Here is a 57,671-nt window from a genome sequence, read left to right on the forward strand (position 1 = left end):
GTCAGGGTGTCCAGCTCATAGCCGCTGTCGGGCTTGACGGTGATGGTCACGGTATCGCCCTTGGAGGCGCTCTTGGGGCTGACGGTCACATCGCCGTGCTTGACAGAGGGCGCGGAGACATCATAGCGTCTGGAGGAAGAGCTGGAACCGCCGCCGGAGCTGGGCGCAGAGTAGCTGACCGTCCAGACACCGTTCGCGGTGCTGCTCACATAGTAATTGTTTGCCAGAGCGCCGGAGGGGTTTGTCAGATACACGCCGGAGGTCAAGCCGGATTTTGCAAGAACCGTATAGGTATAAGCGCCCTCGCTGCCAGCGCGCTTGACGATGTTGGTGTTGCCGTTGCCCACAACGTGAACGCTCGGGTCGCTGCTGAACGTGCCGCCGGTGATGGAGATGGTCTCGCTGCCCGGGCCGCCGCCCTTCTGAATTTCGCCATTGAAAGAGCCATTTTTGATATTGATAACAGCTGTTGTGTCAGTTGTAGCATCAGCGCGAACAACACCGGTAAATGTACCGTTCTCAATGTTGATCGTACCGCCGGAGTTGTAAACATAGGCAGCATACGGAGCGGTATAGGTGCCGCTCTTTACAGTGGCGGTGCCGCCATACTGAACAGCCACCGCACAATTCAAGTACGTGCCATCTCCAGTTCTGATATCCGTAACTTTGATCTCGCAATTTTCCAATGTTGCATTGCTTCCAACCTGCACGCAGCCGCCGTATTTTGCGGTCAGCTTCATGTCGGTGAACGATGCGGTCTTGGTTTCAAAAGCAGCGCCCAAGAATGCATTGATACCAGTGATGTTATAGGTGCCGCCGGAGACAATGACCTCACCACAGCCGGAAGCCTTCACAACGCGCTCGTCCGTCTCGGCGCTGACATTGTTCAGGACCAACTTGCTCTCACTGCCCACCGTAAACAATGCAGTGTAGTGGTAGTTGTCGCTTGCGCAGGTGCTTCCGGTGTAAGATCCGCCGTTAATCGTCACTGTAGAGCCGGCAGAACCTTCGCGAAGGTCAACAAATCCCCAGACTTTCGTCTCCCATTCGGTATTATGCGTGTCTCCCATCTTCATGCCGCTTCCTGCGGTCATGCCGTTGATGGTCAAGTTTACATTTTTAGCAGTGACCCAAATCGCACTGTTTTTCTCATCCTTAGATTCACTTCTATCCGATACCGTCGCAGCAGTCAGTACATGACCGTTCAGATCAAGCGTCATGCTCTTCGTGACTTCAATCGGCTTTGTAACGGTCACATCCTTCAGCAGCGTGACGGTCGCGTTTTCGTCAGCGGCGGTGATAGCGTCGGGGAGGGTGGTGTACTGCTTTGCCCCGATCATAGCGACCGTCTCCTCGTGCGGCTTCACCCAATGACCCTTCGAAACCTCCACAAGCACTTCGTTGGCGTTCTTGTTAACAATATCGCCGTAAGCAGTACCGGCGGCAACGACCTTGTTGTCAACGATCACAAGACCGGTATCGTTGACCGCGTCGCGGCCAAGAATTTTGTCGGACGCTTCCTCACTTGCACTGCTGTTCTGCTTCAGCGTATTGCCGCTGGCAGAAGAAGCAGCGTCAACGGTGATCTGCCCAACGTTCGCCGTGCCGACCAGCGTGCCGACATAGTTGCCACTATCCTTTGTGGACGTCAGCGTGCAGCCGCTCACGGTGCAGTCGGTGATGTCGTGGTAGGTGGCGGGATTCGCACCGGCGTGACCGATCAGGCCGCCGACAGAGCCCTTCGCCTCAATCGTCACATTCTCGACGGAGCAGTTTGTAAGCGTGACCTTGGTATCGACCGGGCCGTCGTTCTGGTTGTTATAGCCGGATGTCCAGCCAATCAGACCGCCGACGCGCGCGCCGCCGGTGCTGACAATTTTGCTGTTCTTCAGATGGCAGTTATCCAGTTCGATTCGAGTCATGGAATCCACGCAGTTGATAAATGCGCCGATTCCCTGATTATTCGTTGTGTCGTTGATATCCGCACCAGCAATGGTCAGATCCTTGATCACAATGCCGGATTTGCCCGCAAAGCCGCCCGCAAACAAGGGGGCGCTCAGGCCGGTGATGGTCTTGCCGTTGCCGTTCAGGGTGATGACGCCCTGACCATGGTATCCATCCACACCCACCGGCGTCCAGTTCTTACCGGTCATATTGATGTCATCCAGCAGCTCGATCACGGTGTCGCCGGTTTTGTCTGCGGCCGCAAAGGCGTCGGCGAGGGTGGCGTAATACGCATCGCCAATCTTTGCTTCGCATTCGGTTTTCAGCGTAAGAACATCGTCCTTTGTGCCCTTCCACGCAAGCGCATCGGTGAGTTCGATCTCATTGCCGCTGCTGTCCTTCACCGTCGAGCCGGCGGGCAGGGATGTTGTTCCTTTGGGAATCGTGTAGAGCGCGGCGGTGCCTTTCGACTTGGTGTTGTTATCCGCCACAAGATGGAACTCGTTTTTATCCGTGTGAGCGCCGAGATACAGACCAACATTCTTGATGCTGGTATCGCCAGGCTGTGCTGTGATATCAAATGTGTTGCTGGTCGCAGTAACAGTGCTCGTGATGTCCCACTGCGAAATGTACTCAAACTTCACCGGGCGGGTGCTGGTGACGGTGTTGCCGGTGAAGTTGATGGTGGTCAGAGACTTGAAGTTGTCACCCTGCCCCTCGTTGTCGTCCTTCTTCCAGTTGCCGTAGGCGGGACGGATCCACGTCGGGTTGGAGTTGTTCGCAGAATCCGTGTTTTCGTAATTATTGAACGTGCAGCCGTTGAAGGTCAGCGTCTGCGCGGCGATCGCACCGACGATGATGCCGTTGAAGGTGCAGCCGTCGAACTTCAGCTCGCCCAGCTGGCTCCACGGGCCGGTGTAGAGCTGGTAGTTGAAGCTCATGACGTTATTGAACGTGGTGCCCTTAAAGGTCACGTTGGTGTAGGCGGGGACAGCCAGCAGCAGGGACGTGCCGATGTTGTCGATGCTGGTGTAGCCGGTCGCGCCGCTGGTGATCTTGCCGCCGACAAAGACGATGTTCTTGCCGTTCGCACCGTCGTTCTTCTCGCCCAGATAGCCGTTGGAGTTGTAGCCGTTCAGGACGTTGCGATCCTCAATCTGCCCCGTCGTGTCGTCTCTCTTACCGTTGCCGAGTACGCCGTTTTTGTCATAGCGGTAGTCGCCGACGGTGACGTACATCGTGCCACCGAGCGCTTTCTGCGCGGTGATGTACTGATCGCGGGTCATTTTGCTCAGCTGTTCGAGGGTGTAGGGATTGTTTTCGCTGCCGTCGCCAACCGCCGTTGCCGCGTTCGAACTCGTCACGGTCGTGCTGTCGTTGAGCGTTTCGGTCGTGGCGGTCGTCTCGCCGACCTCGGCGACGACTTTTTCGGTTGAGGTACTACCCTCGGTCGTGCCCTCTGTCCCCTCTGCATACGCCGCGGGGATCATGCTCAGGAGCATGGCCAGCGTCAGCAGCAGAGACAAGAGCTTGCTTGTTATGTGTTTCATAGCTTCCCTCCTATAAGATTTTTGGGGTAATTATGTGAACCGGAATCATTCGAAAACGTTTCCGGTTGGCACGGGGAATATACGTCGCTCCGCATGGCAAGGGAATCAGCTCTACTGTCCCCCAGCCTGCGGCGCACAACGTCCATGGCCGCGCCGAGATTCGGCGGTCTGGCCGATTGTTCAGTTAGAATCGCCGTACATTGGCTCAGCGGCCTGCCTGCGCAGACGGGGCAGCCGCAGCGCTGCTTTCCTGTACGGCTGCTGATAACCGATTTCCACGCGTGGCCGTTTTCACACAGCCACCAGGCCCTCCGGCTGCTGCCGGGCGTCACCTGCTGTGGCGTGAAACTGCCGTTAAGGGTCGGATGCCACTGCGATGCGATCACCGGCTCCTTGGTCTCCAGATCATTAAATCCCGGCAGGACCTTGCGGTTGGTGCAATATGGACAATCGCTCCCCCTGTTCACACGGTGGGCAATGACCGCACAGAAGGAATGTCCTCTGTCACAGAGCCACCACACGCGGCGATTGGAATATGCGCTCACCGCCTCCGGCGTCAGCGCACCGTTCTTTTTCCGATCCCACTGTTCAGCAAGCTGCGGATGCAGCGAAGCGAGATCATTGAATCCGGACAGGACCTTTTGTCCCGCGCAGAACGGACAGCCTGCGTTTGATGTGATGCGGCTGGCAACGCTCGCCTGCCAGCTATGTCCTTTCGGACACCTCCACCAGACCTTCCGGTGTGCTCCCGGCATGACCTGCGTCGGCAGCAGCGGAGAATTCTTTTCCGTGTCCCACTCCGAAAGCAGGTCAGGGAATTTTGCCGCCAGAGAGTTTTCCTCCGGCAGAACGATGCGGCCAGCGCAGACGGGACAGCCCGTTCCCCGCGCGCGGATTCTGACTTCGGAACGGTAGGAATGGCCTTGGGGGCATCGCCACCATACCTTTTGATGGCTTCCGTAGGTCACATCCTTCGGCGTGAGCGGCGCATTGCGTTCATCGTCCCATTGTGCCAGCAGGTGAGCTTGTTCATGCCCGGCGCAGAAATCGTACAGAGACGGATGGATCGCTGCTCACCTCCCGCAGAATACTTGTCCGCCTGCAATACAGGCGGAAGGGTCTTTTATTGCGCATTGTGTATCTGGCACAGTGGATAAAAATGTACAGGTTGCCGACCACAGCGATATACACAAAACCTGCACCTTAACCATAGCACTCCTCTAATAGAATATCAATAGGATAACAGCTTAAAACCGACTAAAAAAGCGTACTTTTTTATCCAGCCCTTTATACTTTTTACGTTTTCTTAACATTTTCTTTACACACGTCATCCTGAGCCCAGAGCAAAAAGCTCCGGTGGGTGACGCCCAGCAGTTTTCCTGCTGCCCGTGCGGACAGCTCGCCGCGCTCCCAACGTGCTTTGACTTCGCCAAACCCTTCCGGCAGCACCTTGCGGGGCCTGCCAAATTTCACGCCACGCGCCTTCGCTGCGGCGATCCCTTCCGCCTGCCGCTGGTGAATGAATTCGCGCTCTGTCTGCGCCACATAGGATAGCAGCTGCAGCACGATGTCCGCGATCAGCGTTCCGGTGAGATCCCGGTTCCGCCGTGTGTCAAGCAGAGGCATATCCAGCACGACAATGGCCGCACTCTTCTCCTTGGTGATAATGCGCCATTGCTCCAGGATCTCTTCATAGTTTCTTCCGAGACGGTCGATGCTCTTGATCACAAGTGTGTCGCCGTCTTTCAGTTTGCGCAGCAGCCGCTGGTAGCTGCGGCGGTCAAAATCCTTGCCAGACTGCTTGTCCACAAAAATCGCCCGGTCCGTTAACCCGAATTCCCGCAGGGCGATGAGCTGACGCAGTTCATTCTGCTCCTTGGTAGAAACTCTTGCATAACCGTATTCCATGTGCTGACCTCCCAATTTATCGGTGGATAAATTGTAAGCCAGGTGCCGGCCACATGGGCAATATAGTGCTATATCACTATATTAGCACATATTTTTCAATTAGTGAAGTATCACTAATAACCTTTTCTCAAATAATTTACCATAGTGATAAATCGTCATGGAGGTTTACACTATGGATACTCGGGAAACTGTTGCACTTCGCATCCGCCAACTTTGCGCAGAACGAAAAATTACGCCGAATGGGTTAGCAAATCTATCTGCTGTTCCTCAGGCAACCATCAAGAGTATCCTTAATGATGAAAGCAAAAATCCGGGCGTCGTGACGATTAAGAAGCTTTGTGATGGTCTTGACATTACCCTCGGCGAGTTCTTCTCCACACCTGAATTCGATATGCTGGAACAGGAAATCAAATGAAGCCTCTTTCTCAGCCTCTACCGCCAGCGCTCCTCCATTTTTTGCGTAGAGTACACGCATAGTGCGTGAACTCTACGCTCTATAAGGGGTATTCTCTCTTTTTCGCGGAAAATCTTTCATCCGCTGCTGCGTTTGACGGTTACACATTGCCGCCGCGCCTTTTCTCATTTGAATGGAGGGCTGCTACATGAAAAATGAATCCCAATATGGTCTGCTGCTTTTACAGCGGTATCTGTATGAGCATACGGATGATCAGCATCCGGCTTCCGTAGCGGATATTCTTGCCTTCTGGCGGGAACATGGCATTCAGGCAGGGCGCAAGAGCGTATATTCCGCTATTGAAGTCTTGCAAAGCAACGGCATGGACATCGTCTGCGTCAAAAGCACCCAGAATCGATACTTCGTGGGCGAGAGGCGGTTTGAACTGCCGGAGTTGAAGCTACTGGTGGACGCGGTAGAATCCTCCCGCTTTATTACGGCCAAGAAAAGCGAACGGCTTATTGAAAAGCTGGGTAAGCTCACCAGTGAATCTCATGCCCGCCAGTTAGATCGGCATATCTATATGGAAGGTACCGCCAAACCGGAGAATGAGTGTATTTATTACAGCGTGGATGAGATCCATAACGCCATTCAGGAAAAACGGCAGATCACCTTTCAGTATTACGAATACACCCCGCAGAAAGAAAAGATACTCAAGCATAACGGCTACCGCTATCAGTTCAGCCCGTATGCCCTTATCTGGAGCCGGGATTGTTATTACACAGTGGGCTGGTCGGAAAAGCACGGGAAGCTGGCACAGTTCCGGGTGGATCGAATGGTGGCTGTGGAATCATCCGACCAGGCGGCTGTTTGTATGCCGGACTTCGACCCGGCTGAGTATGTGCGGAAAATATTCGGAATGTACCCGGACAATCTGTGTACGGTGGAACTGCTGTGCGATAACGAGGTTATGCGCAGCGTGATAGACCGCTTTGGCGAAGAAGTCTCAACGGTGACAGCAGATGACGGCCACTTCAAGGCCATCGTGGAGGTAGCACCCAGTCCACCGTTTTTTGCATGGGTGTTCACCTTCTGCGGCAAGATCCAAATCCTCGGCCCTGCAGAGGTGCTGGACGAAATGCGCGGCATGGCCGCATGGCTGCAGTGATCCGGCAGAGGTGTTCCTTGCGGGGAACACCTCTGCCTTCTTGACTTGCTAATCGAACAAATGTTTGCTATACTGGCACTGTTCCCAATCGAGAGAACGCACGAGGAGGTGAAATGCGTGGAACAGACCTTTGGCAGCTTCCTTCGGGAGAAGCGTATAGCGCGCGGCCTGACGCTCCGAGGCATGGCGGCAAAGCTGGACCTGTCGCCGGTCTATATGAGCAACATTGAGAATGACCGCCGTGCGGCTCCTTCGCAGGAATATCTGGAACGGATGGCCCTGCTGCTGCAGTTGGACAAGCCAGAACGGGAATGGTTGCTTGACCTTGCGGCAAAATCCAAGCAAAATCGGGTATCCGCAGACCTTCCGGACTACATCATGGATCGAGACATCGTCCGGGCTGCATTGCGCACAGCCAGGGAGGCAGACGCCACCGACCAGGAGTGGCAGGATTTTATCGACCGGATCAACCGGCGCATGAGATCATCCGGAGAGGACAGTGATACCAAGGCATGAGAACACCATATTACAGGGAACAGGCTCTGGAGGGGATCGCCCGCGAAGTCATCACCGCCTATGATCCGAATCTCTATTATGGCGTTCCCAGAATGATCCCTATCGAGGACATCATCGAAGCACAGGGGATCACGCTGGAATATCAGTGCCTGCGGAAAACCGGGTGTGTCTTGGGCGAAACGGTTTTTGATGATGGCGGCGCCATTATCTATGATTACGATATCCCAGGATATACCGTCATTGCGGTCAAGGGCGGCACCATACTCATCGATAGCTCCCTCTGCAGAGAGGATGCCTCCACAGGCCGACTGCGCTTTACCTGCGCTCATGAGCTGGCACACTGGCTGCTGCATAAGAGACTGTACAGCGGAACCGGCGAGAGTGCAGCCATGATGACAGGAACAAACATCGTCAGAACGCAGAACAGCGCATTGGAAATGCAGGCGAATCTGCTGGGGTCCATCCTTCTGATGCCGCTGCCCCAAGTAAAGCGATGCTTTTACCAGCTCCAACCTGGCAGGGATCGCCAACAATTGGTCGCGGATATGGCCGACATTTTTCAAGTCTCCAAGCAAGCCATGCGTATCCGGCTGGAGAACCATCATCTGCTGTGAAAAAATTTTAGGAAGCTGTTCTCAAAAAAGAGAACAGAGAAAGCGAGGCGCCATGGAACAAGAAATACGCAAGATCCTTCGCTGTCCCATCTGCGAGAAGGGACGGATCGCGGATGCCCCAGCGGGGGCGGCCCTTTCCCAATATCGGCTGTTTGCCATGGTAGGGGATGAACCAGCTGATATTATCGCAAAGTGTCCAAGGTGCGGTATGCAGGTGGGGATCACCGTGCGGCACAGGACCGAGCCGTCGATTATCGTGCCCACTCTCTGCAGAGATACGGCATGGGCCTGAATTAAGAAAAGACAAAACAATATATAACTTCGTCAAGCGCACCAACCACCCAGCGTCGAATCAGACGTAAGAGGGAAGTATTGAGTTAGGAGCCTTACAAGTAGCTTTTCAGCTATGCGTAAGGCTCTTTTTTTGCGCCCTTTTCGCATTGTTGAATGGCGGAAAGGACTTGTATGCTCCATCGTTGGCAGCCCTATGTCGCCAGATACCCGTGACCCGATCTCAGAACTTTCAAAAAAATCTGAGATTGGAGTCACGAAAAATGAAAAAATGGCAGGAAGAACGCAATTATAGACGCATTTACAACGAAGCTGGTGAAGTGATCGCCAATATCATCACCGTGGATGGTGTGGATGTGGAAGTGGCGGAGGATGTGTATCTGGCCTACTCCCAGGCGGACCGCCGGGAGCGGTATGTACGGGAGGAACAGTTTTCCGGGAAACTCCTCTCACTGGAACAGATGGCGGAGGACGACCTGCTTTCGGACTATGTCGGCGCGGAAACAGCCCCAAGCGCGGAGGAAGAAGCACTGGAACGGGAGCAGGCACAGAGCCTTGCGGAACGAAAGGAGATGTTGCTGTTGGCCATGCTGTCTCTGAATGACGCGGATCGGGAGTTGATCAACGCATTGTTCTTCGACGGCGCATCCACCAGAGACTACGCGGCGCGGATCGGAATTACCCAGAGGGCGGTCATCAAACGCCGGGACCGTATTCTGCGGGATCTGAAAAAATATTTTGAGAATTTTTCAAATTAAGGGTATTCACCCGTAGCCTTTTTCGGGAGGACAGTGAGGGACCCAAAAGGAGATCCCTCGCTGTTCCTTGAAAAGTGCATACCAGCAGTACGGGCAACCGCCCGGACGGATGAGCGTTCGCGCAGTGTGCGCCATGACCCGGAGGAGATATCTTCGGCGAGCGATAAAACCTGTGACGGGCCGACTTTGGCAAAGTCGGCTGGCATTGACTCTGTTCGGGCTGATAATGAGACACAAAGCACTGGCCAGCATGATGAGGCTGGGCTGCCCTGGGGTTGAAAGCAGTAGAGACCCCAGGAATACGCCCGTGAGAAGGTAGCCGCCTTCTGTCCGTACTGTTCCCTTTATCCACCGGGGCGCGAGCTGCAAATACGGTGAAACGAATGACAAAAATACTTTTTATCATGATAGGGGAAATCCACGGATGAATACAAATGATACAAACAGGCAGAAAGCCCACGCCATGATCGACCATATTTTCAAAGACCTGCTGCCTGCCCAGGGCATGGTGGAGCGTTCCGAGCAGATCAAGCTCAGCCACCGAATGTTGGATACCATGCTGAACGGCGGCATCGCCCTGTGCGACGCAGGCACCGGCATCGGCAAGACCTACGCTTATCTGGCAGCTGCCGCAGCGGCCAACCGATCCGGCACGGAGGCACTGCACAAGCCCATCATTATCTCCACCTCCAGCATCGCCTTGCAGAACGCCGTGCAGACAGAATACCTTCCGCTGCTGTCCTGCACCCTGCTGGCAGACAGACAGATCGACCGCCCACTACTCTCTGTGATCCGCAAAGGCAAAGGCCATTATGTTTGCGACGAACGCCTGCAAAGACGGCTTCGTCAGGTGAACTTTCAAAAGAAAGATCCGGCAGCCGCCGACGCCCTTCGCGCGCTGAAAGGAACGCTGGACATGGACAATGTCCCCCATCTCAGCGGTTATGACTGGGAACGTGTCTGCGTTCCGCAGTTCTGCGACTGCGACCATCAGGACTGTCGGTACAAGCGCTTTCTGAAACGCTGCGACGCGGATCGATATGTGTTCCAGATCTGTAACCATAATCTTTTGCTGGCGGACGCCATCCACCGCAGTCAGGGGAAACGCCCCATTTTCCCGGAGCATAGCGTCATCATCGTAGATGAGGCCCATAAACTGCCGGAAGCGGCGCGGGAGATGTTTGGTATGACGCTGACTGCCGGTGACATCCAGAGCGTGATCAACCAGCTCTGCGCGGAACGATATCTGCTGGCAGCAGATGTGCTGGCAGGCACGATGGGGCCGCTGCTCCGCCAGCTCACGCAGCCCAGAGAGGAAACCGAACCCGTGGATGCGTACCTTCATTTGCTGACGATCCCCAGCCGCTCTCTTCTTGTTATTGAGAAGCAGGTCGGCAGGCTGCTGTCGGCGCAGGGGCGCAGGCAGCTGGAAAAGCTGCGCGGCACGGTGTCTCTCTTTAGCAGTCCGAGAACGAATATGATCCTCTACACAGCGGATGACGGCGATGGCGGAACCATGCTGTGCGCCACCGTTTCAGATTTGACAGAACAGATGCGCCAGGTCCTGTGGAGGCCGGAACACGCTTTTGTGCTGGCCTCTGGGACTTTGGCTGTGGGGGATGACTTTCACCGTTTTCGTTCGCAGACTGGACTGATGGACGGGCGGCGCGTAACGGAGTCTGTTTCACTTTCTCCTTTTGACTATAAGCAGAATTGCCTGCTGTACTTGCCGCAGCTTCCACCGAGTCAAAGCTCGGAAACGTACTATGATGAATTGGCAGATGAAATCGCGGAACTCATCCGCGCGGCCTGGGGCCATGCGCTGGTGCTGTTCACCTCCTACGCCGCCATGTCAGCAGTAAAGGATAGGCTGCGGGAGCGGGAACTCAGCTTCCCGTTATTTACCCTGGGCAGAAACGCCATGCACATGACGGAGCGGTTTCGGCAAACGCCGGGGGCTGTGCTGCTGGCCACAGGCGCTGCATGGGAAGGCTTTGATTTCCCCGGCGACTGCGTATCCCTGCTGGTGATCCCCCGCCTGCCTTTCGCCTATCCGGACGCACTGAAGGAAAAAGAGCGGGAGGAATACGCATCCCTTCGCCAGTTTATTCAGAATGTGGCCGTGCCTGAGATGCAGATTAAGCTGCGTCAGGGCTTTGGACGGGCCATCCGCACAGAGACCGACACCTGCGTCATTGCCATTCTGGATGAGCGCGCAGGCCGCGGACACCGATACAACAAAGCCATGCTGGACGCCCTGCCGGAAATGCGTGTCACAGGCAGTTCACGAGCAGTAACAAAGTTTCTGCGGGAGCGAAAGCCGGAAAGCTATTTTGAGGTGTGCGCATGATCGACGCCAAGAAGGAATTGCAGTACCGGCTGGCCGTTCGGATGCTGGAACACTTATCCGAAAAGGGCTTTCTGACAGCAAAGGAACTGGCTTATGCCAAGGGACTTGCCAGAGAAAAATACGCCTCGCAGACTGTTCGGGAATAGTGCTGGATATTCCGCGGATAGTGTGGTAGCTTGTGTGTTGCCAAAAAAGATACAGGAAGTGAATGAAATGGCAAATGTAAAAATGATCGCGCCCCAGACATTCCAACCGGAACACATGCGGGTGGCGGCCTACTGCCGGGTCAGTTCGGACTCCAAGGATCAGCTGCATTCCTACGCCGCCCAGATCCGCAGCTACACGGAGGAGATCGCCCAGCATGACGGCTGGGAGCTGGTAGACGTATACGCGGACGAGGGACTCACCGGTACCCGGATGGACAAACGGGAGGACTTCAACCGTATGATGCGGGATTGCCGGAAGGGTAAGATCGACCGCATTCTGGTGAAGTCCGTATCCCGCTTCGCCCGAAATACCAAGGATTGCCTCTCCACTCTGCGGGAACTGTCCGCTCTGGGTGTCTCTGTCCAATTTGAAAAAGAAAATATCGACACGAAAACGCTCACCACCGAACTGATGGTGAGCGTTTCCGGTTCTCTGGCCCAGCAGGAATCCATTTCCATCTCGGCTAATCAGAAAATAAGTTATCAGCGAAGAATGGAAAGAGGGGAATTTATCACCTGCTCGGCACCTTACGGCTATCGGATCATAGACAAGAAAAACCTTGAAATCATCCCGGAGGAAGCGACCACGGTACAATGGATATTCGATGCCTATTTGAATGGCCGCAGTGCGGAATGGATTGCAGACCAACTCACAAGAAGGGGCATTGAAAATACCAACACACGCAAACCGTGGACTGCTTATGGAATCCGGTACATTTTACGCAATGAAAAATATATCGGGGACGCACTGGGGCAAAAGAAATTCACAAAAGGTTTTCCCTTTTTTAGAAAACGCAACCACGGAGAGCAAGAGCAGTATTACGTAGAAAATACACATTTGCCCATCATCGAGCGTGAGCGGTTTGAAAAAGTGCAGAATCTTCTGCAGCAGAAAGCGAAAAGGAAGAAACCAACGAGAAGTCAATATCCACTTACCAGAAAAATAATTTGTGAGAAATGCGGGACGCCATTTATCCGGCGAGAAACTGCGAAAGGCTTGGTGACATGGGCCTGCCGAACCCATGACCGGAATGCTGCGGACTGCCCCGTGGGGCGTATCCCAGAAACGGAGATCCATGCGGCATTTATCCGGATGTATCGGAAACTCAAAGAGAACGCGGATATGATCCTGAATCCAGCTATGGATCAGCTGAACGCCTTGGAAACCATCCTGCGGCAGAATAATCCCAAAATGCTGATGATTAACAAGGCGATTGCGGAAGCAACGGAAGAAAGCCATAAAATCAGCACCCTGCGGGCTAACGGCTTGCTGGATGCCGATGCCTGCGCCGTCCGCATGAATGCCATCAGCGCCAAACTGACTCAGCTCCGGGGAGAACGCCGCCGGTTGTCGGAAAACGAGGCTTTGGATGAAACCATGGATGCCATTCGCAAGATGACAGATGTCATAAAGAATGGGCCGGAACAGATGAACATCTTCGATGAGGACTTGTTCGACAGCTTAGTGGAAAAGGTCATCGCAGAATCCCAGACACGCATCCGCTTCCGGCTTTATGGCGGTTTAAAACTGGCAGAACAATTGGAGGTGGCGGCAAGATGATAAACCGAAAGATTTTATATGGGTATCAGATTCGTGACGGCGCATTGGTGATTGTGCCGGAGGAACAGCAGACCATCCGCATGGCCTTTACACTCTACATCGCCGGCACTTCCTATCAAGCTGTTGCGGATGCTTTGAATCACCAGAATATCCCGTATTGCCCGGAAGCGCCGCTTTGGGACAAGCACAAGGTAAAACGCCTTTTGGAAAATCCCCGCTACACTGGCAAGGATGGCTTTCCTGCGGCGGTAGATGCGGATACTTTCCAAGCGGCGCGGAAAAAAGCGGAAGAAAAGAACGCCCTACGGCAGCCTCGCGGGGGAAAATCCCCCATTGCGCGGCTGACTCCCTATTTCCGCTGCACCTGCGGTGGAAAGCTCATCCGCATTGGCGGTAAATGGTTGGATAGCAGCGAGCTGCACCTCAAATGTGGGTCCTGCGGCAGTACCATCACCACAGATACGGATACAGTGCTGACAGAGGCAAATCGACAGATTTATGCACACGAACACCCCAAACAGCCTGCTTATGCCCCCTCTGCGGAAGTCATTCGACTGAGCAATGCCATCAACCGTGGCTTAGAGCAGCCGGACTCTCCAGAAGCGGTGATGGCGCTGATTCTACAAGGGGTAGCTGCACGATACGATTGCTGTCCGGAGCCAATTTCTGAATATGAAAATTTTGACCACCTACCGAAAGCAGATTGGAATCACTTTCGGCGGGTGGTTTCTTATATCACGATCACACAGGAGCATATCATAACAGTTCAGTTTACAGATCAGGCAGGAAAGGACGAATGATACATGGAAGCGACAACGATTTTAGATAGGCGGGTGCGGGTGATTCCCGCTACAAAAACGCAGGGAGCCATTCACAGCACCCATAATGGGAAAAAGCGGGTGGCGGCCTACTGCCGGGTATCTACCGACAGTGAAGAACAGCTCAACAGCTATGAAGCCCAAAAGTCCTACTACACACAGAAAATCGAGGACAGTCCGGATTGGGAAATGGCGGGGATCTATGCCGACGAGGGCATCACGGGTACCAGTCTCAAAAAGCGAACAGAGTTCAAAAAGATGATCACTGCCTGCAAACGAGGCCATATCGACCTCATCATCACAAAATCTCTCTCCCGCTTCGCCAGAAACACCGTGGACTGCTTGGAAACAGTGCGCCTGCTAAAAGCCAACGGCATCGGTGTGTACTTCGAAAAAGAGAACATCAATACGCTGACGGAATCCAGCGAGTTCCTGATCACCCTGTTCAGCGGTTTCGCCCAGGCGGAATCCGAATCCCTGAGCAAGAATGTCGCTTGGGGCAAAGCAAAAAGCGCGGAAGCCGGAAAAGTGACCTTCCAATACAAAAAGATGCTGGGATACCGCAGGGGCGCAGATGGACAGCCGGAGATCGTCCCGGAGGAAGCCGAGGTCATCAAGCGGATTTATCACCGGTATCTGGATGGCTGTACGCTGGGGCAGATCAAGCGAGAATTAGACGAGGACAAGGTCCCGACCGCACAGGGGGTAGACTCCTGGTCGCCTGCCATCATCCACAACATCCTGACGAATGAAAAATACATCGGAGACGCCTTGCTGCAAAAGACCTATATCACGGACTGCATCTCCAAGAAGGTGAAGAAAAACCAGGGCGAGCGCGCCATGTACTATGTGGAGAACAACCATCCTGCCATCATCTCCAGAGAGGTGTTCGATCAGGTGAGAAACGAGATGACGCGTCGCTCCAGCAAGCGCAAAGTGCTGCAAAAGAGTGGCAAAACAGAGCTGGGGAAATACTCCGGTAAATACGCCCTGACAGAACTGCTGGTATGCGGTGAGTGCGGTTCCCCGTACAAACGAGTGACTTGGGCAAGAAACGGGAAAAAGCGGATCGTATGGCGCTGCGTGTCCAGATTGGAGTTCGGCACGAAATACTGTCACAACTCCCCGACACTGGATGAGAGCAAGCTCCACAGTGCAATCCTCGCCGCCATGAACGAGTTTGCCGCCATCCGGCAGGAGGTCTGCCCCGATGTACTGGCGATGGCAGAGGAAGCCAAGCAGGCATTATCGCAGGCTGGCGCAAAGCTGCTGGAACTGAAGAAACACCTGGAAGCGGTGAGTCGGGAGCAAAGCGATCTGCTGGACCGGCTGCTGGAGAACATGGGCGATGCCGAACTGAATGCCAAAATGAAGGCCCTGACGGACGAGAAAGAATCCCTCAAAGCACAGATCCTGGACACCCAACAGATGGAAGTCAGCTTGGAGGAACAGGCCGCCCGCCATCAGCAAATGTGGGACAGCATCATGGAGTGCAGCGCGGGCTACACGGAGTTCGACGATGAGTTCGTCCGTCAGATCATCCAGAAGATCACGGTAGAGGACGAGGAGACTATTCGCATCCACTTCCGGGATTCGGAGATGGTGATGGAACAAGAATTATAAGAAGAAATGGAGTAAAGAATATGGCAATTTTTATGACTGGCGATACACATGGTGATTTCAGCAGACTTCGCCCCGCGGCCTTTTATGAGCAGGTGCAGCTGACGAAAGCAGATTACCTGGTCATTTGCGGCGACTTCGGCGGCATCTGGGATGGCAGCAATACCGAACAGCAATGGCTGGACTGGTTGGAAAACAGGCCGTTCACGACGCTGTTTGTGAGTGGGAATCACGAAAATTTCGACCTGCTCTGCAGTTACCCGATCAATCAGTGGCACGGCGGACTCGTACAGGTGATTCGCCCCAGCGTCCTGCACCTGATGCGGGGACAGCTTTATGAGATCAGCGGAAAGCGGATCTTCACAATGGGTGGCGCAAGCAGTCACGATATCCAAGACGGCATTTTAGAGCCGGACGATCCGAACTTTGAACGAAAGCTCCGGCAGCTTAATGCCGCAGGAGCGCTGTTCCGTGTCGATCACCACTCCTGGTGGAAAGAGGAACTGCCCGACGATGCGGAATACCAGACCGCGCGAGAAACGCTGGACAAGGCTGGCTGGAATGTAGACTACATCATCACCCACTGCTGCCCCAGCAGCATTCAAGACACATTCAGCGGCGGGTTGTTCCAACGGGATGCCCTGACAGACTTTCTCGATGAGGTTCGAGAGCGATGCCGATTCCAATACTGGTTTTTCGGACACTACCACGAAAACATGGTGGTAGCGAAAGAGTTCGTAATGCTCTATAAGCAGATTATCCGACTGAAATAACAAGAGTAGCCAGGGGAATGACGGTTTTACGTCATTCCCCTGGCTATTCTTGTTTGAGAAAGAAGGAAATACTATCATTTTTGCGTAAGTGTTGCTCTTGTGATAAAATATAATTGCAAGGTAACGCAGATGCCAATTGCATGGGAGGGGTAAAGATGCTGTCTCAATTTGTTATAAAGTGTTTGGATGAATTTGACCAGGGCACGGGGGACATTCAGTTTTCTGCTGTTCGATACTTCGAAATCGCCAGCGAGAATGCCAAAGAGGAAGAGGATAAGAAAGCCCTTAATGTTCTTAGTGGAGCCCTCTCCATGGGCTACAGCGACGAGAATGACAACTATGTTCCTCAAGCTGTTATGGCTGATGGACGAAGAACCTTTGCAATGGAGGACTTAGATGATAGTGGTATCGAAACCTTGAAGGAGACTCTTCCCCACTTTACATCAGCCTGGGTCAAGGCACAGCTCTCAGACATTATATGGGTCAGGACATGTGAGCAACCATTCGCGCAAACGGCGGTGGAAGAAAATCTGCGGTTGTTTAATGAATCTTTTGATCCGAATGAATGGGTTGTTTGTTATCATGCAGTCAGAAGGGCTTTTCAGATTGCCCTAAAGCCTAAAATTAAAAATAATAGCTTTTCAACCGTGCTTCAACAGATCGATTCGGCAATACAGAAAATGGAGAATTGCAATGGTAGTTTTTTGCCATTAAAGTTGATAGAAATAGCTGTGCCGTATATATCGGAAGAGAAACAAAATCAGTATCTTATCTCGTGTCGAAAAATTTTTGATAAATCCATAGTGGATGCCACAACCGAACCTATTGTTAGATATTCTGTTGCCATTCAGTGTGAATTGCTCAAAAAGCTAAAGCGGCAAGGTGAGATTCACCCATTGCAATTAGAGTTGGCAAGGTACTACGAAAAAATAGCAACAGAGTCGGCAAGACATCCTTACCAGGCAATTCAAATGCTGCTATGTGCGTACAGGCTGTATGACAGTAGACTAGATCGTGAAAAACGTCTTGATTTACACGAAAAAATTGAAGAATTACAACACGCGGGATTGCATACAATGTCATCCATTCCCATTAAGTATGATCTTACCCCTATTCGCAGCCAGTTGGATAGGCTTTTCCATGGACTTTCCCGTCAGGAGATGATTGTAGAATACGGGAGAATAGCCCTAATTTATAACATTGCAGATGTACGGCGAGGCGTTTTGGAAGACCGACGAAAAAATATGTTTTTGAACCTGTTGTCTAAGCGGATAATGGATGAAGAGGGGCGAGTCATAAAAATTATTCCCCCATTAGATTTTCATGAACCCGAAAAGGATCCTAATTTGTTTCATGAACACATGGTAGCTTATGTGACAGACTGCAGGAATTTGGGAGAATCAATTTCACTTAGAATCGCCTATAGCTACATTCAAAAGCAAGGCGGCATTGAAACTGGCGATCTGGATTTTTTGATTGACAATAATGCTATTATCCCAGATGACAGAAAAGAAATAATTAAACTGGGATTGAGTATGGGGTTGAATAACGAAGTGTATGCAGCAATGCATATTCTCCTCCCGCAGACTGAAAATATAATTAGAAACTTGGCAAAGATGTGTGGAGACCCAATTACATATTTGAAAGAAGATGGGACAGAAGAATTTAAACCACTATCACAGCTATTAAATGCAGAAAATCTTAGAGAATCTTACGATGAAAATGTCCTTTTCACATTTGAAACCCTTCTGGATGAGCGAGGTGGACCAAATCTGCGTAATGAAAACGCCCATGGTATCCTATCACCTGCAAAGGGGAGTAGTGGTGCTGCCCTCTGCTTTCTTAGTCTACTGATTCGGTTTTTATCTTTATATTCCTGTGAATCTGCAGAGGTTCTTCATAAATTGCTGCAGAGGTAAAGATTCAGTATAGGTCTGTTTTGAATGTGCAAGTGGACTTTTCAATGAGACTGGAATGTACAACTTAAAATTTAAAAACCGTTGTAACACAAGACTTTCACCCTGCATCTTTTTCGTCAACACAAGGCAGAGTAAATCAGGACATCCGATTTGGATGCCCTGATTTTTTTATTAGACGAAAAGAACTCGATACCGACACTCATGCGCGAAGTGCATTTTAATCAGAGGTGAGGTAGGGTTCCTGCGAATTGCGGAACGCAATTCGCGGGATGCCGGGAAGCGGGTTCGAGCCTCGTAGCCCGCTCCAGAGTAAATCAGGACATCCGATTTGGATGCCCTGATTTTTTGTCAGACGAAAAGAACTCGATACCGACACCCATGCGCGAAGCGCATTTCAAACAGAGGTGAGGCAGGGTTTCTGCGAATTGCGGAACGCAATTCGTGGGATGCCGGGAAGCGAGTTCGAGCCTCGTAGCCCGCTAGCGGCGGTTCGTGTTGAAAAACGAAAGGAAACCCGCAAAGGTGTCCTCAGCAAATACCCCCTTCCCTGCGAAGGGAGATTCTACGTTTTTGCCGGAGCAAGGCAGCGAAAAATGCGTAATACGCTGAGGACCCCCGGCAGAGCCGGAGGTCCTCATGATATAGGCTGGAAGATTTAGTCAACGGCGATGACGGCACCGTCAAAGTTTTCGGCGATGTAGTTCTTCACGGCATCGGAGTGCAGGGCCTCGGCCAGAGCCTGGATGGCGGCGTTGTTCTCGTTGCCCTCTTTGCAGACCAGCACGTTCACATAGGGGGAGTCGGAGGATTCCAGAGCCAGAGCGTCCTCAACGGGGTTCAGACCGGCGCCCAGCGCATAGTTGGAGTTGATGACGGCGAGATCCACCTCGCTGGCGATGCTGGGGATGGTAGCGGCTTCCACCTCGGTGAAGGTCAGGTTCTTGGGATTCTCCACGATGTCCTTGGGGGTAGAGGAGAGGTTGGAGTCGTCAGCCAGCTTGATGAGACCCTGAGCTTCCAGCAGCAGAAGGGCACGGCCTTCGTTGGTGGCATCATTGGGGACGGCCACGGATGCGCCGTCAGGCAGGTTGTCCAGAGAGTCGGACTTGCCGGCGTAGATGCCCATGGGCTCGATGTGGACGCCGGTGACGCTCACCAGATGGGTGCCGCGGGTGGTGTTGAAGTCATCCAGATAAGGGACGTGCTGGAAGTAGTTGGCGTCCTCATCGCCGTCCTCCACGGCGGTATTGGGCACCACATAGTCGCTGTACTCGTGGATCTGCAGGTCGATGCCCTGCTCGGCCAGAATGGGTACGCACTGCTTCAGGATCTCGGCGTGGGGGGTGGGAGAGGCAGCTACGTTCAGAGTGACGGTCTCCTGGGGCTCCGCAGGCTGCTCGGTCTGCGCGTCATCGGTGGTGTCGGCCTTGGCAGAGTCATCGGACTTGCTGCCGCAGGCGGTGAGGGACAGGGCCAGCGTCAGGGCCAGCAGAGTGGCAAAAATCTTGTTTTTCATGTTCTTTTCCTCCAATGAATATCAGAATTGATGAATTTTATATTTCAAGCGCTTGCCGGAATACCCTTGTGCACATAGGGGGACAGGCGATGAAAACAAATGAAATGCGGGGGACTTACTTGGTGTGGGCCAGACGGGAGAGCAGGTCGAAGGCGGTGAGTTTGCCTGCGCCGGTATCCAGCCGTTTGTCGATCTTCTTGGACAGCCAGCCGAACAGGGACTGAACAATCTGCACCATGATGATCAGGATGACCACCGTTACCCACATCACCGAGGTGATGAACCGCTGGTGACCGTACCGCACGGCGATATCGCCCAGACCGCCGGCGCCTACGGTACCGGCAATGGCGGTGTAGCCCAAAATAGTTACGATGGAAATGGCTCCGCCTAATACCAGAGAGGGCTTGGCCTCCGGCAGATAGACCTTCCGGATGATCTGGCAGGTGGACGCGCCCATGGACTGAGCGGCCTCCACCACGCCGGCGTCTACCTCTGCCAGAGAGGTTTCCACCATGCGGGCGATGAAGGGGGCGGCGGAGACCACCAGAGGCACGATGGCGCCCTTGACGCCAATCTTGGTACCCACCACCAGCTTGGTGAAGGGCATGATGGCCACCATCAGGATGATAAAGGGCACGGAGCGGCCGATGTTGACGATCCAGCCTAAGATCTGATTCACGGTTTTGCTGGGGCAGATGCCGTGGGGCTGGGTAACGGTGAGGGCAACGCCCAGAGGCAATCCCAGCAGATAGGCGAACAGGGTGGAGATCAGCACCATCACCAGCGTATCCCGGGTGCCGGTGAGCAGGATGCCGCCGTATTCCGACCAGAATGCAGAAATGACCTCAAGCATGATACTCCACCTCCTCTGCGGTGATATTGGGTTGGGAACGGATGTAGCTCAGAGCCTTGGCAGCCTCGTTGGGATCGTCCGGCAAAAGCAGGAGCATGGTGCCGAAGGCCTTGCCGTCGATATTCCGGGTGTCAGCGCCCAGAATGTTGACTTTGACGCCGCACTCGATCGCCAGCGAGGCGATAAGGGGATCGTAGACCGTGCCGCCGTTGAAGGAGACCCGGACGGCCCGGGTGCCTGCGGGGTACTGCTTAGCGCTGACGCCGCCGGGATACACCAGACGGCGGGCCGCGTCGGTGGCGGGATGGGCGAAGATGTCCTCCACCCGGCCTTCCTCGGCCACCTCGCCGCCGTCCAAAATGGCGACGCGGGTGCAGATCTCCTCGATAACGCTCATCTGGTGGGTGATGATGACCACCGTGACCCCCAGTTTTTGGTTCAGCTCCTTCAAAAGCGCGAGGATGGAATTGGTGGTGGTGGGGTCCAGAGCGGAGGTGGCCTCATCGCAGAGAAGCACCTTCGGGTCCGTAGCCAGCGCCCGGGCGATGGCCACCCGCTGCTTCTGACCGCCGGAGAGCTGGGCGGGATAGGCACTTGCCTTTTCCTTCAGACCCACCAGATCCAGCAGTTCCAGCGCCTTTTTCTCGGCCTGAGCCTTGGGTACACCGGAAAGCTCCATGGGGAAGCAGACATTTTTCAGACAGGTCCGCTGCATCAGCAGGTTGAAGCCCTGAAAGATCATGCTGATCTTTTTCCGGGCCTGCCGCAGCTCTTGGGGGGAGACGGTACGCATACAGGACTTGCCGTCCGCCTGCTTCTCCATCCAAGTCAGCTTCTGACCGTTGACGGTGATGCTGCCGCTGGTAGGCCGCTCTAAAAGGTTGATGCAGCGGACCAGCGTGGACTTTCCCGCACCGGAGAAGCCGATAATGCCGAAGATCTCGCCGTCTCCGATTTCAAGGGAGACGTCCTTGACGGCGTGGACCCCATCGCCGGTATCTCCAAAGGTCTTGCTGATATGTTCCAGCTTGATCATAATATCCTTCTTTCGTTGCTGCGAAAATAAAGAGGGCGGAAAGCGTCGCCGCTTTCCGCCCTTCTGAACAGCATAACTGTTACACACAGGAGAGGTTTTTCGCGGAGGCGCACAAAGGCTTGGGCATGGTCATCATCCCCATGTCCATCATGCACATCATCATACCAAAGCGAGTTACAATCATGTTGGTGCGTCTCCTTTCCGTCCCCGGTGTTCGGGTTCCGTTTTCGATGGGCATAGCGTAGCACTGTTGACCGTCCCTGTCAACGGGGAAAATTATTTTTGGAAAAACCGCAGAAAATCGGCAGGGTCAGCAAAAAATGTTTTGTGCAAATATCAGCTATACTTTGAACTGGCATAGCGAATATGAGATAATTGAACGGGAACAGACCGGGACGCTGTCAGCAGTCCCGGCCTGTTTTTCGATTAAGACAAAATGGCATTTGCACTCCGGACCGGCCCCATCCGGTCCGGAGTGCGGCGGAGACCTGCGGATCTCCGGCGGGGAAAAAGGAAAGATAGGAAAGATAAAAATAGGAAGATAAGGTTTCAGGAAAGATTAGGAAATAAGGAAAGATATAAAAATAGAGGTGTGTTGAAGGTTCATTCCGCCAGCAGCTTGCCCATGGCGCGGCAGGCTTCCAGTGTATCGCCGTCAGGGGCTTCCTGACAGATGATGCTTTCACAGACCAAGTTGATTCCGGCGTCATCACAGTCCTTTTCCCAGGACCGCATCCATTCGCCGTCGCCCCAGCCGTAGGAGCCGAACAGCGCCACCTTCTTGCCGCTTAAGTGGCTCTTGCAGGCGGAGAACATAGGCTCAAACTCCATTTCCTCCAGTACCTCAGAACCCATAGCGGGGCATCCGAAGGCCACGGCATCCACGCCGCTGAAGGTGGAAGCGTCCACCTGTGCGGCTTCTAACAGGGCGGCTTCGGCTCCGGCACTCTTCATGCCCTCCAGAACGGCCTCCGCCATCTGCTTGGTGTTGCCGGTGCCGCTCCAATAAATCACTGCGGTTTTCTTCATCGTAAAAATCTCCTTTCTTGCGGGATCGGTCATTGACCGTTGGTATATCAGACTGCGACGGCCAACTGGTCAATGCCGGAACCGGCACGCCAGAGGGCGCAGTAGATATCGGTGCATTTGCGGAACTTATCAAACAACCGCCGGGCCAGCGCCTCGTCACCGTAAACCTTCCAGAGACCGGCGCACTTGTAATTGACGGCGTGATTTTCGATGAAGCCCCGCACATCCTGAGGCGGATAGCTGAGAAACAGCCCTACCTCGTGGGGAAATTCGCCCCCGGAGCGGAAGCGCTTGGCCAGATAGGCCACGCACTGCTCACTGCTTTTACCGGAATACCCGGCATCTGCCAGCAGTGCTTCCGCCAACTGGTCCTTCAGGTCCACCCGCAGCTCAGCGGGACGGTAGAGGTACAGCAGCGCGGTGTGGCCCTGATAGCGCAGAGGCAGCAGCCGCAGGCCCTTTGGGACCAGAATTCGATTCAACTCCCTGATCTCCGCCGTCAGCTCTGACAGAGAGGTGAACGGCGCGGGGAAGATGGTGCCGGTTTTGATCCCGGCCAGAGTCGGTGCGCATTGCCGCACCAGATTTTCCTCAGACATACCGTGACCTCCTTGCTTGCTCGGACTGCTAACGGCGGTTCTCACGGCACAAGCGGCACGCCGGTGTGAGAAGCGTCCGCCTGTGCGGTGATGATTGTGGTTAGATAACCTTAACTGCTGGGGAAGGAAAAGTGAAGCTTGACCCCTGTGACTGTATCTTATCAAAAGCTTGGAGCCGTATCCGCTCCAAAACGTCGGGTACGGCTCCAAAACAGTGAATGTGGCAAAATAATCCTGAACAGAAGAAGCGGAAGTCCATGTCAGACTTCCGCTCCTGTATGATTGCGGTCAAATCCGCCTTTCCACGTCAGCATCCGAGAGGGAAACCGGTTTTTCGCCCAATCGGGGCGCGCAGCTGTCATATTCCGCACCGGCCCGGTACTCCCGGGGAGAAACGCCGATCACATCCCGGAAGGCTCTGGCGAATTTGCTGGCATTGTCATAGCCAAACTGACAGGCGATGTCCAGCACCGTCCGCTCGGTTTCCCGCAACAGCGCCGCCGCGCCGTGCATCCGCTGTGAGCGGGCGTAGGATGCCGGAGACATACCGTAGACTCCGGTGAAGCTGCTTTTGATCTGCGCCTCGGAGACGTTGAACTGCTGGGATAAGCTTTTGAGGGTCAAGGTCCGGTCTGGTTCTGCCAACAGACAGGCCTTGACCTGCTCCGCCAGAGTGACCTGTGCGGCGGTGCAGCCGTGGGGAGTCTGCCCATCCTCCGGGGATAGGGTGCTGAGAAATAGGAGAAGCTCCAGAAGCTTTACCTTAAAATATCCCTTGCGGATGTCCTCCGGGACGGCGTACAACTCAGAAAACACGTGCTTTACCCGCCGGGAGGACCGGGCGGTGAAAACCGTCCTGCCGGGGCACAGCTTTTCCATCAGGGTGGCCGGCCGCACTTCCACATCGCTGAGAATACAGGAAAGGCACTCCGGCGCGGCAGCGGGATCAATGGTGACGGTGATTCCGTGGTAATGACCGGTGGGGAAGCGGCTGTCCGGAGGCAGGGAAGAGGTGCGGGCTACCGCCAGATCTCCCGGAGACAGATAGAAATAGCGGCCGTTCTGCCGGTATTCCACCCGTCCTTCCAGACAGTGATGGATCTCCAGCCGTTCCCCGGAACCATCCCGCAGTTCCCGGCAGGCACGGGCATGAACATCCCGGTAGTCCAGCTCCATACCGGGGAATACCCGGTACCGGGTCACAGCGGCTTCACCGCCGGAGGCGTCCGGATAGAGGCGCAGAGGATCGGCCTCGCAGGGGTTGGGGGATGCGCAGGCGGGCGCGAAAGCAGAAGCGGAAAAACGCATAGAATACTCCTTTACGCCGGTTAGATAGATCTAACTGATAATAGCATACGAACAGCAGAAGCGCAAGCGGTCTGTTGAAAAATGTGTTTTCAGTTGCCTTTCAGCTATTCAGATGCTATAATGAAGCGATTGCTGTCGAACGGAAGGCGGCAAAGCAGCTTCCCAACCGGCAGAGCTGTTTTAGGGTTTACAGTGTTCTGAGGGAAGAAACACGAGGAGGAGAAATCGATCCATGAAGCAAAAACTGAGTTTTAAAGAATACATCTATGTGGCCAGTATGCTGTTCGGCATGTTCTTCGGCGCAGGAAACCTGATTTTCCCGGTTTATATGGGACAGGTGGCTGGCCGGAATATGTGGGCGGCCGTTCTTGGCTTCCTGATCACCGGCGTGGGCCTGCCTCTGCTGGGCGTGGCTGCCTTGGGCATCAGCCGCAGCAACGGCCTTTTTGACCTCAGTCATAAGGTGGGCCGTCCCTATGCGTTCTTCTTTACCTGCGCTCTTTATCTGACCATCGGGCCGTTTTTCGCCATTCCCCGGTGCGCAACGACTTCCTTCACCGTGGGTCTGGAGCAGATCCTGCCCCACGATGACAAAAGCTGGCTCTACCTGCTGCTGTTCTCTCTGCTGTTTTTCGCTGTGACGTTGGTCCTTTCTCTGCGGCCGGGCAAGATCCTTACTTATGTAGGCAAGGTCCTGACGCCATGCTTCTTGGTGTTCCTGGCAATCATGGTGTTCGTGACGATCCTGCATCCCACCACCAGCATCGGCGCGGTGGAGCCTCAGGGTGCTTATGCCGCACAGCCCTTCTTCACCGGCTTTCTGGAGGGCTATAACACCATGGACGCCCTGGCAAGCCTTGCCTTCGGCATCGTGGTGGTGCAGGTGATTCAGGGGTTGGGTGTGGAAAAGGCGGAATCCGTGGCCATGACCACCGTCCGCTCCGGTATTCTTAGCTGCCTGCTGATGGGCGTGATCTATCTGCTGGTGACGCTGATGGGCGTCTGGAGCCGGGGCGCGCTGGAAGCCGCTCCCAACGGCGGCACGGCGCTGGCACAGATCGCCCAGCACTATCTGGGCAAGGCGGGCTTGTTGGTGCTGGCTGCCACCGTGACGCTGGCCTGCCTGAAAACGGCGGTGGGCCTTATCACCAGCTGCGCGGAGACCTTCGTGGGGATGTTCCCCAAGGGCCTGTCCTATCGGAATTGGGTGTTCGTGTTCACGGGCATTTCCTTCCTACTGGCCAACGTGGGCCTGACCGCCATCATCACCTACGCTGTGCCGGTGCTGATGTTCCTGTATCCTCTGGCCATCACCCTGATCCTGCTGGCGCTGCTGGGCCACTTCTTTGACCATGACCGGGCTGTGTACGCCTGGGTCACCGGCCTGACTCTGGTGGCGGCTTTCTACGATCTGCTGCGGACGCTGCCGGATCATCTCCGTGCGGTGCTCCATGTGAATGGCTTGGTCGACACTGTGGGCAAGGCGCTGCCCTTTGCCACCATCGGCCTGGGCTGGATCTGCCCCGCGATCCTGGGGCTGGTTATTGGCCTGATTTTCCGGGCCGTCCGTCCGAAGAAAGCATAACATTATAAAATGTAAAAGGAACAGACCTTTGCGGGTCTGTTCCTTTTTTGCCATAAAATTTGATTCCCGGCACATACTACCTCCAGAAACGGAGGGATCGCATGGAAAAAATCTCGAATGATTACCGGGAAAACGTCCGGGTGCTGGACGGCCTTTTAGGCGTGGGCCGCAGCTGCGACATGGTGAGCCGGGATTACCTGATCGGCGGACGGCGGGCCCGGCTGTGGGTGGTGGACGGCTTTGGCAGTGACAGCATCCTTGAGCGGATGGGGGCTTTCTGGCTGACACTGAAGCCGGAAAACGTGATGAGTCTCACCGAAATGCAGGACTTTCTGGACCGGTATATCACTTTTTCGGAATCCAACGTCACCTTTGACATATCCGACGCCGTGACCTCCGTATTTTTGGGAAAATCCCTGCTGGCGGTGGAGGGACTGGCGGGGGTGGCGCTGATGGACGCCAAGGGCTACCCCAGCCGGAGCGTACACGAGCCGCCGGACGGCAAGGTGCTCCGGGGCAGCCACGACGGCTTTGTAGAGGCAGTGGTGCCCAATATGGCGCTGCTGCGCCGCCGCATCCGGGACCCGCACCTCACTATGGAGGGGCACAAGGTTGGTTCCCGCACCCATAATGACGCGGTCCTCTGCTATCTGGATGACAAGGTGGATCAGGACCTGCTGCGGAAGCTCCGGGGCAAGCTGCTGGGACTGGATGTCCGCTCCCTCTCCATGGCCCAGGAAAGTCTGGCGGAGGCCATCCGGCCTAAACAATGGTATAATCCATTTCCGAAAGTGCGCTATACAGAGCGACCCGACGCGGCGGCGGCCAGTATCATGGAGGGCAGCATCGTCCTGATGGTGGACAATTCCCCCTCTGTGATGATTTTGCCCACCGGTTTTTTCGATTTCACACAGGAATCCAACGACTATTACTTCCCGCCGCTGGTTGGCACCTATCTCCGGGTCCTGCGGGTAACGGTATTTCTCCTTTCTTTATTTATTACCCCGGCGTGGTATCTCATGGTCAGCGAACCGAACCGTTTGCCGGGGTGGCTGAACTTCCTGTCTTCCCCGGAGCCGGTGTCTTTGAGCCTGCTGAGTCAGCTTCTGGTGGTGGAATTTCTCATCGACGTATTAAAGCTGGCGTCCCTGAACACACCGGACAGTCTTTCCAATTCCTTTTCCATGCTGGGAGCCTTGGTTCTGGGGGATTTTGCCGTGCAGGCCGGATGGCTGGGGCCGGAGGTGCTGGTGTATATGGCCTTCGTGTCCGTGGCGGGGTTCGCCCAGCCCAGCTATGAACTGGGCTACGCCTTCAAACTGCTGCGGGTGGCGCTGCTGCTGGTGACGGCGGCCTTTGACGTCTGGGGATTTTGCCTGGGCGTAGTGGGGATCTTCGTTCTGCTGTGCACCACAAAGCCGCTGGTTGGGAAAGGGTATCTCTATCCACTGGTTCCCTTCAACGGCAAGGCGCTGCTGCGGCTGCTGGTCCGGGAACCTATCAGCCGGGACAATACCTGAGAGCCTGTCAATAGAGCGGTGAGCTTTCCGCAGCGGGCAGAAAGGGCTTTTTCAATATGTTAAGCAGCCGTTTTCTCAATGAAGGCGGCTGTTTCTTCATTTGCGGGAGTGGGGGATAGGCCTGCGGGCTTGGAAACGCCCGTGTCGAAACATGTTGATTGGAATTTTTTACAATTGCCGCAATCGATTACGTCGAAAATTCTATGAAAATACCAAGAAGTCCATGAGTTTTTTCCTATATCAGCGAAGTTTTTTCTATCGCTTTTTCAGGGGAGAGCCGATACAATAGCATCATAACGGCGAGGCGGCCTGACCGCCTTGAACGGATGATCAATGATCTTGAGGAGGAACTAAGATGAAAAAGACACTTGCAATTCTCCTGTCTGCTGTCATGATGCTGGGCCTGTTGGCCGGCTGCGGCAGCAAGACCACGGAGCAGCCCTCTACCTCTGGCACTGAGAACACGGAGACCGCCGCGCTGAACGTGGGCGTGTTCTACTATGACTACTCTGACGTGTACATCTCCAGCGTCCGCAGCTCCATGGATGAGCAGCTCAAGGCTATGGGCGTGAACTACACCAACTATGACGGTGCTGGCAACCAGGCCCAGCAGACCGACCAGATCAACACCGCCATCTCCAACGGCGCCAACCTGCTGATCGTCAACATCGTTGAGACTTCCTCTCCCGATGCCGCTCAGAACGCTGTTGAGGCCGCTAAGACCGCCGGTATCCCCATCATCTTCTTCAACCGTGAGGTTTCTGACGATGTTGTGAACAGCTATGAGAAGTGCGCCTTCGTCGGCACCAACGCTCCCGAGGCCGGTCACATGCAGGGCCAGATGGTCGGCGAGTATCTGCTGGAGAACTATGACACCGTGGACCTGAACGGCGACGGCGTCATCTCCTACGTGATGTTCAAGGGCCAGGAAGGCAACGCTGAGGCTGAGGCCCGTACTCAGTTCGGCGTGGAGGACGCCAACGCTGTCCTGACTGCCGCTGGCAAGCCCGAACTGGCTTACTACAACGCTTCCGCTACCGATAAGTACCTGGTCGATCAGGGCGGCAAGTGGTCCGCTCAGGCTGCTAACGACTACATGGCCACCATCCTCCCCGAGTATTCCGAGGCTAACGGCAACATGGTCGAGCTGATCATCTGCAACAATGACGGCATGGCCGAGGGCGCTGTCTCTGCTCTGCAGGGCGCCGGCTACAACACCGGCGACGGCAAGACCATCCCCGTGTTCGGCGTTGACGCTACCGATTCTGCCAAGCAGCTCATCAACGAGGGCAAGATGACCGGCACCATCAAGCAGGATGCCGAGGGCATGGCTTCCACCATTCTGAACCTGGTCAGCAGCGTTCAGGGCGGCGGTAACCTGATGGATAACACCTCCTCCTTCAACGTGGACGAGGGTGTTGCCAAGATCCGTGTGCCTTACGCCACCTACACCGGCGAATAAGCCAGACCATCGCTTCTCTCGCCCCATTAAACAGTAAGGATAAGCGGGGCTGTCGGTTCGACAGCCCCGCTTTACAATTCAAGCGGTTCCGGTTCGGGCCGCTTTTCAACCCGCAGTGGAACGAACCCCGGGACGGACGGAACGTGCCGTAAGGGGTCTGCCGCGGGAATCACGCAGATAGGAGGTAAACGCAATATGGAGCAGCCGGCATTGCTGGAAATGCGGAATATCACAAAGGAATTCCCTGGTGTCAAGGCGCTGGATGGCGTTTCCCTTACCGTCCGGCCCGGCACCGTCCACGCCCTGATGGGTGAGAACGGCGCAGGAAAGTCCACCCTGATGAAATGTCTGTTCGGCATTTATGCCAAGAATGCAGGTACCATCGTTCTGGACGGTAAGGAAGTTGATTTCAAAAGTTCAAAAGAGGCGCTGGAAAACGGCGTGGCCATGGTCCATCAGGAACTGAATCAGGCCCTGACCCGCAGCGTCATGGATAACCTGTGGCTGGGCCGCTATCCCAAGGTGGCGGGTCTCATGGTCAGCGAGTCTGTCATGCGCAAGCGCACCCGGGAGATCTTTGAGGAGCTGGATGTCCATGTGGACCCCAAGGCCATCATGTCCACCCTGCCCGTTTCCCAGCGGCAGATGGTGGAGATCGCCAAGGCGGTCAGCTATAACGCGAAGATCATCGTATTCGATGAGCCTACCTCCTCTCTGACGGAGGCGGAGGTCGAGCACCTGTTCCGCATCATCAATATGCTGAAGGAGCGGGGCTGCGGCATCATTTACATCAGCCACAAGATGGACGAGATCCTCCGCATCAGTGACGAGGTCACCATCATGCGTGACGGTCAGTGGGTGGCAACGCGCCACGCCAAGGACCTGACCATGGAGGAGATCATCAAGCTGATGGTGGGCCGCGAACTGACCAACCGTTTCCCGCCCAAGGACAATAAGCCCGGCGAGGTGATTCTGGAAGTGGAGCATCTGGCGGGCAAATACACCCGCCTGAAGGACGCCAGCTTCCAGCTGCGCAAGGGTGAGGTGCTGGGTATCGCCGGACTGGACGGCTCCGGACGCACGGAGGTGCTGGAGAATCTGTTCGGCGCCATGACCAAGGAGAGCGGCACCATCCGCCTCCACGGTAAGGAGATCAAGAACAAGACCCCCCGGGAAGCCATTAAAAACGGCTTCGCCCTGCTGACGGAGGAACGCCGGGCCACGGGTATCTTCGGGATCCGTGATATCAAGGAAAACACCGTCATTTCTAACCTGAAAAGCTATCTGGCAGGCGGTTTCTGCCTCAGCGATAAGAAAATGAAAGAAGATACCGACTGGGCGATCCAGGCCATGCACATCAAAACGCCCAGTCAATCCACACAGATCCGCTCGCTCTCCGGCGGAAACCAGCAGAAGGTCATCATCGGCCGCTGGCTTCTGACTAAGCCTGAGGTCCTGCTGCTGGACGAGCCGACCCGCGGTATCGACGTGGGCGCGAAATACGAGATCTACCAGCTGATCCTCGACCTTGCCAAGGAGGGGAAGGGTGTCATCATGGTGTCCTCCGAAATGCCGGAGCTGTTGGGCATTTGTGACCGTATTCTGGTCATGTCCGGCGGTGTTCTGGCCGGCGAGGTGGATGCCCGGAACACCAGCCAGGAGGAGATTCTGACGCTGGCAGCCAAATATGTGTAAGGAGGAGCGCACTGTGAATCAAGAAACGAACGTACAGGAAAAGGAAGCCCGTGTCCGGCAGCCGTGGACGGCCCAGCGGGTGGGAGATATCCTTTTAAATAACGCATTGCTCATCATCATGGCCATTGCGGTCGTTTACATCGCCATCAAGAACCCCAACTTCATCAAACCCGCATCACTCATCAACATCCTCTCCCAGACGGCGGCCTATCTGCCTGCCGCATTGGGCATCGGCGGCTGTATCGTGCTGACCGGTACCGACCTGTCCGCAGGCCGTGCCGTGGGCATCACCGCCTGTATCTCTGCATCTCTGCTGCAGAACGCCGCTAACATGGCCAACAAGATGTGGCCGCAGATCGGTACTCTGCCCATTCCCGTGGTCATTGTGCTTGCCATGCTCATCGGCGCGGCGATCGGCTGCTTCAACGGCTTTTTCGTGGCGAAATTCAAGCTGCACCCCTTCATCGTGACGCTGGGCACCCAGCTGATCCTCTACACCGTGCTGCTTTTGTATGTCCAGCAGGGCAACAACAAGGGCATGGCTATCTCCAACCTTGACCCGTCCTACACCGGCTTTGTCAAGGGCAGCCTGTTCAGCATCGGCGGCACCCCCATCCCCAACTATGTGCTGTTCGCCATTGTGCTGACGGCGGTCATGTGGTTCGTGTGGAACAAGACCACCTTCGGCAAGAATATGTTCGCTCTCGGCTCCAACGAGGAGGCCGCCAGAGTTTCCGGCGTCAATGTGTTCGGCGTGACGGTGGGCGTTTTCGCCCTGGCCGGCGCTATGTATGGTTTTACCGGCTTCATCGAGGGCGCACGTATCGGCTCCAACACGGCCAACACCGGCCTGAACTATGAGTTGGACGCAATCGCGGCCTGCGTCATCGGCGGCGTGTCCTTCGTGGGCGGCATCGGTAAGATCAGAGGTATCGTTATCGGCGTTGTCATGCTGCGGCTGATCTTCGTGGGTCTGACCATGGTGGGTGTGCCGCAGGATCTGCAATACCTCATCAAGGGCGCTATCATCCTGTTTGCCTGCGCACTGGATATGCGGAAATACCTTGTGAAAAAATGATCTGCGACAAAGATGGCCCGCCTTTGCGAGCCATCTTTGCTTTATCTGGAACTTTTTGCGGCGAAACGGCGGCAAAAACCGCCGTTCTTCCTGCAATCCAGCCAATTCACGTTCGGACTACCCCTTGAACTCGAAAAACATGGACATACCGTTTCGCTTCGCTTCACTTCGTGGTATAATAGCCGCAAAAGAGGCTGCTATCGGATCGCTGCTTTTCCATCCGGCAAAGCCGGAGGACCGGGCGGCGGAGGTGCCGTAGACAAGAAAGAAGGTCGGAGCCATGGAACTGTACCGGGTGCTGTTGGTAGATGACGAGGAGGATATCCGCGAGGGTATTAGCCGGAAAATGGACTGGCTGGGGCTGGGATTCTCTCTGGTGGGGGAGGCCGCCAACGGTCAGGACGCTTTGGAACTGGCGGAGAGTCTGCGGCCTGACGTGATCCTGACGGACATCAAGATGCCGTTTATGGATGGGCTGGAGCTGTGCCGCATTTTGACAGACCGGCTCCCGGCGGCCCGGTTCGTGGTCTTTTCCGGTTTTGATGCGTTCGAGTACGCCAAGCAGGCCATCCAGATGAACGTGGTGGAGTACATCCTGAAGCCCATCAACGCCGATGAACTGTCCGCCGTGCTGCGGCGGCTGAAGGACCAGCTGGACCGGGAGCGGGCGGAGCGGCGGAACGTGGAGCTTCTCCGCAGCCGCTATATGGAAAACCTGCCCATCCTGCGGGAATTATTCTACGCCAATCTGCTGGACGGCCGCATCGAGCCGGGAACGGAGCGGGAGCGGGCGGCGCGTCTGGACATCGACCTTCAGGGCGAGGAATGGGCGGTGGGCCTTGCCTACATCGGCAGCGACCGGAGAGACGCCCTGTCCACATTGTCCGTCCAAAAGCTGCTGGAGGAATCCCTGACGGCGGATCGCTGCAAGCTCTCCCTGTATAATGACTGGGTAGCGGTGATCGTCAGCCTGACGGAATCGTTTACCATCTATGACCTGATCCGTGTTCTGGACCGGGTCTGTACATTGGCGGCATCCTATCTGAGCCTGACGCTGACGGTGGGCGTGGGCGCCCCCTGCAAAGAGCTTTCCGGGATGGCGCGGTCCGCAGCTGAAGCGAGAACGGCGCTGGAATACCGCTCCATGGTGGGCCGTGGACAGGTCATCTACATCGGAGACCTGGAGCCGGACGGCGGTCAGGTGCTCACCTTTGAAGAAGCGGACGAGCGGACCCTGACTGCGGCGGTGAGACTGGGCAGCGAACAGGAGGTCCGGGACGCGGCGGCGGCTCTGGCGGGCAAGATCCGGGAGGCGAACCCCTCCGCCGGACAGTACAACCTGTTCCTTATGGAACTGGTGACGCACCTGATGAAAATGACCCGGCGCTCCGGCGTGGGCGTGGAGGAGGTTTTCGGCACGGGCTTTTCCTTACCCATTCAGGACTCCGCGCTGCCCAGTCTGGAGGAACTGGAGGGCTGGTGTGCGGAGCGCTATCTGCGGCTCCGCACGCTGATCCGCCGCCGTCAGACGGATTCGGCGGGACAGACGGTGGAAGCGGCCAAGGAGTATATCCGGCAGCATTACGCGGAGAGCGACCTGTCGGTGGAAAAGCTGTGCGCGTATCTGCATTTAAGTTCCACCTATTTTTCCACGCTGTTCAAACGGGAAACGGGGACCAGCTTCACAGCCTATGTTACCACGGTGCGGATGGAGGCGGCTGCGGAAGCGATCCGCGGCACAGAGGAGAAAACGTATCTCATCGCCCAGCGGTGCGGCTATGAGGACCCCAACTATTTCAGCTATGTGTTCAAGCGGCATTTCGGCGTGACACCGACGAAGTACCGCAGCGAGGGTAAGTGACGGACGGAGAGAGGAGCCACCTGTGGATAAGAAACCTTCCGGCTTTAAAGCAAGGTGGAAAGCGCGGTATCACCATGCCAGTATTCAGTTGATCCTGTCCATCGCCTTTACGGCGGTGGCCGTGATTGGAATGCTGTTTCTGGGGATGGCGCTGCTGCTGCGCTTTTCCTCCTCCGCCAACGAGATGGCGGCGGAGAGCAGCCAGCGTGTGCTGGCACAGGTGAACTGGAATCTGGACAGCTATCTGCGGAACATGATGCGGGTATCCGACACGGTGTACTACCGGGTCATCAAGAGCGCGGATCTGGAGCAGAGCGATACGGCGCAGGAGCTGCGTGATGCTTTGAAGCTGCTGTACGCCAAGGACCGGGATGTACTGGTGTCTCTGGCGGTGTTTGATGGGAACGGCGAGCTGATCTCCGCCACGCCCCTGACAGAATTGAAAAACAGTGTGACGCCCAGCCGTGAGGGGTGGTTCACCGCCGCCATGGAGCGCATTGAAAACCTGCATTTTTCCACGCCTCATGTGCAGCACCTGTTTGAGGACCCCGACGCGCGGTATCATTGGGTGGTGTCCCTCAGCCGCCATGTGGAGTTGACCCGGGGCGGCGTGATCCAAAGCGGCGTGCTGCTGGTGGATATGAACTTCAGCGGCATTGAGCAGATCTGCAAGGATGTATCCTTTTTCGACGGACAGGGTTATCTCTACCTGATCGACGGAAACGGAGAGATCATCTACCACCCCCGTCAGCAGCTTCTCTATGCGGGCTTGCAGGAGGAAAACAACCTGACGGCCGCCGGATACGCTGACGGGACGCATACGGAGATCTTTCAGTCCCAGCGCCGGCAGGTAACGGTGAAAACAGTGGGCTACACCGGCTGGAAGCTGGTGGGCGTGGTGCCGGCGGAGACGCTGCGGGACAATTACAGTCAGCTTTTGCTGTTTGCCCTGTTTATAGTGTCCTTCTCCATCTTTTTGCTGGTATTCGTGAACCTGCGGCTTTCGGAATGGATCACAGCACCTATGAAAAAGCTGGATCATGCGGTGAGAGAGTTGGAAAAGGGCGTGGAGTCCGTTGACTTCAATGTGGACGGTCCCTACGAGGTGGAGCATCTGAGCCATTCCGTGCAATCCATGATCTCCACCATGCGGCACCTGATGGAGGATGTTCTCCGTCAGGAGGAGGAAAAGCGCCGCAGCGAGCTGGACGTGCTGCAATCCCAGATCAATCCCCATTTCCTGTACAATACGCTGGACAGCGTGGTGTGGATGACGGAGAACGGCCGGACACAGGAGGCTGTGGTCATGCTGACGGCGCTGGCCCGGTTTTTCCGGATTTCTCTCAGCAAGGGCAGCAACATCATTCCCATCGGGGACGAGATCGAACACGCCCGGAATTATCTGACCATCCAGAAAATGCGTTATAAGAATAAGTTCTCTGCCGACATTTCCGTGGAGCCGGGGGTGGAGAAGCTGTATACCATCAAGCTCATCATCCAGCCGATTTTGGAAAACGCCATCTATCACGGTATGGAGTATGCCGACGGTGACGGCGAGATCCACATCCGGGCCTTCCGCGAGGGAGAAACGGTGGTCATCGAGGTGGAAGACAACGGGCCGGGTATGTCGGAGGAAATCGTGGAGCAGCTTTTGAAGCCCACCAGGGATGTGAGTGTCCCGAAGGCAAAGGGCTCCGGTATCGGCTTCCGCAATGTTCACCAGCGGATCCAGCTGACCTTTGGCAGCGCTTATGGCCTGACCATCCGCAGCGAGCCGGATAACGGGACGGTGGTGCGGATCTGCCTGCCTGTCTTGGAGGAAGAGGACGCCCGGAAGTACCGGAAGGAGGGGGAGCGATGAGCCGGAAAGTATTATTGCAGCTGGTGCTTCCCCTGATTGGATTGAGCGTGCTGTTCTGGCTGCTGGCCTTCGCTCCCGGTGATAAGCATCACCAGCCAGCCCTGTTGGAAATGTCCGTTATTCTGCGGGATGGAGACGGCAATGTTTCCGCCATGCGAAAGGGCATGGAGCAGGCGGCCAAGGATCTGAACGTGGAGTTGCGTTTCCTGACCCCGGCGGAGGACAACAGTGCCGTTGAACAGGTGCAGTTGCTGGAACATGAGGTGTCGGGAGCGGCTCCGGCTGTTCTGCTGGTACCGGCGGACCGGGAGGCGCTGGGCGAGGCGGTATCCGCCGCTGCGGGGAAGACGACCCTTGTGACGGTGGAGACCGATATGACCGCATGGGGGGCTGATGCCTCTATCAGCATGGACCACCAGGCATTGGGCGAGGCGCTGGGCAAAGCGGCGATGAACGGTGTGCCCTTCGGCGGCACGGTGCTGCTGCTGGACAGCCTGCCCGGGGACAACGGGATCCGGGAGAGGATGGAAGCGACCAAGGCACTTTTGGAAGAAAAGGGCCGGCAGGTGCGCATTTGCCGGTGGACCTCCGACAGTACAGCCTTCGCCAATATTTTGCGGATCGAGCGCCCGAAGGCCGTGATCGCCTTTGAAGCAGCGGCGCTGACGGAAATGGCGGAGCTGTCACGGGGAGAGGAAGCCTTCCCGCTGCTCTACGGCTGCGGCTCTACCGCCAGCATCGCCGCTGCGCTGGAAAAGGGCCGTGTGACGGCCATTGCGGCAGTCAACGTGTTCTCCGCCGGGTATCTGGCAGTGGAGGCTGCGGCAAAGCTGGCCCGGCATGAAAGCTGGACGGGGGCCTCATCTGTGGGCTTTTCCGTCGTCCGGCAGGAAACGATGTACAGCAGCGATAATCAGAAGCTGTTGTTCCCTGTGACCTGAGACAGGAAGGAGAGAAGACGGATGAAAAGGATCGGTTGTCTGATCGCCGCACTGTCTCTGCTGATGACGCTCTCTGCCTGTCATACAGGCGGGGAAGCCGAGCAAACGCTTCGGATCGGCGTGGCGCTGTATCAGCAGGAGGACACGTTCATTGAGACCGTGACCAGAGAATTGCAGCGGGTAGCCCTGGAGAAAGAACAGGCGCAGAACTGCAAAATCAACTTATATATCACCGACGGCAAGGAGAGCCAGACCAGCCAGAATGAGCAGGTGGACCGCTTCCTGGAGAGGGGATATGACGTGATCTGCGTCAACATCGTGGATCGCACGGCGGCGGCGGTGATCGTCGACAAGGCACAGGCTGCGGGGGTGCCGGTGATCTTTTTCAACCGGGAACCGGTGGAGGAGGATCTGCGCCGCTGGAAACACGCCTACTATGTGGGCCTTCCAGCGGGAGATGCCGGAGTTTTACAGGGTGAGCTGGTACTGGACGCATGGCGGACCCAAAGAGACACGCTGGACCGTAACGGCGACGGCGTGATCCAGTATGTGATGCTGGAGGGAGAACCGGGACATCAGGACGCCCTGCTCCGGACGGAATACTGTATCTCCACCCTGGCAAACGCAGGTGTCTCTGCAGAAAAGCTGGCCAGCGATGCTGCCAACTGGCAGCGGGGTCAGGCCAGCGTCAGTATGCGCCAATGGCTGCAGGAGTTCGGAGAGAACATCGAGGTAGTCTTTGCCAATAATGACGACATGGCATTGGGAGCGATTGACGCCTGCGCGGAGGCCGGCTTGGACAAGCGCTCCATGCCCTTCATTGTAGGCGTAGACGCCACGCCGCCAGCCTTGGAGGCACTGCGGGAGGGAACGCTGAAGGGGACTGTCCGCAATGACGCTGTCGGATTAGCAGAGAGCATGATGGAGCTGGCCGTTTCCCTATCCGTGGATGGAGAGCCTTCTCAGGATCTGGAATTGACGGATGAGCGGTATGTGTGGCTGCGGTATGAGGCGGTCACAGCGGAGAGCTTAGAAGATCAGGCCGTTTCATAAGAACGGCGGACATAGAATAGAAGCCCGCAGAGGGTTGGATGTACGAAGAAAGCAAGGAGGCGCGAGGTATGACATATACAGGGCTGGAGACCTATGTGCAGCAGGCTGCATTTCATAAAACACTCACTCGGCTTTATGGTGCGGAGGGGGCAGAAAAGGCCCATTCCCGCTGCATGGAGGTCATGGAAGAGTTTTATAAGACCTTTGACCGTCCGGCGCAGGCGCTGTTCAGCGCACCCGGCCGTACGGAGATCGGAGGAAACCACACCGATCATCAGAAGGGCTGCGTACTGGCCGCTTCTGTTGATCTGGATATTCTGGCGGCCGTGGCGCCTACGCAGAGCGGGATCATCCGGGTGCTGTCTCAGGGATATCCCATGATCGAGGTGGATCTCCGCGAGCTTGACCCGAAGGAGGAAGAGATCAATACCTCAGCGGCGCTGATCCGGGGCGTAGCGTCCTGCATGAGCGCCATGGGCTGTGATCTGCAGGAGCGGGGACTGGATGTGTACATGACCTCCACCGTCCCCAAGGGCAGCGGTTTGAGTTCTTCCGCTGCCTATGAGGTGCTGATGGGGACCATGCTCAACGAGCTTTTCTGGGAGGGGCGCTGCACGGCGGTGGAGCTGGCCCAGATCGGCCAGTACGCGGAGAATGTGTTCTTCGGAAAGCCCTGTGGTCTGATGGATCAGATGGCCTCCTCCGTGGGCGGCGTGGTATCTATTGATTTCGAGAATACGGCCCACCCGGCGGTGGAGCAGCTGGATGTGGATCTCCATGCCTACGGCTACGCCCTGTGTATTCTGGATTCCGGCGCGGGCCACGAGGATCTGACCAATGAATACAGCGCCATCACCAACGAGCTGCGGGCGGTCTGCCGCGTTTTTGACAAAGAGGTGCTGCGTGAGGTGCCGGAGGAAGCGTTCCTTGCGGAACTGCCCAAGGTCAGAGCAGCGGCAGGGGACCGGGCGGTAAACCGGGCCTTCCATGTCTACGCGGAAAACCGCCGGGCACTGGCGGAAAAAGAGGCGCTCCGTCAGGGGGATTTCGACAAGTTCCTTGCATTGGTGCGGGAGTCTGGTCGGTCCTCCGCCATGTATTTGCAGAATGTCATTCCCACCGGAAGCACGGCGGCGCAGGAACTGATGGTGACCATCGCCCTGTGCGAGCGTATTCTGGAGGGGCGGGGCGCTGTCCGTGTCCACGGCGGTGGCTTCGGTGGTACCGCCCAGGCCTTTGTGCCGCTGGATATGTTGGACACCTTCAAGAAAGCGACGGAGGCGGCGCTGGGTCAGGACTGCTGCCATGTGGTGATGATCCGGCCAGCTGGCGGCGTCAGATTGGGATAAGGAGAACAGACGCATGAGTTACCAAGCCATCAAGGACCTGGTGGGCTACGCCCTCCGCACGGGACTGATCGATGAATATGACCGCCCTTGGGCGGTGAACGAGCTGCTGCAGGCTATGGGGATGGATGCATGGGAGGAGCCGGCGGAAACGCATGAGCGCCCCTTGGAGGACATCCTGAAGGAGCTGCTGGATGACGCGGCGGCCCGGGGACGGATCGAGGATGATACCACGAACCGGGATCTCTTTGACACGGAGCTGATGGGGCGGCTGACGCCCCGGCCCTCTCAGGTCATCAGCGAGTTCCGGCGGCGGTATCAAGCTGGCCCGAAGGACGCTACGGACTGGTTTTACCGTTTCAGTCAGGACACGGACTACATCCGGCGCTATCGCATCGCCAAGGATGTGAAGTGGAAGGCAACCACCCCCTACGGGGAGCTGGACATCACCATTAACCTCTCCAAGCCGGAGAAGGACCCCAAGGCCATCGCGGCGGCAAAGGCGGCACCTCAGACCAGTTATCCCAAGTGCCAGCTTTGCCGGGAAAACGAGGGCTACGCGGGACGGCTCAACCATCCCGCCCGGCAGAACCACCGGATCATCCCCATTACCATCAATCAGGAGGACTGGTTCCTCCAGTACAGCCCCTACGTCTACTATAACGAGCACTGCATCGTTCTGAACGGGCATCATACCCCTATGAAGATCGACAAAGCTACCTTCCGCAAGCTGCTGGACTTCGTTAAGCAGTTCCCCCACTATTTTGTGGGCAGCAACGCAGATCTTCCCATCGTGGGCGGCTCCATTCTGAGCCATGACCATTTCCAGGGCGGCTGCTACACCTTTGCCATGGAGAAGGCCCCCATTGAGCGGCCCATCGCCTTCCGGGGCTTTGAGGATGTGGAGGCGGGCATCGCCAAGTGGCCTATGTCCGTGATCCGGCTCCGCTGCGGAGACGATCAGCGTCTTGTGGAGCTGGCAGACCGCATCCTCACCGCATGGCGGAGCTATACGGACGAGGCGGCCTTTGTGTTCGCGGAGACCGACGGTGAGCCCCACAACACCATCACCCCCATCGCCCGGATGCGGGACGGGAAGTTCGAACTGGATCTGGTGCTGCGGAACAACATCACCACGGAGGAATACCCGCTGGGCGTGTATCACCCCCATCAGGAGCTGCACCACATCAAGAAGGAGAACATCGGCCTCATCGAGGTCATGGGCCTTGCAGTGCTTCCCGCCCGGCTGAAAGCCGAGCTGAACGGCGTGGCCCGGGCACTGGCCCGTGGCGAGGACCTGCGGGCCGATGAGACGCTGGCAAAGCACGCGGACTGGACCGAGGAGCTGAAAGCCCGCTATACGTTTACCGAGGAAAACGCGGAGGAGATCCTGCGGCGGGAGGTCGGCGTGGTGTTCGCCACGGTTTTGGAGCACGCCGGCGTTTACAAGTGTACACCAGAGGGCAGGGAAGCCTTCTTAAGATTTGTTCAGAGCGTGTAAGCTGGATATAGACGTGAAAAAATAAGGAGGACGTGTATATGAAAACCATTCTGGTGGCCGGCGGAGCCGGCTATATCGGCAGCCACATGGTAGCGCTGCTGGTCAAGCGGGGCTACGAAGTTGTGGTGGCGGACAATCTGCGCACCGGACACTGGCAGGCCGTCAAGGGCGCGCGGAAGATGTATGTGGGTGACTTGCGGGACGGCGCGTTCCTACATCAGATCTTCACGGAAAACAAAATCGACGGCGTCATCAACTTCGCGGCATTTTCGCTGGTGGGCGAGAGCGTGACCAACCCGCTGAAGTACTACGGCAACAACGTGGAGGGCGCGGTGTCCCTGCTGTCGGCCATGCAGGCTCACGGCGTGGACAAGATCGTATTTTCTTCCACGGCGGCGGCCTACGGCGAGCCGGAGAAGCAGCCCATTGAGGAAGGGGACCGCACGGAACCCACCAATCCCTACGGCGCGACGAAACTGGCCATTGAAAATATGCTGAAGTGGTGCGACTGCGCCTACAACATCCGCTATGTGGCGCTGCGCTACTTCAACGCCGCTGGTTCCGACACGGAGGCAGGCATCGGCGAGGATCACAACCCCGAATCCCACCTGATCCCGCTGGTGATGAAAACGGCTCTGGGTCAGCGGGATCACATCGGCATCTTCGGCGAGGACTACCCCACGCCGGACGGCACCTGCGTGCGGGACTACATCCATGTGAAGGACTTGGCAGAGGCTCATCTGCTGGCGCTGGAGTATCTGGAGCGGGGCGGCAGCAGTGACGTGTTCAATCTGGGCAATGGCGCCGGTTATTCCGTGCGGGAGATCATCGAAACGGCCCGCCGGATCACCGGCAAGGAGATCAAGGCCGTTGTGGAGCCCCGCCGGGGCGGGGACCCCTCTGTCCTGATCGCCTCCAACAAGAAGGCTGCCGAGGTTCTTGGTTGGAAGCCTGTTCTGGGGCTGGATCAGATCGTTTCCGACGCATGGGCGTGGCACAGCGGCCATCCCAACGGCTATGAGGGATAAGGGATGTATCGACTGAAGCCGTTTGGCGTGCTGAATGGCAGAGAGGTGCCCGTCATTGAGTTGTTCAATGACAAATTCGCCGTAGAGCTGCTGCCCTACGGTGCGGCTGTCCGGGCCATCCGCGTGCCGGACCGAACCGGCAAGCTGACGGACATCTGCCTTGGATATGACGAACTGGAGAGCTACCGGACGCTGGACGCCTGCTTTGGCGGAACCATCGGCCGCTGCGCCAACCGCATCGGCGGGGCACGGTTCACCATCGACGGCAGGTCGTACCGCGTCACGGCCAACGAAGGGGAAAACTGCCTTCACGGCGGAATCGAGGGCTTCCACAAGAAACTGTGGGAATTTACCTGCGAGGAAAACGCGGTCACCTTCTCCTACACCTCTCCCGACGGTGAGGAGGGTTTTCCCGGCGCTGTCCGGGTGGAGGTCACCTATCGCCTGATCGACAATCAGCTCACCATCGCCTACAAGGCGGCGGCGGAGCAGAGCACGGTGGTGAATCTCACCAACCATACCTACTTCAATTTGGGCGGCCACAGCAGCGGCACAGTGGAGGATCATGTGCTGACCCTGCGGGCCAGCCGGTATACGCCCATGGATAGCGGGAATATTCCCGTGGGGACGCTGGCGCCGGTGGAGGGAACGCCGCTGGATTTCCGGACACCTGCGGCATTTGGGAGCCGTCTCCACGATAAAGCCTTTAACGGCGGGCGGGGATACGACCACAACTATGTCCTCGATGGCGAAGAGGGCCCTGCGGCGGAGCTGTGGTGCCCCGCCACCGGCATCGGTCTGGAAATGACCACCTCGATAGAGGGAATGCAGCTCTACACGGCGGGTTGGCTGACGGAGCGCAAGGGAAAGGGCGGTGCGGTCTACGGTCAGGCCCACGGCGTCTGTCTGGAGACGCAGCATTTTCCCAACGCGGTGAACTGCCCAGCGTTCCCGTCGCCGATCCTGCGCAAGGGAGAGACGCTGCAACAGTGGACGGCTTTCCGCTTCTTTGCACGATAAAATAATGACATGGCGAAAGAGGACAGTGCTTAAAAAGCACTGTCCTCAGCGTGTCGAAAAAGCCTTTTCTCCCCCGCGCGGGGCAGAAATACACCGTCGGCCCAGCCGGTTTCCGTGCGCTTTGCGCCCGGAAATCGGGGCCTTCCTCGAAACGGACTCGCTTTCTCCGCCGCTGGCGGCGCATCGCCCGTTTCCCCTTCTTGGGTTTCCCGCGCACACCCTTCCTTACCGGTACGGAGGATTTACCACTTTATCGACAGTTTCAGGCCGAAAATATACACCGTCGGCCCAGTTGGGATCGGAGCCTGCTGCGGATTTTACTCCTGCGGGGTCAACTCGCCGGTTTCGGTGTTGATGACGTAGCCTCGGATGGTGACATCGGCGGGCATAAGGGGATGGTTGCGCAGCAGGTCCACGGTCTCCGCCACGGAGTTCTCCACGCAGTCGAAGCCTCGGAGCCACGCCTCAAAGTCAATGCCGCAGTAGCGCATCATGTCGATATGGTCCTGAGAAACGCCCCGCTGGATCAGGTGGCGGATCATCATGTCGGCATTGATGTGGGCTACGCCGCAGTCCGTGTGGCCGATGACCATGACCTCCTCCACACCCAGCTCGATGATACCCACCAGCAGGCTGCGCACGGCGCTGTCAAAGGGGCCGGTGATCATGCCGCCGGCGTTTTTGATCAGCTTCACATCACCGTTGCGGATGCCCAGCGCTGCGGGGAGCAACTCCACCAGACGGGTATCCATGCAGGTGAGGATGGCGATTTTCTTGTCTGGGAACTTACTGGTCTGGAACTTTTCATAGCCCCTGGACCGGACAAATTCGCGGTTATATGCCAGCATTTCTTCGATCATGGCAGTTCTCCTTTTCACTTTTTTTCTATCATACCGGATTTTGCCACCCCGCGCAACCGGAATCTTTCGGAAATTGCAGCATGGCAAATGGCGTATTGACAACATAAAACTTTTTTGATAAAATTTTTCCGTCAGCACAAGCTGGCAAAGTTGGCACAAGCTGACATTTTTCGCATATGTTTTTATACGCTCAGGCAATACAGATATTACGAAGGTATCAGTGTCCTCCCAAGGAGGGTATTGGTGCCTTTTTTGTTTGATGCTGCGGAAAATGCCTGAAAACTCATTTTAGGAGGAAGCTATGAAAAAACTGAACAGATTTATCAGCCTTGCGCTGACGCTGGGGCTTGCACTCAGCGTGATGGCCACGTCCGTGTCCGCATCCAAGTTCGTGGATGCCCACGGGAATGAGGTGGAACTGGATGACACGCTGGAGGCTTACAGCAGCGTGGTGCTGTCCGGCGCGGACAACGCGGCCCGTAAGGCGGAGACCAATTTGGGCGATCTGTGGACCGACGCGCTGCGGTGGTTCGCCGTGTCCGGCAAGATCAATGCGTATTTTGACGAGGACGATGTGACCGCCGGCAACACCAAGGTAGATGTGGACGCCGATCACATTGTTGCCCTCTGGAACGGCGGCAATCTGCGCGCCGACATTGCTGCCGGCAAGTTCGGCGCGGCGGAGCTGGCAGCCGTCCTGCCCTATCCCAACAAGGTGGCTGTGATCTATATGAGCGGCGCTCAGCTGCTGGAAGCTCTGGAGGCGGCTGCTCAGGCGCTGCCCTACGGCGATGCATCCGCCGATGCCTGCGCTTCCTTTATGCAGGCTGCGGGCCTGACTTACAGCGTCAACGCGGATCGGGCCTATGACAAGGGAGAAGCTTACGGCAAGTACTGGTTCAAGGCAAATTCCGTCAGCCGTGTGACGATCACCGATGTAAACGGCAAGGCGTTCGACCCGAACGCTACCTATGCGGTCATCACCCACAACGCAAACTTTAACGGCATGGACTCCTCTTATGTGTTTAAGGCGGCTGCGGAGGCTAACGAGAAGTCTGCCATCACCAAGGCCGTTGTGCGGGATGTGGTGTGGATGTACATCAGCGAAGAGCTGGGGAATGTGGTGGGCGACGCCTATGCCGCCCCTCAGGGCCGCATCACGGTAACGGCCACCGCGGCGCCGGCTGAGTCTGCGAAGCCCGGCCAGTCCGCGACCACGACAGAGAATGGAACCTACACCGTTGTGTCCGGCGACTCCCTCTGGAAGATCGCATCTAAGGTCTACGGCAGCGGCAAGCTGTGGAGCAAGATCTTCTCTGCCAATCCCCAGATCAAGAATGCATCTATGATCTATGTGGGTCAGACGCTGACCGTTCCCGCAAAGTAAATCACGAGGCACAAGCCGCAGGAGACCTGCACATCCGTCACAAGACGGATGTGCGGGCATCCTTATTGCTTTAGAACAGAGCGGACCACTTGGGACTGCTGTGTTGTACGGCAATCAAAACCATACCATCGCTCGACAAGGGCAAACACGCCTGACAGCGCGTCTTTCCGGCGCTTTTTGCTCTTTTCGCCTTGGTGGGCGCCAGCCCGCCTGCATCTCAAAAAAACAAAAATCACTCGAAAATCCATCCCTGTCAGGTGCAGACATTTTTGCCCGTCAAAACCGTGTCTGCCCTTGTCAAGCGATGGTAGAAAATGAGGACTTATCGTATGAACCGTGAATTGCAAACGATCATTGTTGAAGTGGAAAAGGCCGTGGTGGGCAAGCGTGAAGTCATAGAAAAGATCCTGATGGCGCTGTTGGCCGACGGACATGTTCTGCTGGACGATATCCCCGGCGTCGGCAAAACAACGCTGGCGGTGGCCCTGAGCCGCACACTGGGCCTGACCTATAACCGCATCCAGTTCACGCCGGATGTGCTGCCGTCCGATATTGTGGGCTTTTCCATTTACAACAAGGACAGCGGCTGCTTTGAGTACAAGAGCGGCGTGGTGAGCAATACCAACCTGCTGCTTGGGGACGAGATCAACCGGACGTCCAGCAAAACCCAGTCCGCCCTGCTGGAAGCGATGGAAGAACGTCAGGTCACGGTGGACGGCACAACTTATCCGCTGCAAAAGCCCTTTGCGGTGATCGCGACCCAGAACAATGTAGGAACCGCAGGCACCCAGTTGCTGCCCTATGCCCAGATGGACCGGTTCCTTGTCCGGCTTTCCATCGGTTATCCCGATTATGAGGCCCAGATGTCCATCCTCCGGGACCGCCAGAGCACAGATCCCATTGGTTCCGTGGCGCAGGTGGTCACCCGTGACGATGTGCTGCGGATGCAGGCGGAGGTGCGGGCCGTCACAGCAAAGGACAGTATTCTGGACTATATTACCCGTCTGGCCATGGCGTCCCGGGAGCATCCCATGGTGGAGGTAGGCATCAGCCCCCGCGGTACCCTGTTCCTTGACCGTATGGCCAAGGCCCATGCTTATCTGGAGGGCCGGGATTATGTGACAGGCGGCGATGTGCAGGCGATTTTCCATGATGTCTGTGCCCATCGTGCGATCCTTAACCAGAAATCACGGCTGTCCGGCGGAACGGTTACGCAGGTACTGAACGAACTGCTGGAAACGGTGGAAGTTCCGGACCGCAGACAGGCATGATGCGGAAACGGAGATTTGCTTACGGCGCATGGCTGCTGTTTGCCATGTTGCTGTATTTCTTTGAGAACAATACCGGCACCCGGACGATTTTGGCCGCTTCAGTTTTCCTGCCGGCTGCGTCGGTCCTCTGCGTGGTGCGTTCAGTCAGACGGGTAACGGTTCATCTATCTGCGCCGGACTGCTGCAAACAGGGAGATGCCGCGGAATGCTCCGTGCGGGCAGAGGGCCTTCTGCTCGGAGCGGTGCTGACGGCAGTGCTTCGGGGCCGCAGCCGCCTGACCGGGGAGGAAACGGCGGTGAAACTCTCGGCCTCGCGGTTTGCGCCTGACGCGGCAGGTACGCTGCGTACCGCCCATTGCGGTACGGTCATGCTTTCTCTCAGCGACGCGGCTGTGCAGGATTGGTTTGGCTTGTACCGCTGTGCCCTGACAGTTCGGAGCACCCGCTTCGTGACCGTCGAACCGCTGCTGTTTGACATGCAGATCTCCCTTGCGGAAAATGAAACGGTCACGGCGGACAGCGAGCGCTGGTCTTCCAACCATCCGGGGCACGATCCCAGTGAGACCTTCGGATTCCGTACATACGTTCCCGGCGATCCCATCCGGCAGATCCACTGGAAGCTTTCCCAAAAGACAGACTCCCTGATGGTGCGGGAACTGGGGCTTCCGGTAGCGGAGGAGGTCCTGCTGCTGTTGGATACCTCCACCACTGGGAAGGAAGATGCCGCGGATGCGCTGGACGCGGCCATGACGGCGCTGCTGTCCTTGTCCCGGTCCTTGACAGAACAGGGGATCACCCATTCTGTTGGCTGGAAAAACAGGGAATTAGCGGAACTCTCTCTGTGCACGGTACAGGATCAGCAGGACTGTACAGCGGTGCGTGAGCAGATTTTGACTGCCGCTGCCGCACCGGATGCGGAAAGCATCTGCGACTGCTTCCGCAAATGGTCCGGGGATGTCTATGCGCATACCGTTGTCTGCGCGCCGTCCTTGCCCCGGGGCCTTTCCCTGCTGCAGGCGGGCAACCGTGTGACCGTGCTGCTGTCTGACGGCGGCACACAGAGCTGCGGCGGGGTGACAGTTGTACCCTTTTCGCGGAAGAATATGGCGCAGGAATTGGAATATCTTGAGATTTAAGGAATGTTCATGAAACATCAGACGGTTGGGTTACAATTTGATTTTCAAAAAAGTGAGCGGGCAAAACCATGGAAAACAGCACTCCCCATTGTCGGTGTGCCGCTGCTTGCGGCAGTGCTGCTTCTGGCCCTCAAGCCTGCCAGAGAAAGCCTGAAGTGCTTGTGCAATCTGATGTTTGCGGCCAGTGAGACGGTCAATGCCTATGCCTACGATTATTTTGAGGTTTCGGACGCGGCCAGCCCGGTTCTGGCATTGGGCCTGCTGGTGACGGCAGCGGCCGGTGTTCTCCTGCTTGCATACCTGCGCGGCAGCAAGATCGTTCCGCTTCTGGCGGCGTTGGCCCTGACCGGCGGGGAGATCTGGTTCGGACTGACTCCTCCGGCGGCTGTCAATGTGCTGATTTTTGCGCTGCTGGCGCTGTTGGCCCTGCCTGTGGATACCCTGCGGGGCAGACTGGTATTTCTGCTGGCAGTCATGGCCGTTTTTCTGACGGTACAGCTCTTGGCTCCCGGTGTTCGCATGGGGGTGGAAGAAGCCTCTGAGCATGTGCGGGATCGGCTGGATGCTGCCGAACAGCTTGTTTCCGGCGCAGACTATACGCCGCAGCAGGAACCGCCCCAGACCGCCCGTGAGGAAAACCGGCTGGATACGGAAACCGCCGGAGAGATGTCCGGAGATACGCAGAATACGCAGGACTATCAGCATATTTATGAACAGGAACAGGAAATCAGCCGTCCCAAGCGCATCGACTATCTAAAAATCGCCGTACTGACGATTCTGATTTTGGCTCTGCTGACGTTGCCCTTCCTACCGTTCGTCCTGTTTGACGCCCGGCGGCGCAAGGCAATGGAACGGCGGGCGGCGTTTGATTCCCCTGACTGCGGGGAAGCGATCCGCGCCATGTTTCTACATCTGGCTGCCTATCTGGATCGATGTGGAAAAGGCGTTGGGAATCGCCCCTTCTCCCAATGGGACGCTGCGCTGGCCCAAACCGTTTCTCCGGAATACGCCGCGCAGTTCCGTCATGCCGCTGCACTTTTTGAGGAGTCTGCATACAGTACCCATGCCATGGGGGAGGAACAGCGGGCCGAACTGCAAAGTCTTTTAACCGAAACGGAGCGGCTGCTGTATGACAATGCAGACCGGAGAACAAAATTTCGCTTGAAGTATGTGGAGTGTCTCCACGCCTGAGAGGAAGCAAGAATGAAAAACGCAAAGCTTTTATTGTTGACTGTGGTGCTGCTGCTGACCCTGACGGGTTGCCGTACCCGGACCACCGTGCCTGTGGATCCGATCCCCGATGAGAACGGCGAGGCAGCGGAGGACCAACTGGGACAGGCCGAACAGATTGAGGACGCGGAAGACGATCCTGCGGCAGAAGAGGATGTCAGACCGGATGCGGATGCCCCGACCGCAACGGACCCGGATTCCGACCGAAAGACGTATGCGGAGGACGCAGACGCTGAGATCGTTCCCGGTGCGGACAAAACCCTCACGCAGCAGGGGGACGGCGGAAAAACACCGGAGCATGATGCCAATGGGGGAGCTACCGGCGCAAAGGATGCGACCACCGGTGAGCTGACCGCAACGGAAACCGTTCCCGCTGACCAGGCAGAAAACACCGGCGCGGATGAAAGCGGCCAAACGGCAGAAACTGCGCTGCTCTACTATCAAACACTGCTGGAGGACCGTTTGAGCGGACTCTTTGAGTGCCAGCGCTTCTATATTTACTGGGAGACGGCGGAGGACTACCACACTGTCCATAAATCATCTGACGAGCATCAGATCATCTTGAATGCCGGGGCGTATGACGTGTCCGCAAAGCTGCAAAATGACGCACTGATTGTGGATGACGGCTGGATCCAGCGTAAAGATCCCGGTGTGATCGTCAAGGTCGTGGAGCGCTCCGTCCTTGGCAGCGGAGTGTCGTCCACCCGACAGGCGGAAACGGTTTGCGGTGCGTTGAAAGCACGGGAGGGCTGGTCCGGGCTGGATGCCGTCCGGAATGGCCGGGTCATTTTGCTCTCCGAGGAGCTGCTTTCCGGTCAGGCCAGACGGACCGGCGCAGCGGTTTTGCTTGCCAAGGCCATGTATCCGAGCCTATTCAGTGATACAGACGCGGAAGAGGCACTCCGTGCACTCACTCAGGAAGCATACGGCGCGCCTGCGTCCGGTACGTTTATTTATGTGGGATGAAAGGAATGGTTTTGATATGACGATCCTTGTAATTGACGGTCAGGGCGGAAAGCTCGGAAAACGGCTGGTGGAAAGCATCAAAAAATCCTTCCCGCAAGTGGAGGTCATGGCCGTCGGGACCAACAGCGCCGCGTCAGAGAGCATGATGCGTGCCGGTGCGGACCGGGTGGCGACCGGTGAAAACCCGGTCATTGTTGCCAGCCGGACTGCCCAGATCATCGTTGGCCCTATGGGGATAGCCCTTGCCGACGCGCTGATGGGAGAGATCTCTCCGGCAATGGCCAATGCCGTTGCTGCCAGCGCGGCCTACCGGGTGTTGATCCCCATGAATCTCTGCGACACCTATGTGGCAGGCGTCAGCCAGAAATCTTCTGCCATCATGGATGACGCGATGGAGCATATTCGCCAACTGCTGACGGAGATGGGAGATACTGCATGCCTATGACCCGGAACGATGCACGTTCTTCTGTGCAGATCAGAAAGCTTACCTACTCGGCGCTGTATCTTGCCATTGCATTGGTCCTGCCGTTTCTGACGGGACAGATCCCTGAGATTGGATCCATGCTCTGCCCAATGCACATTCCGGCATTGCTGTGCGGCTTTGTTTGCGGCTGGCCGTGGGGACTGGCGGTGGGATTTGTTTCCCCGCTGCTGCGGTCCCTTCTCTTTGGGATGCCTACGGCTTATACGGCAGTGGCCATGGCGTTTGAACTGGCCGCCTATGGCGCGGTTTCCGGGATCTTATACCGCATTTTCCCCCGCAGAAATTGGTCTGTATATGTCACTTTGATCGCCGCTATGATCGTGGGCCGCCTGGTGTGGGGCGGTGTACAGTTTATGATGGCGGGCTTGCAGCATACCGTGTTTGACCGCTCTCTTTTTCTTGCGGGCGCAGTGACCAATGCGCTTCCCGGCATCCTTGTACAGATCATCCTGATCCCCATTCTTGTCATCACAATGGAGAAAGCCAAGCTGACGCTGAATGGGACGAGATAATGACAGAAGATCGAATCGGCAAAGAAATCAGCGGCAGTATGCACCGGCGATTCCCGTCGCGCAAAAGAGGACCCATCCAATACGGATGGGTCCTCTTTTCAAATAGCTGTCAGCGGAAGGCCGTCTGCGAAATGTTCACTTCCCGTCCGCAGCGGTTGTCAATGTCGGTATCGTTGTCCTCGAACACGCTGCCGGGGAAGGACAGGGGGCTTTCGGCGGGTACGCTCTCCAGCAGAACGGCGGTGCCGTTGTGGAAGAACTCGTTGTTCGCATACTGGGTGTGGGTGACGACGGTACCCTCGGCGTTGAAGCGGAATCCCACCTGATTGTCCTCGAAGCGGCAGTCCATGGCGTTGACCCAGGTGGTGCCGTAGGCCAGCACGCCGGTTTTCCAGCCGGAAACAGTACAGCTTGTCAGGTGCAGCTGGCGATCACGGCCAGCGCTGTCACCAGTGCGGCAATGTGCAGGAACTTCTTTTGCAGTGGCTTGGGGGCCTTTTGCCGTGTCCAGGGCTTGATACTGCGGGCGCAGTGGGGACAGAAGGATGCGCCATCCGGGAGGGGAACTCTGCAAAGCGGGCAGAGATTTTGCTTTTCCGGGGTGATTCTGGACTCTTTCATCTTTAAAATGCCTCCATCAGACGAAGAACGTTTTTATACCGCTTGGCGGGGCTGACGCGACTTTACGAAATGAAGGATCTGACCAAAGCGGAGCTGGCCCGCCGGTCCGGCATCAGCGAGGTCTATCTGCATCAGGTGTTTGCGGGGCGGCGGAATCCTTCCAGGGATCGGCTGCTGTGCATCTGCGTCGGTCTTGGCATCACGCTGGATGAGACCCAGCGGATGCTGACGCAGGGGGGCTACGCCCAACTGTATCCCCGCACCAGACGGGACGCCATTATCAGCTATGGCGTGGTCCATCAGCTACCCCTGGGGGAGATCAATGACAAGCTGTTTGCGGAGCAGGAAAAAACCTTGTTTTGACCGGGCGCTGGGAAGGATTTGCCTGTGCGGAAAACGCACTGCAAATATAAAGACAACGAAAGGGAGACAGAAGATGAAAAAGTTGACAACAATTTTGCTTGCGGTGGCAATGACGCTGCCTCTGGTGGCTTGCAGAGGCGGGAACGCCGGAAATACCAATGGCGGAAATACCAACAGCGGAAGCACCGACAAGCATACCCATGTGGAGGAAGTTATACCGGCAGTGGAACCCACCTGCACGAAGACCGGGCTGACAGAGGGCAAGCGCTGCTCCGAGTGCGGCGAGGTTCTGGTGGCACAGGAAACCGTTCCCGCTCTGGGCCGCACGACCGAAAGCGGTACCTGCGAAAGATGCGGACAGTCATTCGGCGATTGGCGCATCGACTATTATGTGGATGACTTCAATCAGCCAACAGATGAATGGTATATTACGGAAGACGAATATCTCGTAGGTACTTTTAGCAACAGCGCAACAACAAATTCAAAATTGTATGCGAATGTAATGGTGGATCTGGACGATAATGTTATGATATTCCTCTATGAATATGGCAGCAGACAGGTCAAAAACAGCTCTGAGCGCTATTGGGATGAATATAACATCACCATGAGAACGCCCGATGGTGCAGACCACAAGATAACAGGTACTATGTATTGTGGTGATGATAGAGTTAATATTGATGATGCTTATATCGATGAGGTGCTGACAGCATTAAAGGGAGAGGGAAACGTCATGTTCCGCATTGAAAATGCTGACAGAACGGTTGAGAGCTACTTGATTGAGGTTGCCACCTCCAACTTTGCGGAGCTGTATAACGCGCAGACCGGACAGTAAAGGGGCTGTCATTCGAAAACTCTCAGAAAGCGGGAACACTCTTTTGGAAACGCTGCTAAAGGAACAGGTGGCTCCCTGTGGGATCGCACCCTTGCTCCGTGACGGACAGCGACAAAGCGGCGATCCGGGAAGCTCTGACCGCCTGTGAGGCACTGAAGTAATTCGCTTTTTGACAACAAAGCAAGTAATAGGCGCAAACAGCCGCAAGCCATGTTCTGATGGCTTGCGGCTGTTTTTCATTCGTGCCATGCCTTGCGGCAGTTTCGGCACGGATAAAGCGGAGGAGCGCATGCAGCAACCTCCGCTTGAAAAAAAGCTGTCCGGTTGCTATAATTGGGTCTGTACGAAGCATTTTCCAGCTATAAGCGGGACTTTTCGACACAGACTATCCATCAGGGAGGGCTGTACGATGAAAGAACCTTCGCTTTGGACGTTGTTTTCGGATACCGGAGATCCGTTGGCCTATCTGCTTTACCGCGCCGGGTCTGCCGGACGCTGATTTTCTTTCGGAGGCGGGGCCTCCGTACATAGGTGGTGAATTGATGGCGTTGTCGCCGTACATTGTGACAAAGGGCGTAGTCCTCCGGGAGACGGAGACAAGGGACGCCGATAAGATCCTAACCCTCCTGACAGCGGAGCGGGGCAAGCTCTCTGTCATCGCCCGGGGCGTCTGCCGCAAGGGGTGCAAATTCGCCGCCTGCGCCCAGCCGTTGGCCTACTCCGAGTGGACGCTTTACAAAAAGGGCGACTGGTACTACGCCAACGAGGGGGCCACTCTGGAACTGTTCAACGGTTTGCGGGCGGATCTGGACGCAATGGCGCTGGGGTTTTATCTGGCGGAGCTGACGGAGGCCGTCACCACGGAGGACGCGCCCCATCAGGGGCTTTTGAGCCACCTGCTCAACGGGCTGTACGCCGTTTCCATTCTGCGAAAGCCTTTGCCGCTGGTGAAAGCGGCGTTTGAGATCAAGCTGCTGTGTCTGGCTGGCTACGAGCCTCTGGCGGACGCCTGCGCCTACTGCGGTTGCCCCGATCCCCAACAGCCGTATTTCGACGTTTTGCAGGGCGTTCTCCGCTGCGGGACCTGCGGAGAGGGGCGCCGAGGGTTTCCCCTGTGTCGGGATTCACTGGCCGCCCTGCGGCACATCGTTTACGGCGACCCCAAGCGGCTTTATTCCTTCACACTGGGACCGGAGGCCCAAAAGCGGCTGTCCGCTGCCGCCGAAGCCTTTGTCTCCGCCCAGTTGGAGCGGGGATTCCGGACGCTGGACTTCTATAAGAGTGTCCGGTGCATGAATGAGCCATCCTGATTGATTACATTTTGTATGATACCGTGCCTTTTATACGGTAAGGAGCGATTATGAGCGAATTATTTGATAAATCCATCCGCACCTTGGAGTTGCCGCGGGTCCTTCAACTACTGTCTGAGCAGGCGGTCAGCCCGGAGGCCAAGGAGCTGGCACTGGCGGTCCGGCCGGAAACAGATTATGAGGACGTGCTGCGCCTGCTGGATCAGACCGACGGCGCACGGGCCATGATCGTCCTGCGGGGGGCGCCGGGTTTTTCCGGTGTCAAGCCGGTAAAGGACCTGCTGGACCGGGCGGACCGGGGCGGCAGCCTCAACATCCCGGAGCTGATCCGGATCGGCGATCTGCTGTACGCTGCCCGCCGGGCCAAGGAGTATTTCAATGCCGACGCGGCAGAGCCTACCGCTCTCGACCAGATTTTTCTGTCCATCCACGGCAACCGGTTCTTGGAGGATAAGATCCGGCGGTGCATCAGCGACGAGAACACCGTGGCCGACGCCGCCAGCCCGGAGCTGGCGGACATTCGCCGTCACATGCGGGCGGCGCTGGCAAAAAGCCGGCAGATTTTGCAGAAGATCATCTCTTCCCCCAGCTATTCCAAGGTTTTGCAGGACAACATCATCACCCAGCGGGATGGGCGCTTTGTGGTCCCCGTAAGGGCGGATCAGAAGGGCAATCTGCCGGGACTGATCCACGATGTTTCCTCCACTGGCGCTACGGTGTTCGTGGAGCCGATGGGGGTGGTGCAGGCCAACAACGAATACGCGGAATTACAGGCCAAGGAACAGGCGGAGATCGACCGCATTTTGGCGGAGCTGTCCGCCGATGCCGCCGCCCACCGGCGGGACATTCAGTGGGATCATGACGCGCTGGTGCAGCTGGATCTGATCTTCGCCCGGGGCGAATTGAGCTATAAGATGGACGCGATCCGCCCCCAGGTGCGGCGGGACGGCTTGATCCGTCTGCGGAAGGCGCGGCATCCCCTGCTGGACAAAAAAACAGCGGTACCCATCGACATTGAACTGGGCGGTGCGTTTGATACCCTGGTCATCACCGGCCCCAACACCGGCGGTAAGACTGTTTCTCTGAAAACACTGGGTCTGCTGACCCTGATGACCCAATGCGGCCTGCATATCCCCGCCGGGGACCGCAGCGAGGTGTCCGTTTACGAACGGGTGCTGGCGGACATCGGCGATGAGCAAAGCATCGAGCAGAGCTTGTCCACCTTCTCCGCTCACATGAAAACCATTGTAGAGATTTTACAGGAGGCGGACCGGGATAGTCTGATCCTGTTCGACGAGCTGGGAGCCGGTACCGACCCGGTGGAGGGTGCGGCGCTGGCCATTGCCATCATTCAGCACGTCCGGGCACTGGGGGCCAGAGCTGCCGCCACCACCCACTACGCAGAGCTGAAAACCTTTGCCATGACCACGCCGGGAGTGGAGAACGCCTCCTGCGAGTTCAATGTGGAGACCCTCAGCCCTACTTATCGACTGCTGATCGGCATCCCCGGCAAGTCCAATGCCTTTGCCATCTCTCGGCGGCTGGGCCTGCCCGATGAAGTTATCACCAACGCCCAATCGCAGATGAGCAAGGACAGCGTTCGGTTTGAGGACGTGCTGACCCAACTGGAGGCCAAGCGGCAGGCGTTGGAAAAGCGAGAGCAGGAGACTGACCGGCTGTACCGCCAGCGGGAGGAGGACGCCCGGAAAGCCCGGGAATTCCGGGAACAGATGCAGCGGGCCAAGGAAAATGCCCGCAGCCGGGGCGAGGCCGAAGCCAAGCGCATCCTGCGGGACGCCCGCTCCGCCTCTGACGCGGTGTTTGCCGAACTGGAACGGATGCGGAAGGAGCAGGCCAAGGCAGACCGGGCCATCAACGCCAATGAAGCCAGAGCCGAACTGCGCCGCCAGCTGAACGAGGCGGAGGACGCCATCGACAAGCGGGATGCCCGCTCCGAGCCGATCCCCAAACCCAGCCGTCCCATTCAGAAGGGGGATCTGGTGGAGATCCCTGGTGTTTCCACACCGGCAGAGGTGGTGGGCGTGGGCAGCGACGGCACCTTGCAGCTAAAGGCCGGTATTTTGAAAATGAAGGCCAAGGCCGACGAAGTACGTCTCATTGAGGACGATGAGCGGGCCGCCATGAAGAAAAAAGCCCCCAAGCCCACCCGGACCGCTGTGACCGGTCTCCGCACTGCCGCCAGCCGGGAGCTGGACATCCGGGGCATGGAGACGCTGGAGGCGGAGAGCGTGGTGGAGACCTTCCTCTCCACTGCCGTCATGGGCCATTTGGAAACCGTCACCATCATCCACGGCAAGGGCACCGGCGCACTGCGGAATGCGGTGCATGATATCCTGCGGCGGAACAAAAATGTGAAGTCTTTCCGTCTGGGCGTCTACGGTGAGGGCGAAAACGGCGTCACCGTGGTGACCATGAAGTAATACGAAATATTGGCACAAAAGAATCAAACAAACACGCCATACCTCCCGGTATGGCGTGTTTGTTTGTTTATTCAGCCGGACAGCTCCCGGATCTCCGTTTGGATCAGCCGTCCCGCCGCGGCGGAGAGCTGGTCCATCCGGCGAATGGGAGCCAGATCCTGCCCGTAGATAGCACGGGCGTTGGGAACGTTGGCGTTCTCCCCCATAAAGACGGCGGCCACCCGGACACCCTTCCGCCGCAAGGCCCGGACCTCGTCCGCCGTGTCCTCTACACCTACTTGACCGTCATAGTCCCTGCTGAGGGGGACCTTGCCGGTAGGGAGAATCTTGTGGCTGTCGTCGGGACTGGCATCCGTCAACAGGATCAGCAGGTGCTTGTCTGCCGGGGCGGTGTTCAGCAGCTCCGCTGCCATCCGCAGCGCCAGTCCGTCCCGGTTCCAGCCGGCGGCGAAGTAGTCAAAAATCTTCCGTTCTCCGTTTTTCTCACCGAAATCCTTCAGCACCCGCAGCACCGTATAGCCCCGGAGACTGCAAAAGCTGCTGACGCGGACGGGAATGCCGCAGTCCGCAAGGCTTTTTGCCAGAATATACCCTTGGGCGGCGATGGTTTCCTGACAGTGAAGCCGGGAGGCAGAGCCGTCCAGCAGCAGGTCCACCGTAAAGCCGGGGGTGCTTTCCTCGTCGCTGCGCAAAAACACCTTATCGTCTCCCAGCACTGGCAGCCGCCAGACCCGCCGGCTGTCCAGATGGCCCTGTCGGGCGGAGACGGCGTCCGGCTGCTGGTGGATCAGCATGCAGTTGCGGATCTGCTCCGTCAGCCGCAGGAGGGCGCTTTGATAGAGGTCGCTGTTTTTGACGTAAGCGGCCCGGTTTCGCTTGGCCTGCTCCTCTGCCTGTTGAAAAAGCCGCTGGGCATCGGCGCTGACCGGTTTGTCGGGCGACGGCTCCCCACGGGTGAACCAGAGGTGGCAGCCCAGATGGTTTCCGGTGCAGTCCCGCTGCTCCATCAGCGCCAATTCCTTGGGAGCGTACAGACTGCGGCCGAAGCAGCGTTCCACATAGTCCCGGTCCTCGGTTTCCCGCTCATTGGAACGTAAATGGGAGCGCAGGGCATTGGACGCCCGCACCATGCCGTTTTCTCCCACCGCCGCAGATCGGCCGATGGCCAGATCGTCGGTGCGGACCATCTCCGTGGAGAACAGCTTCGTCAGCAGCGGCGCCCACCGCTCTCCGAAATGGAGGGTAAGGGGCGTTTTGGCGTGGGCGGTGCCGTCAAAGCGGAGATATTTTTGGAAGGCGGCCCGGATCGCCGCCGCTACCTCCTCTCCACTCATGGTACCGGGACAGGCAAGAGCCTCCGACAGTCCCTTTTCCCAAGGGGTCAGCACAGGCAGTCTCTGCCCAAGCACGGTTTTCCATCTGGCGGACTGTATGGCGTACACCAGCTGGTTTTTCTCCATCCACTCCTGCCGGGAAAGCTGATATTCCGATTCAAAAAACGCGGAAGCATGGGCCTGCCGCAGTGCTGCTAAAGCGGGACGCTTCGGTAATTCCTTCTCATAAACGGCGTTTTCCA

General features: G+C 56.7%; 50 protein-coding genes (1 of these 50 running past the window's edge). 37 read left to right on the forward strand and 13 right to left on the reverse strand.

What is annotated here, in order from left to right; all coding sequences use genetic code 11:
* The 3 genes from H8Z83_RS19695 to H8Z83_RS14865 form a co-directional block, all read right to left on the reverse strand.
* Positions 1-3,494: InlB B-repeat-containing protein (locus H8Z83_RS19695; protein ID WP_494546120.1), on the reverse strand; the 3,494-nt coding region annotated here is incomplete at its 3' end.
* Positions 3,491-4,561 (reverse strand): zinc-ribbon domain-containing protein, encoded by a 1,071-nt coding sequence (locus tag H8Z83_RS14860; RefSeq protein ID WP_366464398.1) that lies wholly within the window; start codon positions 4,559-4,561, stop codon positions 3,491-3,493. The genes H8Z83_RS14860 and H8Z83_RS19695, both read right to left, overlap by 4 nt.
* A gap of 229 nt (positions 4,562-4,790) precedes the next feature.
* On the reverse strand, positions 4,791-5,402 hold the full coding sequence (locus H8Z83_RS14865) for a recombinase family protein (protein WP_187015773.1): 612 nt from the start codon (positions 5,400-5,402) through the stop codon (positions 4,791-4,793).
* Positions 5,403-5,574: 172 nt separating this feature from the next.
* Here H8Z83_RS14865 and H8Z83_RS14870 point away from each other — a divergent pair, with 172 nt between their 5' ends.
* The 13 genes from H8Z83_RS14870 to H8Z83_RS14930 all read left to right on the forward strand — a co-directional run bounded on the left by H8Z83_RS14870 (position 5,575) and on the right by H8Z83_RS14930 (position 18,390).
* Positions 5,575-5,817 carry a helix-turn-helix domain-containing protein gene (locus H8Z83_RS14870; RefSeq protein WP_187015774.1) on the forward strand — a complete coding sequence of 81 codons (243 nt, stop codon included), beginning with the start codon at positions 5,575-5,577 and terminating at the stop codon, positions 5,815-5,817.
* 187 nt (positions 5,818-6,004) lie between these two features.
* A complete protein-coding gene (locus H8Z83_RS14875) occupies positions 6,005-6,964 on the forward strand; it encodes a helix-turn-helix transcriptional regulator (protein ID WP_187015775.1) in 960 nt (319 codons plus the stop codon).
* 117 nt (positions 6,965-7,081) lie between these two features.
* Complete coding sequence (locus H8Z83_RS14880; protein ID WP_366464380.1) at positions 7,082-7,480, forward strand: helix-turn-helix domain-containing protein; 399 nt, start codon at positions 7,082-7,084, stop codon at positions 7,478-7,480.
* Positions 7,477-8,094, forward strand: coding sequence for an ImmA/IrrE family metallo-endopeptidase (locus H8Z83_RS14885; RefSeq protein WP_187015777.1), 618 nt, complete (start codon positions 7,477-7,479; stop codon positions 8,092-8,094). Before H8Z83_RS14880 ends, H8Z83_RS14885 begins: the two co-directional genes overlap by 4 nt.
* A gap of 52 nt (positions 8,095-8,146) precedes the next feature.
* The gene (locus H8Z83_RS14890; RefSeq protein WP_187015778.1) at positions 8,147-8,386 is read left to right on the forward strand and encodes a hypothetical protein; all 240 of its coding nucleotides are present in this window, start codon (positions 8,147-8,149) and stop codon (positions 8,384-8,386) included.
* A gap of 262 nt (positions 8,387-8,648) precedes the next feature.
* Positions 8,649-9,143 (forward strand): sigma-70 RNA polymerase sigma factor region 4 domain-containing protein, encoded by a 495-nt coding sequence (locus H8Z83_RS14895; protein WP_187015779.1) that lies wholly within the window; start codon positions 8,649-8,651, stop codon positions 9,141-9,143.
* 424 nt (positions 9,144-9,567) lie between these two features.
* On the forward strand, positions 9,568-11,493 hold the full coding sequence (locus H8Z83_RS14900; protein WP_187015780.1) for an ATP-dependent DNA helicase: 1,926 nt from the start codon (positions 9,568-9,570) through the stop codon (positions 11,491-11,493).
* On the forward strand, positions 11,490-11,639 hold the full coding sequence (locus H8Z83_RS14905) for a hypothetical protein (RefSeq protein ID WP_187015823.1): 150 nt from the start codon (positions 11,490-11,492) through the stop codon (positions 11,637-11,639). Before H8Z83_RS14900 ends, H8Z83_RS14905 begins: the two co-directional genes overlap by 4 nt.
* Before the next feature lie 67 nt (positions 11,640-11,706).
* Complete coding sequence (locus H8Z83_RS14910) at positions 11,707-13,260, forward strand: recombinase family protein (RefSeq protein WP_187015781.1); 1,554 nt, start codon at positions 11,707-11,709, stop codon at positions 13,258-13,260.
* Positions 13,257-14,060: a recombinase family protein gene (locus H8Z83_RS14915; protein ID WP_187015782.1), complete on the forward strand. Its 804-nt coding sequence runs from the start codon at positions 13,257-13,259 to the stop codon at positions 14,058-14,060. The genes H8Z83_RS14910 and H8Z83_RS14915 overlap by 4 nt, the downstream gene beginning before the upstream one ends.
* A 3-nt stretch (positions 14,061-14,063) precedes the next feature.
* Complete coding sequence (locus tag H8Z83_RS14920; protein WP_187015783.1) at positions 14,064-15,701, forward strand: recombinase family protein; 1,638 nt, start codon at positions 14,064-14,066, stop codon at positions 15,699-15,701.
* Between the two features lie 20 nt (positions 15,702-15,721).
* Positions 15,722-16,471, forward strand: coding sequence for a metallophosphoesterase family protein (locus H8Z83_RS14925; RefSeq protein ID WP_187015784.1), 750 nt, complete (start codon positions 15,722-15,724; stop codon positions 16,469-16,471).
* A 155-nt stretch (positions 16,472-16,626) separates the two neighbouring features.
* Positions 16,627-18,390, forward strand: a complete 1,764-nt coding sequence (locus tag H8Z83_RS14930; protein WP_187015785.1) for a DUF7380 domain-containing protein — start codon at positions 16,627-16,629, stop codon at positions 18,388-18,390.
* Positions 18,391-19,045: 655 nt separating this feature from the next.
* Here the strand turns inward: H8Z83_RS14930 and H8Z83_RS14935 are convergent.
* The 6 genes from H8Z83_RS14935 to H8Z83_RS14960 form a co-directional block, all read right to left on the reverse strand.
* Entirely contained in the window at positions 19,046-19,906 is an 861-nt protein-coding gene (locus H8Z83_RS14935) for a MetQ/NlpA family ABC transporter substrate-binding protein (RefSeq protein ID WP_187015786.1), read from the reverse strand.
* 115 nt (positions 19,907-20,021) lie between these two features.
* Positions 20,022-20,759: a methionine ABC transporter permease gene (locus H8Z83_RS14940; RefSeq protein WP_187015787.1), complete on the reverse strand. Its 738-nt coding sequence runs from the start codon at positions 20,757-20,759 to the stop codon at positions 20,022-20,024.
* On the reverse strand, positions 20,752-21,795 hold the full coding sequence (locus H8Z83_RS14945) for a methionine ABC transporter ATP-binding protein (protein ID WP_187015788.1): 1,044 nt from the start codon (positions 21,793-21,795) through the stop codon (positions 20,752-20,754). The genes H8Z83_RS14940 and H8Z83_RS14945 overlap by 8 nt, the downstream gene beginning before the upstream one ends.
* 603 nt (positions 21,796-22,398) lie before the next feature.
* Positions 22,399-22,824 carry a flavodoxin gene (locus tag H8Z83_RS14950; protein ID WP_187015789.1) on the reverse strand — a complete coding sequence of 142 codons (426 nt, stop codon included), beginning with the start codon at positions 22,822-22,824 and terminating at the stop codon, positions 22,399-22,401.
* A gap of 47 nt (positions 22,825-22,871) precedes the next feature.
* Positions 22,872-23,423, reverse strand: a complete 552-nt coding sequence (locus H8Z83_RS14955; RefSeq protein WP_187015790.1) for a DUF3793 family protein — start codon at positions 23,421-23,423, stop codon at positions 22,872-22,874.
* A gap of 288 nt (positions 23,424-23,711) precedes the next feature.
* Entirely contained in the window at positions 23,712-24,731 is a 1,020-nt protein-coding gene (locus H8Z83_RS14960) for an AraC family transcriptional regulator (protein ID WP_187015791.1), read from the reverse strand.
* A 232-nt stretch (positions 24,732-24,963) separates the two neighbouring features.
* Between H8Z83_RS14960 and brnQ the strand changes: the two genes are divergently transcribed.
* The 13 genes from brnQ (at position 24,964) to H8Z83_RS15025 (ending at position 42,682) form a co-directional block, all read left to right on the forward strand.
* On the forward strand, positions 24,964-26,316 hold the full coding sequence (gene brnQ / locus H8Z83_RS14965; protein ID WP_187015792.1) for a branched-chain amino acid transport system II carrier protein: 1,353 nt from the start codon (positions 24,964-24,966) through the stop codon (positions 26,314-26,316).
* 101 nt (positions 26,317-26,417) lie between these two features.
* Positions 26,418-27,836, forward strand: a complete 1,419-nt coding sequence (locus H8Z83_RS14970; RefSeq protein ID WP_187015793.1) for a spore germination protein — start codon at positions 26,418-26,420, stop codon at positions 27,834-27,836.
* A gap of 355 nt (positions 27,837-28,191) precedes the next feature.
* Complete coding sequence (locus H8Z83_RS14975) at positions 28,192-29,298, forward strand: galactose ABC transporter substrate-binding protein (protein ID WP_187015794.1); 1,107 nt, start codon at positions 28,192-28,194, stop codon at positions 29,296-29,298.
* Positions 29,299-29,493: 195 nt separating this feature from the next.
* Complete coding sequence (locus H8Z83_RS14980; protein ID WP_187015795.1) at positions 29,494-30,993, forward strand: sugar ABC transporter ATP-binding protein; 1,500 nt, start codon at positions 29,494-29,496, stop codon at positions 30,991-30,993.
* Between the two features lie 13 nt (positions 30,994-31,006).
* On the forward strand, positions 31,007-32,071 hold the full coding sequence (locus tag H8Z83_RS14985) for a galactose/methyl galactoside ABC transporter permease MglC (RefSeq protein WP_253099043.1): 1,065 nt from the start codon (positions 31,007-31,009) through the stop codon (positions 32,069-32,071).
* A 280-nt stretch (positions 32,072-32,351) separates the two neighbouring features.
* The gene (locus H8Z83_RS14990) at positions 32,352-33,932 is read left to right on the forward strand and encodes a response regulator (protein WP_187015797.1); all 1,581 of its coding nucleotides are present in this window, start codon (positions 32,352-32,354) and stop codon (positions 33,930-33,932) included.
* Positions 33,933-33,954: 22 nt separating this feature from the next.
* On the forward strand, positions 33,955-35,793 hold the full coding sequence (locus tag H8Z83_RS14995; protein WP_337786324.1) for a cache domain-containing sensor histidine kinase: 1,839 nt from the start codon (positions 33,955-33,957) through the stop codon (positions 35,791-35,793).
* On the forward strand, positions 35,790-36,734 hold the full coding sequence (locus tag H8Z83_RS15000) for a substrate-binding domain-containing protein (RefSeq protein ID WP_187015798.1): 945 nt from the start codon (positions 35,790-35,792) through the stop codon (positions 36,732-36,734). The genes H8Z83_RS14995 and H8Z83_RS15000 overlap by 4 nt, the downstream gene beginning before the upstream one ends.
* Before the next feature lie 21 nt (positions 36,735-36,755).
* Positions 36,756-37,787: a galactose ABC transporter substrate-binding protein gene (locus H8Z83_RS15005; RefSeq protein WP_187015799.1), complete on the forward strand. Its 1,032-nt coding sequence runs from the start codon at positions 36,756-36,758 to the stop codon at positions 37,785-37,787.
* Between the two features lie 68 nt (positions 37,788-37,855).
* A complete protein-coding gene (locus tag H8Z83_RS15010) occupies positions 37,856-39,136 on the forward strand; it encodes a galactokinase (RefSeq protein ID WP_187015800.1) in 1,281 nt (426 codons plus the stop codon).
* A 13-nt stretch (positions 39,137-39,149) separates the two neighbouring features.
* Entirely contained in the window at positions 39,150-40,634 is a 1,485-nt protein-coding gene (gene galT / locus H8Z83_RS15015) for a UDP-glucose--hexose-1-phosphate uridylyltransferase (RefSeq protein ID WP_187015801.1), read from the forward strand.
* A 38-nt stretch (positions 40,635-40,672) separates the two neighbouring features.
* Positions 40,673-41,662 carry a UDP-glucose 4-epimerase GalE gene (galE, locus tag H8Z83_RS15020; protein ID WP_187015802.1) on the forward strand — a complete coding sequence of 330 codons (990 nt, stop codon included), beginning with the start codon at positions 40,673-40,675 and terminating at the stop codon, positions 41,660-41,662.
* 3 nt (positions 41,663-41,665) lie between these two features.
* A complete protein-coding gene (locus H8Z83_RS15025) occupies positions 41,666-42,682 on the forward strand; it encodes an aldose epimerase family protein (RefSeq protein WP_187015803.1) in 1,017 nt (338 codons plus the stop codon).
* A gap of 317 nt (positions 42,683-42,999) precedes the next feature.
* Here the strand turns inward: H8Z83_RS15025 and H8Z83_RS15030 are convergent, their stop codons facing one another.
* On the reverse strand, positions 43,000-43,542 hold the full coding sequence (locus H8Z83_RS15030) for a beta-class carbonic anhydrase (protein ID WP_187015804.1): 543 nt from the start codon (positions 43,540-43,542) through the stop codon (positions 43,000-43,002).
* Between the two features lie 301 nt (positions 43,543-43,843).
* Here H8Z83_RS15030 and H8Z83_RS15035 point away from each other — a divergent pair, with 301 nt between their 5' ends.
* From H8Z83_RS15035 to H8Z83_RS15065, 7 genes are all read left to right on the forward strand, one after another.
* Positions 43,844-44,929: a 5'-nucleotidase C-terminal domain-containing protein gene (locus H8Z83_RS15035; protein ID WP_187015805.1), complete on the forward strand. Its 1,086-nt coding sequence runs from the start codon at positions 43,844-43,846 to the stop codon at positions 44,927-44,929.
* A gap of 329 nt (positions 44,930-45,258) precedes the next feature.
* Positions 45,259-46,200, forward strand: a complete 942-nt coding sequence (locus H8Z83_RS15040; RefSeq protein ID WP_187015806.1) for an AAA family ATPase — start codon at positions 45,259-45,261, stop codon at positions 46,198-46,200.
* A complete protein-coding gene (locus H8Z83_RS15045) occupies positions 46,197-47,336 on the forward strand; it encodes a DUF58 domain-containing protein (protein WP_187015807.1) in 1,140 nt (379 codons plus the stop codon). Before H8Z83_RS15040 ends, H8Z83_RS15045 begins: the two co-directional genes overlap by 4 nt.
* 9 nt (positions 47,337-47,345) lie before the next feature.
* Positions 47,346-48,527 (forward strand): hypothetical protein, encoded by a 1,182-nt coding sequence (locus tag H8Z83_RS15050; protein ID WP_187015808.1) that lies wholly within the window; start codon positions 47,346-47,348, stop codon positions 48,525-48,527.
* Positions 48,528-48,539: 12 nt separating this feature from the next.
* Positions 48,540-49,532, forward strand: a complete 993-nt coding sequence (locus H8Z83_RS15055) for a substrate-binding domain-containing protein (RefSeq protein ID WP_187015809.1) — start codon at positions 48,540-48,542, stop codon at positions 49,530-49,532.
* Between the two features lie 16 nt (positions 49,533-49,548).
* Positions 49,549-49,977 (forward strand): DUF3842 family protein, encoded by a 429-nt coding sequence (locus tag H8Z83_RS15060; RefSeq protein ID WP_187015810.1) that lies wholly within the window; start codon positions 49,549-49,551, stop codon positions 49,975-49,977.
* Positions 49,968-50,528: an ECF transporter S component gene (locus H8Z83_RS15065; RefSeq protein ID WP_243185038.1), complete on the forward strand. Its 561-nt coding sequence runs from the start codon at positions 49,968-49,970 to the stop codon at positions 50,526-50,528. Before H8Z83_RS15060 ends, H8Z83_RS15065 begins: the two co-directional genes overlap by 10 nt.
* Before the next feature lie 109 nt (positions 50,529-50,637).
* Here the strand turns inward: H8Z83_RS15065 and H8Z83_RS15070 are convergent, their stop codons facing one another.
* Positions 50,638-50,910, reverse strand: coding sequence for a hypothetical protein (locus tag H8Z83_RS15070; RefSeq protein ID WP_187015811.1), 273 nt, complete (start codon positions 50,908-50,910; stop codon positions 50,638-50,640).
* Positions 50,911-50,942: 32 nt separating this feature from the next.
* Positions 50,943-51,149: a zinc-ribbon domain-containing protein gene (locus H8Z83_RS15075; RefSeq protein WP_187015812.1), complete on the reverse strand. Its 207-nt coding sequence runs from the start codon at positions 51,147-51,149 to the stop codon at positions 50,943-50,945.
* Positions 51,150-51,218: 69 nt separating this feature from the next.
* Here H8Z83_RS15075 and H8Z83_RS15080 point away from each other — a divergent pair, with 69 nt between their 5' ends.
* The 4 genes from H8Z83_RS15080 (at position 51,219) to H8Z83_RS15095 (ending at position 56,095) form a co-directional block, all read left to right on the forward strand.
* Complete coding sequence (locus H8Z83_RS15080; RefSeq protein WP_187015813.1) at positions 51,219-51,512, forward strand: helix-turn-helix domain-containing protein; 294 nt, start codon at positions 51,219-51,221, stop codon at positions 51,510-51,512.
* Between the two features lie 73 nt (positions 51,513-51,585).
* Positions 51,586-52,344: a hypothetical protein gene (locus tag H8Z83_RS15085; protein WP_187015814.1), complete on the forward strand. Its 759-nt coding sequence runs from the start codon at positions 51,586-51,588 to the stop codon at positions 52,342-52,344.
* Between the two features lie 542 nt (positions 52,345-52,886).
* Positions 52,887-53,654: a DNA repair protein RecO gene (gene recO / locus H8Z83_RS15090; protein ID WP_187015815.1), complete on the forward strand. Its 768-nt coding sequence runs from the start codon at positions 52,887-52,889 to the stop codon at positions 53,652-53,654.
* Between the two features lie 50 nt (positions 53,655-53,704).
* Positions 53,705-56,095 carry an endonuclease MutS2 gene (locus H8Z83_RS15095; RefSeq protein ID WP_187015816.1) on the forward strand — a complete coding sequence of 797 codons (2,391 nt, stop codon included), beginning with the start codon at positions 53,705-53,707 and terminating at the stop codon, positions 56,093-56,095.
* A gap of 71 nt (positions 56,096-56,166) precedes the next feature.
* On the opposite strand, the gene H8Z83_RS15100 is transcribed toward H8Z83_RS15095, so the two are convergent.
* Positions 56,167-57,671, reverse strand: partial view of a vWA domain-containing protein gene (locus H8Z83_RS15100; RefSeq protein ID WP_187015817.1) — the 3' portion only. 247 nt of this gene lie beyond the right edge of the window; the window shows 1,505 of its 1,752 coding nt (coding positions 248-1,752); the start codon falls outside the window, past its right edge; the stop codon is at positions 56,167-56,169.

Origin of the sequence: Dysosmobacter segnis, from assembly GCF_014297285.1 — a bacterium.
Classification (GTDB): domain Bacteria; phylum Bacillota; class Clostridia; order Oscillospirales; family Oscillospiraceae; genus Oscillibacter; species Oscillibacter segnis.

Bases quoted from the DNA above. Each gene is read 5' to 3' on its own strand.
- H8Z83_RS15005 (WP_187015799.1), top strand. From the start codon at position 36,756: ATGAAAAGGATCGGTTGTCTGATCGCCGCACTGTCTCTGCTGATGACG.
- H8Z83_RS14980 (WP_187015795.1), top strand. From the start codon at position 29,494: ATGGAGCAGCCGGCATTGCTGGAAATGCGGAATATCACAAAGGAATTC.
- H8Z83_RS15030 (WP_187015804.1), bottom strand. From the start codon at position 43,542: ATGATCGAAGAAATGCTGGCATATAACCGCGAATTTGTCCGGTCCAGG.
- H8Z83_RS14895 (WP_187015779.1), top strand. From the start codon at position 8,649: ATGAAAAAATGGCAGGAAGAACGCAATTATAGACGCATTTACAACGAA.
- H8Z83_RS14920 (WP_187015783.1), top strand. From the start codon at position 14,064: ATGGAAGCGACAACGATTTTAGATAGGCGGGTGCGGGTGATTCCCGCT.
- H8Z83_RS15010 (WP_187015800.1), top strand. From the start codon at position 37,856: ATGACATATACAGGGCTGGAGACCTATGTGCAGCAGGCTGCATTTCAT.
- H8Z83_RS14935 (WP_187015786.1), bottom strand. From the start codon at position 19,906: ATGAAAAACAAGATTTTTGCCACTCTGCTGGCCCTGACGCTGGCCCTG.
- H8Z83_RS14990 (WP_187015797.1), top strand. From the start codon at position 32,352: ATGGAACTGTACCGGGTGCTGTTGGTAGATGACGAGGAGGATATCCGC.
- H8Z83_RS14890 (WP_187015778.1), top strand. From the start codon at position 8,147: ATGGAACAAGAAATACGCAAGATCCTTCGCTGTCCCATCTGCGAGAAG.
- H8Z83_RS14900 (WP_187015780.1), top strand. From the start codon at position 9,568: ATGAATACAAATGATACAAACAGGCAGAAAGCCCACGCCATGATCGAC.
- H8Z83_RS15065 (WP_243185038.1), top strand. From the start codon at position 49,968: ATGCCTATGACCCGGAACGATGCACGTTCTTCTGTGCAGATCAGAAAG.
- H8Z83_RS14960 (WP_187015791.1), bottom strand. From the start codon at position 24,731: ATGCGTTTTTCCGCTTCTGCTTTCGCGCCCGCCTGCGCATCCCCCAAC.
- H8Z83_RS14940 (WP_187015787.1), bottom strand. From the start codon at position 20,759: ATGCTTGAGGTCATTTCTGCATTCTGGTCGGAATACGGCGGCATCCTG.
- H8Z83_RS14930 (WP_187015785.1), top strand. From the start codon at position 16,627: ATGCTGTCTCAATTTGTTATAAAGTGTTTGGATGAATTTGACCAGGGC.
- H8Z83_RS15050 (WP_187015808.1), top strand. From the start codon at position 47,346: ATGAAACATCAGACGGTTGGGTTACAATTTGATTTTCAAAAAAGTGAG.
- H8Z83_RS15085 (WP_187015814.1), top strand. From the start codon at position 51,586: ATGAAAAAGTTGACAACAATTTTGCTTGCGGTGGCAATGACGCTGCCT.
- H8Z83_RS15025 (WP_187015803.1), top strand. From the start codon at position 41,666: ATGTATCGACTGAAGCCGTTTGGCGTGCTGAATGGCAGAGAGGTGCCC.
- H8Z83_RS14950 (WP_187015789.1), bottom strand. From the start codon at position 22,824: ATGAAGAAAACCGCAGTGATTTATTGGAGCGGCACCGGCAACACCAAG.
- H8Z83_RS14865 (WP_187015773.1), bottom strand. From the start codon at position 5,402: ATGGAATACGGTTATGCAAGAGTTTCTACCAAGGAGCAGAATGAACTG.
- H8Z83_RS15055 (WP_187015809.1), top strand. From the start codon at position 48,540: ATGAAAAACGCAAAGCTTTTATTGTTGACTGTGGTGCTGCTGCTGACC.
- H8Z83_RS14925 (WP_187015784.1), top strand. From the start codon at position 15,722: ATGGCAATTTTTATGACTGGCGATACACATGGTGATTTCAGCAGACTT.
- H8Z83_RS15095 (WP_187015816.1), top strand. From the start codon at position 53,705: ATGAGCGAATTATTTGATAAATCCATCCGCACCTTGGAGTTGCCGCGG.
- H8Z83_RS14870 (WP_187015774.1), top strand. From the start codon at position 5,575: ATGGATACTCGGGAAACTGTTGCACTTCGCATCCGCCAACTTTGCGCA.
- H8Z83_RS15075 (WP_187015812.1), bottom strand. From the start codon at position 51,149: ATGAAAGAGTCCAGAATCACCCCGGAAAAGCAAAATCTCTGCCCGCTT.
- H8Z83_RS14975 (WP_187015794.1), top strand. From the start codon at position 28,192: ATGAAAAAGACACTTGCAATTCTCCTGTCTGCTGTCATGATGCTGGGC.
- H8Z83_RS14885 (WP_187015777.1), top strand. From the start codon at position 7,477: ATGAGAACACCATATTACAGGGAACAGGCTCTGGAGGGGATCGCCCGC.
- H8Z83_RS15000 (WP_187015798.1), top strand. From the start codon at position 35,790: ATGAGCCGGAAAGTATTATTGCAGCTGGTGCTTCCCCTGATTGGATTG.
- H8Z83_RS14945 (WP_187015788.1), bottom strand. From the start codon at position 21,795: ATGATCAAGCTGGAACATATCAGCAAGACCTTTGGAGATACCGGCGAT.
- brnQ (WP_187015792.1), top strand. From the start codon at position 24,964: ATGAAGCAAAAACTGAGTTTTAAAGAATACATCTATGTGGCCAGTATG.
- H8Z83_RS14905 (WP_187015823.1), top strand. From the start codon at position 11,490: ATGATCGACGCCAAGAAGGAATTGCAGTACCGGCTGGCCGTTCGGATG.
- H8Z83_RS14875 (WP_187015775.1), top strand. From the start codon at position 6,005: ATGAAAAATGAATCCCAATATGGTCTGCTGCTTTTACAGCGGTATCTG.
- recO (WP_187015815.1), top strand. From the start codon at position 52,887: ATGGCGTTGTCGCCGTACATTGTGACAAAGGGCGTAGTCCTCCGGGAG.
- H8Z83_RS14955 (WP_187015790.1), bottom strand. From the start codon at position 23,423: ATGTCTGAGGAAAATCTGGTGCGGCAATGCGCACCGACTCTGGCCGGG.
- H8Z83_RS14910 (WP_187015781.1), top strand. From the start codon at position 11,707: ATGGCAAATGTAAAAATGATCGCGCCCCAGACATTCCAACCGGAACAC.
- H8Z83_RS14970 (WP_187015793.1), top strand. From the start codon at position 26,418: ATGGAAAAAATCTCGAATGATTACCGGGAAAACGTCCGGGTGCTGGAC.
- H8Z83_RS15040 (WP_187015806.1), top strand. From the start codon at position 45,259: ATGAACCGTGAATTGCAAACGATCATTGTTGAAGTGGAAAAGGCCGTG.
- galE (WP_187015802.1), top strand. From the start codon at position 40,673: ATGAAAACCATTCTGGTGGCCGGCGGAGCCGGCTATATCGGCAGCCAC.
- H8Z83_RS15045 (WP_187015807.1), top strand. From the start codon at position 46,197: ATGATGCGGAAACGGAGATTTGCTTACGGCGCATGGCTGCTGTTTGCC.
- H8Z83_RS14915 (WP_187015782.1), top strand. From the start codon at position 13,257: ATGATAAACCGAAAGATTTTATATGGGTATCAGATTCGTGACGGCGCA.
- H8Z83_RS15060 (WP_187015810.1), top strand. From the start codon at position 49,549: ATGACGATCCTTGTAATTGACGGTCAGGGCGGAAAGCTCGGAAAACGG.
- H8Z83_RS15080 (WP_187015813.1), top strand. From the start codon at position 51,219: ATGAAGGATCTGACCAAAGCGGAGCTGGCCCGCCGGTCCGGCATCAGC.
- galT (WP_187015801.1), top strand. From the start codon at position 39,150: ATGAGTTACCAAGCCATCAAGGACCTGGTGGGCTACGCCCTCCGCACG.
- H8Z83_RS15035 (WP_187015805.1), top strand. From the start codon at position 43,844: ATGAAAAAACTGAACAGATTTATCAGCCTTGCGCTGACGCTGGGGCTT.